General features: G+C 67.9%; 69 protein-coding genes, 2 tRNA genes and 1 pseudogene (2 of these 72 cut by a window edge). 12 read left to right on the plus strand and 60 right to left on the minus strand.

Going from position 1 to position 51819, the window contains the following annotated elements:
* From DVK07_RS12860 to DVK07_RS13060, 43 genes are all read right to left on the minus strand, one after another.
* Positions 1–221, minus strand: the 5' portion of a protein-coding gene (locus DVK07_RS12860) for a hypothetical protein (protein WP_121597444.1). 181 nt of this gene lie to the left of the window's left edge; only the first 221 of its 402 coding nucleotides appear in the window; the start codon lies at positions 219–221; the stop codon falls past the left edge of the window.
* Between the two features lie 5 nt (positions 222–226).
* The gene (locus DVK07_RS12865; RefSeq protein WP_121597445.1) at positions 227–502 is read right to left on the minus strand and encodes a hypothetical protein; all 276 of its coding nucleotides are present in this window, start codon (positions 500–502) and stop codon (positions 227–229) included.
* Complete coding sequence (locus DVK07_RS12870; RefSeq protein ID WP_121597446.1) at positions 495–806, minus strand: hypothetical protein; 312 nt, start codon at positions 804–806, stop codon at positions 495–497. The genes DVK07_RS12865 and DVK07_RS12870 overlap by 8 nt, the downstream gene beginning before the upstream one ends.
* A gap of 124 nt (positions 807–930) precedes the next feature.
* On the minus strand, positions 931–1089 hold the full coding sequence (locus DVK07_RS23345) for a hypothetical protein (RefSeq protein ID WP_199719507.1): 159 nt from the start codon (positions 1087–1089) through the stop codon (positions 931–933).
* A complete protein-coding gene (locus DVK07_RS12875; protein WP_121597447.1) occupies positions 1089–2543 on the minus strand; it encodes a hypothetical protein in 1455 nt (484 codons plus the stop codon). The genes DVK07_RS23345 and DVK07_RS12875 overlap by 1 nt, the downstream gene beginning before the upstream one ends.
* A gap of 324 nt (positions 2544–2867) precedes the next feature.
* A tRNA-Phe gene (locus DVK07_RS12880) sits at positions 2868–2941 on the minus strand.
* Positions 2932–3111: a hypothetical protein gene (locus DVK07_RS12885; protein ID WP_121597448.1), complete on the minus strand. Its 180-nt coding sequence runs from the start codon at positions 3109–3111 to the stop codon at positions 2932–2934. Before DVK07_RS12885 ends, DVK07_RS12880 begins: the two co-directional genes overlap by 10 nt.
* A complete protein-coding gene (locus DVK07_RS12890; protein ID WP_199719509.1) occupies positions 3108–3677 on the minus strand; it encodes a peptide ABC transporter substrate-binding protein in 570 nt (189 codons plus the stop codon). The genes DVK07_RS12885 and DVK07_RS12890 overlap by 4 nt, the downstream gene beginning before the upstream one ends.
* 181 nt (positions 3678–3858) lie before the next feature.
* Positions 3859–4116 (minus strand): MarR family transcriptional regulator, encoded by a 258-nt coding sequence (locus DVK07_RS12895; protein ID WP_121597450.1) that lies wholly within the window; start codon positions 4114–4116, stop codon positions 3859–3861.
* Complete coding sequence (locus DVK07_RS12900; RefSeq protein ID WP_121597451.1) at positions 4109–4330, minus strand: hypothetical protein; 222 nt, start codon at positions 4328–4330, stop codon at positions 4109–4111. The genes DVK07_RS12895 and DVK07_RS12900 overlap by 8 nt, the downstream gene beginning before the upstream one ends.
* Complete coding sequence (locus DVK07_RS12905) at positions 4327–4602, minus strand: hypothetical protein (protein ID WP_121597452.1); 276 nt, start codon at positions 4600–4602, stop codon at positions 4327–4329. Before DVK07_RS12905 ends, DVK07_RS12900 begins: the two co-directional genes overlap by 4 nt.
* The gene (locus DVK07_RS12910; RefSeq protein ID WP_121597453.1) at positions 4599–5051 is read right to left on the minus strand and encodes a hypothetical protein; all 453 of its coding nucleotides are present in this window, start codon (positions 5049–5051) and stop codon (positions 4599–4601) included. The genes DVK07_RS12905 and DVK07_RS12910 overlap by 4 nt, the downstream gene beginning before the upstream one ends.
* The gene (locus DVK07_RS12915) at positions 5051–5395 is read right to left on the minus strand and encodes a hypothetical protein (protein WP_121597454.1); all 345 of its coding nucleotides are present in this window, start codon (positions 5393–5395) and stop codon (positions 5051–5053) included. Before DVK07_RS12915 ends, DVK07_RS12910 begins: the two co-directional genes overlap by 1 nt.
* 1 nt (position 5396) lies before the next feature.
* On the minus strand, positions 5397–5636 hold the full coding sequence (locus tag DVK07_RS12920) for a hypothetical protein (RefSeq protein WP_147441158.1): 240 nt from the start codon (positions 5634–5636) through the stop codon (positions 5397–5399).
* Positions 5637–5853: 217 nt separating this feature from the next.
* Entirely contained in the window at positions 5854–6348 is a 495-nt protein-coding gene (locus DVK07_RS12925) for a hypothetical protein (protein WP_121597456.1), read from the minus strand.
* Positions 6345–6503 carry a hypothetical protein gene (locus DVK07_RS22690; RefSeq protein WP_158603155.1) on the minus strand — a complete coding sequence of 53 codons (159 nt, stop codon included), beginning with the start codon at positions 6501–6503 and terminating at the stop codon, positions 6345–6347. Before DVK07_RS22690 ends, DVK07_RS12925 begins: the two co-directional genes overlap by 4 nt.
* Positions 6500–6715, minus strand: coding sequence for a hypothetical protein (locus DVK07_RS12930; RefSeq protein WP_121597457.1), 216 nt, complete (start codon positions 6713–6715; stop codon positions 6500–6502). Before DVK07_RS12930 ends, DVK07_RS22690 begins: the two co-directional genes overlap by 4 nt.
* Positions 6716–6835: 120 nt before the next feature.
* Positions 6836–8317: a preprotein translocase subunit SecY gene (secY, locus tag DVK07_RS12935; RefSeq protein WP_121597458.1), complete on the minus strand. Its 1482-nt coding sequence runs from the start codon at positions 8315–8317 to the stop codon at positions 6836–6838.
* Position 8318: 1 nt separating this feature from the next.
* Complete coding sequence (locus tag DVK07_RS12940; protein WP_121597459.1) at positions 8319–8816, minus strand: uL15m family ribosomal protein; 498 nt, start codon at positions 8814–8816, stop codon at positions 8319–8321.
* A complete protein-coding gene (locus DVK07_RS12945; protein WP_121597460.1) occupies positions 8813–9277 on the minus strand; it encodes a 50S ribosomal protein L30 in 465 nt (154 codons plus the stop codon). The genes DVK07_RS12940 and DVK07_RS12945 overlap by 4 nt, the downstream gene beginning before the upstream one ends.
* A complete protein-coding gene (locus DVK07_RS12950) occupies positions 9277–9924 on the minus strand; it encodes a 30S ribosomal protein S5 (protein ID WP_121597461.1) in 648 nt (215 codons plus the stop codon). Before DVK07_RS12950 ends, DVK07_RS12945 begins: the two co-directional genes overlap by 1 nt.
* On the minus strand, positions 9917–10474 hold the full coding sequence (locus DVK07_RS12955; RefSeq protein WP_121597462.1) for a 50S ribosomal protein L18: 558 nt from the start codon (positions 10472–10474) through the stop codon (positions 9917–9919). The genes DVK07_RS12950 and DVK07_RS12955 overlap by 8 nt, the downstream gene beginning before the upstream one ends.
* The gene (locus DVK07_RS12960) at positions 10474–10935 is read right to left on the minus strand and encodes a 50S ribosomal protein L19e (protein ID WP_121597463.1); all 462 of its coding nucleotides are present in this window, start codon (positions 10933–10935) and stop codon (positions 10474–10476) included. The genes DVK07_RS12955 and DVK07_RS12960 overlap by 1 nt, the downstream gene beginning before the upstream one ends.
* The gene (locus tag DVK07_RS12965) at positions 10928–11638 is read right to left on the minus strand and encodes a 50S ribosomal protein L32e (RefSeq protein ID WP_121597464.1); all 711 of its coding nucleotides are present in this window, start codon (positions 11636–11638) and stop codon (positions 10928–10930) included. The genes DVK07_RS12960 and DVK07_RS12965 overlap by 8 nt, the downstream gene beginning before the upstream one ends.
* A 3-nt stretch (positions 11639–11641) precedes the next feature.
* A complete protein-coding gene (locus tag DVK07_RS12970; RefSeq protein ID WP_121597465.1) occupies positions 11642–12175 on the minus strand; it encodes a 50S ribosomal protein L6 in 534 nt (177 codons plus the stop codon).
* A 2-nt stretch (positions 12176–12177) separates the two neighbouring features.
* Entirely contained in the window at positions 12178–12570 is a 393-nt protein-coding gene (locus DVK07_RS12975; RefSeq protein WP_004047215.1) for a 30S ribosomal protein S8, read from the minus strand.
* A 2-nt stretch (positions 12571–12572) separates the two neighbouring features.
* Positions 12573–12746 (minus strand): 30S ribosomal protein S14, encoded by a 174-nt coding sequence (locus tag DVK07_RS12980; protein WP_004597423.1) that lies wholly within the window; start codon positions 12744–12746, stop codon positions 12573–12575.
* Positions 12743–13267 (minus strand): 50S ribosomal protein L5, encoded by a 525-nt coding sequence (locus DVK07_RS12985; RefSeq protein ID WP_121597466.1) that lies wholly within the window; start codon positions 13265–13267, stop codon positions 12743–12745. Before DVK07_RS12985 ends, DVK07_RS12980 begins: the two co-directional genes overlap by 4 nt.
* Entirely contained in the window at positions 13260–13985 is a 726-nt protein-coding gene (locus DVK07_RS12990) for a 30S ribosomal protein S4e (protein WP_121597467.1), read from the minus strand. Before DVK07_RS12990 ends, DVK07_RS12985 begins: the two co-directional genes overlap by 8 nt.
* Positions 13982–14338, minus strand: coding sequence for a 50S ribosomal protein L24 (gene rplX / locus DVK07_RS12995; protein WP_004597427.1), 357 nt, complete (start codon positions 14336–14338; stop codon positions 13982–13984). Before rplX ends, DVK07_RS12990 begins: the two co-directional genes overlap by 4 nt.
* Positions 14339–14340: 2 nt before the next feature.
* Positions 14341–14739 carry a 50S ribosomal protein L14 gene (locus DVK07_RS13000; protein WP_004597429.1) on the minus strand — a complete coding sequence of 133 codons (399 nt, stop codon included), beginning with the start codon at positions 14737–14739 and terminating at the stop codon, positions 14341–14343.
* Complete coding sequence (locus DVK07_RS13005; RefSeq protein WP_017343813.1) at positions 14739–15080, minus strand: 30S ribosomal protein S17; 342 nt, start codon at positions 15078–15080, stop codon at positions 14739–14741. Before DVK07_RS13005 ends, DVK07_RS13000 begins: the two co-directional genes overlap by 1 nt.
* Positions 15071–15529, minus strand: a complete 459-nt coding sequence (locus tag DVK07_RS13010) for a ribonuclease P protein component 1 (RefSeq protein WP_121597468.1) — start codon at positions 15527–15529, stop codon at positions 15071–15073. The genes DVK07_RS13005 and DVK07_RS13010 overlap by 10 nt, the downstream gene beginning before the upstream one ends.
* A gap of 1 nt (position 15530) precedes the next feature.
* On the minus strand, positions 15531–15746 hold the full coding sequence (rpmC, locus tag DVK07_RS13015) for a 50S ribosomal protein L29 (RefSeq protein ID WP_004597441.1): 216 nt from the start codon (positions 15744–15746) through the stop codon (positions 15531–15533).
* A gap of 1 nt (position 15747) precedes the next feature.
* Positions 15748–16692, minus strand: coding sequence for a 30S ribosomal protein S3 (locus DVK07_RS13020; RefSeq protein WP_121597469.1), 945 nt, complete (start codon positions 16690–16692; stop codon positions 15748–15750).
* Positions 16692–17156 (minus strand): 50S ribosomal protein L22, encoded by a 465-nt coding sequence (locus tag DVK07_RS13025; protein WP_096394489.1) that lies wholly within the window; start codon positions 17154–17156, stop codon positions 16692–16694. Before DVK07_RS13025 ends, DVK07_RS13020 begins: the two co-directional genes overlap by 1 nt.
* A 3-nt stretch (positions 17157–17159) precedes the next feature.
* The gene (locus DVK07_RS13030) at positions 17160–17585 is read right to left on the minus strand and encodes a 30S ribosomal protein S19 (protein WP_048078237.1); all 426 of its coding nucleotides are present in this window, start codon (positions 17583–17585) and stop codon (positions 17160–17162) included.
* Positions 17582–18304 carry a 50S ribosomal protein L2 gene (locus DVK07_RS13035; RefSeq protein WP_026046261.1) on the minus strand — a complete coding sequence of 241 codons (723 nt, stop codon included), beginning with the start codon at positions 18302–18304 and terminating at the stop codon, positions 17582–17584. Before DVK07_RS13035 ends, DVK07_RS13030 begins: the two co-directional genes overlap by 4 nt.
* Before the next feature lies 1 nt (position 18305).
* Positions 18306–18560: a 50S ribosomal protein L23 gene (locus DVK07_RS13040; RefSeq protein WP_121597470.1), complete on the minus strand. Its 255-nt coding sequence runs from the start codon at positions 18558–18560 to the stop codon at positions 18306–18308.
* Positions 18557–19303, minus strand: a complete 747-nt coding sequence (gene rpl4p / locus DVK07_RS13045; protein ID WP_121597471.1) for a 50S ribosomal protein L4 — start codon at positions 19301–19303, stop codon at positions 18557–18559. Before rpl4p ends, DVK07_RS13040 begins: the two co-directional genes overlap by 4 nt.
* 3 nt (positions 19304–19306) lie before the next feature.
* A complete protein-coding gene (locus tag DVK07_RS13050) occupies positions 19307–20323 on the minus strand; it encodes a 50S ribosomal protein L3 (protein WP_121597472.1) in 1017 nt (338 codons plus the stop codon).
* A gap of 4 nt (positions 20324–20327) precedes the next feature.
* Positions 20328–21194 carry a putative RNA uridine N3 methyltransferase gene (locus DVK07_RS13055; protein WP_121597515.1) on the minus strand — a complete coding sequence of 289 codons (867 nt, stop codon included), beginning with the start codon at positions 21192–21194 and terminating at the stop codon, positions 20328–20330.
* Between the two features lie 156 nt (positions 21195–21350).
* Entirely contained in the window at positions 21351–22610 is a 1260-nt protein-coding gene (locus DVK07_RS13060; protein ID WP_121597473.1) for a PQQ-dependent sugar dehydrogenase, read from the minus strand.
* A 107-nt stretch (positions 22611–22717) separates the two neighbouring features.
* Between DVK07_RS13060 and DVK07_RS13065 the strand changes: the two genes are divergently transcribed.
* Together DVK07_RS13065 and DVK07_RS13070 are read left to right on the plus strand one after the other, a co-directional pair.
* Positions 22718–22788, plus strand: a tRNA-Gly gene (locus DVK07_RS13065).
* 571 nt (positions 22789–23359) lie between these two features.
* Positions 23360–24202, plus strand: a complete 843-nt coding sequence (locus DVK07_RS13070; protein WP_121597474.1) for an aldo/keto reductase — start codon at positions 23360–23362, stop codon at positions 24200–24202.
* 12 nt (positions 24203–24214) lie between these two features.
* Here DVK07_RS13070 and gfo6 read toward each other — a convergent pair whose 3' ends face one another.
* The 7 genes from gfo6 to DVK07_RS13105 all read right to left on the minus strand — a co-directional run bounded on the left by gfo6 (position 24215) and on the right by DVK07_RS13105 (position 31106).
* Complete coding sequence (gfo6, locus tag DVK07_RS13075; RefSeq protein ID WP_121597475.1) at positions 24215–25309, minus strand: D-xylose 1-dehydrogenase Gfo6; 1095 nt, start codon at positions 25307–25309, stop codon at positions 24215–24217.
* A 73-nt stretch (positions 25310–25382) separates the two neighbouring features.
* The gene (locus DVK07_RS13080) at positions 25383–25934 is read right to left on the minus strand and encodes a redoxin domain-containing protein (protein WP_121597476.1); all 552 of its coding nucleotides are present in this window, start codon (positions 25932–25934) and stop codon (positions 25383–25385) included.
* Position 25935: 1 nt separating this feature from the next.
* On the minus strand, positions 25936–27747 hold the full coding sequence (locus tag DVK07_RS13085; protein WP_121597477.1) for an acyl-CoA carboxylase subunit beta: 1812 nt from the start codon (positions 27745–27747) through the stop codon (positions 25936–25938).
* Between the two features lie 136 nt (positions 27748–27883).
* Complete coding sequence (locus DVK07_RS13090) at positions 27884–28621, minus strand: hypothetical protein (protein ID WP_121597478.1); 738 nt, start codon at positions 28619–28621, stop codon at positions 27884–27886.
* A 316-nt stretch (positions 28622–28937) separates the two neighbouring features.
* Complete coding sequence (locus DVK07_RS13095) at positions 28938–29168, minus strand: PRC-barrel domain containing protein (protein ID WP_121597479.1); 231 nt, start codon at positions 29166–29168, stop codon at positions 28938–28940.
* Positions 29169–29370: 202 nt separating this feature from the next.
* Positions 29371–30303, minus strand: a complete 933-nt coding sequence (locus tag DVK07_RS13100; RefSeq protein WP_121597480.1) for a class 1 fructose-bisphosphatase — start codon at positions 30301–30303, stop codon at positions 29371–29373.
* Positions 30303–31106, minus strand: coding sequence for a class I fructose-bisphosphate aldolase (locus DVK07_RS13105; RefSeq protein ID WP_121597481.1), 804 nt, complete (start codon positions 31104–31106; stop codon positions 30303–30305). Before DVK07_RS13105 ends, DVK07_RS13100 begins: the two co-directional genes overlap by 1 nt.
* Positions 31107–31320: 214 nt before the next feature.
* Here DVK07_RS13105 and DVK07_RS13110 point away from each other — a divergent pair, with 214 nt between their 5' ends.
* Positions 31321–32181, plus strand: a complete 861-nt coding sequence (locus DVK07_RS13110) for a 3-hydroxyacyl-CoA dehydrogenase family protein (protein WP_121597482.1) — start codon at positions 31321–31323, stop codon at positions 32179–32181.
* Positions 32182–32230: 49 nt separating this feature from the next.
* Here the strand turns inward: DVK07_RS13110 and DVK07_RS13115 are convergent, their stop codons facing one another.
* Positions 32231–32911 (minus strand): phosphate ABC transporter permease, encoded by a 681-nt coding sequence (locus DVK07_RS13115; RefSeq protein WP_121597483.1) that lies wholly within the window; start codon positions 32909–32911, stop codon positions 32231–32233.
* A gap of 88 nt (positions 32912–32999) precedes the next feature.
* A complete protein-coding gene (locus DVK07_RS13120) occupies positions 33000–33278 on the minus strand; it encodes a zinc ribbon domain-containing protein (protein WP_121597484.1) in 279 nt (92 codons plus the stop codon).
* Positions 33279–33416: 138 nt separating this feature from the next.
* On the opposite strand from DVK07_RS13120, the gene DVK07_RS13125 reads away from it, so the two are divergent.
* The gene (locus DVK07_RS13125) at positions 33417–33689 is read left to right on the plus strand and encodes a hypothetical protein (protein WP_121597485.1); all 273 of its coding nucleotides are present in this window, start codon (positions 33417–33419) and stop codon (positions 33687–33689) included.
* A gap of 121 nt (positions 33690–33810) precedes the next feature.
* On the opposite strand, the gene DVK07_RS13130 is transcribed toward DVK07_RS13125, so the two are convergent.
* Both DVK07_RS13130 and DVK07_RS13135 read right to left on the minus strand, forming a co-directional pair.
* Complete coding sequence (locus DVK07_RS13130; protein WP_121597486.1) at positions 33811–35127, minus strand: MFS transporter; 1317 nt, start codon at positions 35125–35127, stop codon at positions 33811–33813.
* 98 nt (positions 35128–35225) lie between these two features.
* Positions 35226–37025 carry a PAS domain S-box protein gene (locus tag DVK07_RS13135; RefSeq protein WP_121597487.1) on the minus strand — a complete coding sequence of 600 codons (1800 nt, stop codon included), beginning with the start codon at positions 37023–37025 and terminating at the stop codon, positions 35226–35228.
* Between the two features lie 143 nt (positions 37026–37168).
* Between DVK07_RS13135 and DVK07_RS13140 the strand changes: the two are divergent.
* The 3 genes and pseudogenes from DVK07_RS13140 to DVK07_RS13145 all read left to right on the plus strand — a co-directional run.
* Positions 37169–37336: pseudogene (locus DVK07_RS13140) on the plus strand (DNA polymerase IV); the annotation flags it as partial.
* Positions 37337–38467: 1131 nt separating this feature from the next.
* Positions 38468–39010 (plus strand): hypothetical protein, encoded by a 543-nt coding sequence (locus DVK07_RS22225; protein WP_147441159.1) that lies wholly within the window; start codon positions 38468–38470, stop codon positions 39008–39010.
* Between the two features lie 719 nt (positions 39011–39729).
* Positions 39730–40566 carry an HNH endonuclease gene (locus DVK07_RS13145; protein WP_121597488.1) on the plus strand — a complete coding sequence of 279 codons (837 nt, stop codon included), beginning with the start codon at positions 39730–39732 and terminating at the stop codon, positions 40564–40566.
* 11 nt (positions 40567–40577) lie between these two features.
* Here the strand turns inward: DVK07_RS13145 and DVK07_RS13150 are convergent, their stop codons facing one another.
* Positions 40578–42332: a hypothetical protein gene (locus DVK07_RS13150; protein ID WP_147441160.1), complete on the minus strand. Its 1755-nt coding sequence runs from the start codon at positions 42330–42332 to the stop codon at positions 40578–40580.
* Positions 42333–42643: 311 nt separating this feature from the next.
* Positions 42644–43690, minus strand: a complete 1047-nt coding sequence (locus DVK07_RS13160) for a site-specific integrase (RefSeq protein WP_121597491.1) — start codon at positions 43688–43690, stop codon at positions 42644–42646.
* Between the two features lie 18 nt (positions 43691–43708).
* Here DVK07_RS13160 and DVK07_RS13165 point away from each other — a divergent pair, with 18 nt between their 5' ends.
* The 4 genes from DVK07_RS13165 to DVK07_RS13180 all read left to right on the plus strand — a co-directional run bounded on the left by DVK07_RS13165 (position 43709) and on the right by DVK07_RS13180 (position 47353).
* The gene (locus DVK07_RS13165; protein ID WP_233565424.1) at positions 43709–45202 is read left to right on the plus strand and encodes a DNA polymerase IV; all 1494 of its coding nucleotides are present in this window, start codon (positions 43709–43711) and stop codon (positions 45200–45202) included.
* A 49-nt stretch (positions 45203–45251) separates the two neighbouring features.
* The gene (locus tag DVK07_RS13170) at positions 45252–45698 is read left to right on the plus strand and encodes a hypothetical protein (RefSeq protein WP_121597492.1); all 447 of its coding nucleotides are present in this window, start codon (positions 45252–45254) and stop codon (positions 45696–45698) included.
* 115 nt (positions 45699–45813) lie between these two features.
* Complete coding sequence (locus DVK07_RS13175; RefSeq protein WP_121597493.1) at positions 45814–46392, plus strand: NUDIX hydrolase; 579 nt, start codon at positions 45814–45816, stop codon at positions 46390–46392.
* A gap of 85 nt (positions 46393–46477) precedes the next feature.
* Positions 46478–47353 (plus strand): CPBP family intramembrane glutamic endopeptidase, encoded by an 876-nt coding sequence (locus DVK07_RS13180; protein ID WP_121597494.1) that lies wholly within the window; start codon positions 46478–46480, stop codon positions 47351–47353.
* A gap of 577 nt (positions 47354–47930) precedes the next feature.
* On the opposite strand, the gene panB is transcribed toward DVK07_RS13180, so the two are convergent.
* Positions 47931–48737, minus strand: coding sequence for a 3-methyl-2-oxobutanoate hydroxymethyltransferase (gene panB, locus DVK07_RS13185; protein WP_121597495.1), 807 nt, complete (start codon positions 48735–48737; stop codon positions 47931–47933).
* Between the two features lie 118 nt (positions 48738–48855).
* Between panB and DVK07_RS13190 the strand changes: the two genes are divergently transcribed.
* Positions 48856–49206, plus strand: coding sequence for a DUF5822 domain-containing protein (locus tag DVK07_RS13190; RefSeq protein ID WP_121597496.1), 351 nt, complete (start codon positions 48856–48858; stop codon positions 49204–49206).
* Positions 49207–49235: 29 nt separating this feature from the next.
* Here DVK07_RS13190 and DVK07_RS13195 read toward each other — a convergent pair whose 3' ends face one another.
* The 3 genes from DVK07_RS13195 to DVK07_RS13205 form a co-directional block, all read right to left on the minus strand.
* Positions 49236–49838: an HAD family hydrolase gene (locus tag DVK07_RS13195; RefSeq protein ID WP_121597497.1), complete on the minus strand. Its 603-nt coding sequence runs from the start codon at positions 49836–49838 to the stop codon at positions 49236–49238.
* The gene (locus DVK07_RS13200; protein ID WP_121597498.1) at positions 49835–51022 is read right to left on the minus strand and encodes an acyl-CoA dehydrogenase family protein; all 1188 of its coding nucleotides are present in this window, start codon (positions 51020–51022) and stop codon (positions 49835–49837) included. The genes DVK07_RS13195 and DVK07_RS13200 overlap by 4 nt, the downstream gene beginning before the upstream one ends.
* 68 nt (positions 51023–51090) lie before the next feature.
* Positions 51091–51819, minus strand: partial view of an AIR synthase family protein gene (locus DVK07_RS13205; protein ID WP_121597517.1) — the 3' portion only. 294 nt of this gene lie beyond the right edge of the window; only the last 729 of its 1023 coding nucleotides appear in the window; the start codon falls outside the window, past its right edge — the gene reads right to left on this strand; its stop codon occupies positions 51091–51093.

Raw genomic sequence — 51819 nt, forward strand, 5'->3', positions numbered from 1 at the left:
TCGTACGCCGGATTGACTTCGCTCCAGTCGAGTCGGTAGACGTCGAAAGAGTCCTGCCCGCCAGCGGCGTGGAAGTACGCCTCAGCAAGTAGGTAGCACGCGCCTTGGACAGGGTCCGTGTCCTCGTACTCGTACGCGTCCTTTCGGACGGCGGGGTTGTCTCGGACGTACTGCCGAAGGGCAGCGGCGGTCTCGTCCGGTTCGACGAGGATGTCCGGCATGGCCGTTAGTCTCGGTCGGGAGCGCCATCGAGGAACCGGACGGTCGTGCGGCCGTCGTGGCCGTGGATCTCCTCGGTCGCCACGAGGCCGTCCGGCGCGGGCTTGAACGCACACCCGTTCGCGTCCGTCTCGAGGCCGTCGTTGTCGGCGTTGCGCCACTGCATGTGGACAGCGCCGTCCGGGTACTCGACGCCGACGGCGACGACGCCCGTTCCCGAGGTTTCGGACACGTCCTCCTCGCGGACGAGCTCGAACCGTCGCGGGACGTGGTCGTCAGTCATCGGTATCGGACTCGGTCTGGATCTCGTTGTACGCTTGGAGGAGCGCGAGGTAGTCGCCGAGCTCGAGGCCGTTGTACGCGCCGACCACTGCGAGCGCGAAAACTGTGATCACCGTCGGATCGCCGCCGAGGTACAGCGCGTAGATCCAGCCGGCGATGAGGCCGACGTTGACGACGATCGCCCGGATGATCTTGAGGGCCTTCAGCATCGGTAGCTTCTCATCGTCCTCTTGGAGCGTGGTCTTGTACTCGTCGACGACGTCGTCCCGGCAGTACCACGGCCGAGCAGGTGCGTGTGGAGTCATGAGACATCCATCAGGGGATGGCAGTCGCACGGACTCGCGGAGCTGTACGAACACCCGCACTCCGGGCAGCGGTTCGGTCGGTAGGTCGACGGTCGCGGTGGGTATGATCTGGACATGATCTAGCCTAGCGGTAGTCCCGGAGGTCCAGCGGATCGTCCATCGCGAGCCACGCCCCTCGCGACGAGGCGTCGTAGAACGCGAGCGGGCTCGCCTCGCCCTCGGTCGTGACGACGGACACCGTGTCCGTGTCGAACTGGTGCGAGGCAGTGGGGTCCTGGTGCATCATGTAGACTGGAACGCGCGGTCGTCGATGGGGTAGAAGCCGGTCATCCCGGCGTCGCTCACACCGTGACACGAGGCGACCGACTGGAACCGGGACGGGACGCCGACGCCGAGCCGCTCGACGAACTCCCCGCTCGGCTTGGGACTGCCGGTCGTCACGATCGGCGGGCCGTCCCAGGGGATCATCCCGGAGACGTGGTGGTGGCCGATGTACGCGAGGTCGAACTCGTGGTCCATCAGCGTCGAGAGCCACTCCTTGAGGCGCGCCGACGTCGACGCCTGCGGGTCACGGTCCTGCCCGTGTCGGAGGTGGCCGGTGAGCTTCCCGCCACGGAGGTCGAAGTTCCGGTAGGCGCGCGCCTCGCCGATCTTCATCGCGACGTTCTCGAACTCCCCGTGTCGGCGCCGGAGGGCGGCGACCGTGTTCCGCAGGTTCTTGTACGTGATCAGGTCAGCGTTCGCCTGCTTCGAGGTGCCGTCCGCCCGGATGTCGCCGTGGTTGCCGATCTGGCAGACGATGACGACCTCGTCGAAGCGCTCGGCGTAGGCGTCGACCAGTCGGAGGAGCGGGTCGTGGAGCAGGTCGATCTGCTCGTCCATGAACGCCTGGACGTCGCCGTTCGCGAGCTGGCCCTCGTAGATGCCCTCGCCGGTGACGAGGTCGCCGCCGAGGAGGACGTACGCCGTGTCGTACGTGGCATCGTGGACGTCGGCAAGGTGGAGCGACCGGCGCGTCGCGTAGTCGATGACGTCCGGGATGAGGTCGGGCTCGTAGACGACGGTGCCGTCGTCCTGCCGGACGAAGTCGCCGGCGTGGACGTCGGTCAGGTGGAGTACCCAGTCCTCGTTGTCCGGGTGCGTGTCGTACTGCGTCGTCGACGGGACGTCGTCGAGTCCCTTGTACTCGCGGACGAGCTCGTTGTGTCGCTGCTCCCACCAGCGGTTCGCCTTCCGCGTCCGGGTGCCGATGTGTTCCGAGCTCCGGAGCGTCGAGTCGCCCTCGATCGCGACGTGGTCCGCGGACTCGTCGACGTACACCTGCCAGCCGCGCTCGCGCAGGTCGCGGAGCCGCTGCGTGATGACGCCCGGCCGTTCGTCGAGGTCCTCAGCCAGTGCGTCGATGTCGTCGACGCCGGTCTGGAGTTCGCGGGCGATGACGCGCTCGTCCTCGTTGAGCTTCGATGGATCAGGGTCGACGTCGGCGACGGGCGTGTCCGAAAGGTCCGGGAACGTGGTGTCCTCGTCGTCCTCTAGGTCGCCCGAGTCGTCGGCACGCGACCAGATGTGCGTCGCCTCGTCGTAGTCGAGTTCGACGCCTTTCTCCTGGACGTTCTCACGGTGGTCGCGAACGCTCCGTGAGGCGATGCCCATCTTCTCGGCGATCTCGCTCGTGGTCGCCGGGAGCGCGTTCAGGAACTCGCGTTGCCGGTCGGTGAACTCGGGTGTATCGTCCATCTGGAGTGGAAACGGAGGGGTATGTCACTGCGTGTCGAACGGCCGCGCGGGGAGTCGAACCCCGGACAGGGTGGCCCCGTAGAGGGCTTGGGTCTCGCCACTCCCAATAGGGGCGTCTGTCACCTCCACAGGCACGGCAAGGCGGCCGGACTTGGTGGGTTTGAACGGATGGAACGATCGACGCGAAGCTCCTCACGTTCGTGACGTAGCACACGATCTCGCCGAGACGGCGATTGTGCCGGCCGCTCGTGTGTCTCAGCACTCCCTCGGGCGCGTGACCTGACCTCCGTGGAGGAAAGCCGTGGAGATCACGCCCTCGGGAGATGGATCGACTCGGATTCGAACCGAGGCATGCCAGCGCTTCAGGCCGGTGCTCTCCCAGACTGAGCTATCGATCCGGGTCGGCCGCTTCGGACTCCGTGACGCGGTAGGTGAGTCCGTCGACATCGACGGTCAGTATCCCATCGGGGCCGGAGACGTCGCCGGCGGGCTCGAAGTCGACCGCGGTACCCTCGAGCTCGCGACCGGCGAAGTCGAACGCCACCCGGCCGTAGCCGGCGGCGCTCATGCGGGGGCCTCCCGCCGGGTGTCCTGTCCGGCGTCGCCCTGGTTGATCGACGCGACGATCGCCGCCTTGGTTGCCTCGCCGAGGCAGTCGTCGACGTGTTCGCCGTCGCGACGGCGCCGGAGTGCCTCCCGGGCGAGCGTCTGCCGGTCGAGGGTGACACCCTTGTGTTCGAGCGTCCGGATCGTGTTCTGGACCAGCTCACGAAACTTCGACATGGAGACCTCGCGCTCTTGGCACGGAGTCACTGCGGGCTCGTCGACATCGTCGAACCAACCGAGCGCGGTCGCGAGCTCGTGCGTGTTGGTCCGGTGGTCGTCCCAGTACCGGTCCCACGGCGACTCGGTGCCGCAGCGGTCGCAGAACGTCCCTTGCTGCTCGCCGACAGTCTTGGCGGGGCCGTAGTCGACTACGGTGTGATCACGGTGGCGCTCGTGGTGCGTTTCGTACTCTCGGGTGATCCCGCCACGCGCCGGGTCCTGCCGCTCGACGCGGATGACCCTGTGACAGGAGTTACACACGTCCGATGCGTCGAGCAGGTGCTCGTGGTAGGCAGGTTGCTCAGGCATAGTTACAGAAAACTCACGACCGACCGTCTCTCCGGCCCTGTCGTATCGCGGTGAGTGTGGTGCCGTCATCGGCCCGATCGCCTCTGGTGCTGGCACTCTACCGCGCCCGTCGCCGGGCTGTCGTCACCAGTGTGTTGCTTGGCCACAGGCTTAAGTGGTCCATCGACCGCCATTTTGTCGGTCACCCGTCGACCTCCCACTCGGACGACGGCGGGTCGGTATGGCGCGGGGAACACGAGACGAGATCCTCATCGTGAAGCTGCCGGAGAGCTCGAAGGATCGACCGCTCCGGTCGGGCCATCTGGTAGGTCAGCTGGCGGAGGGTCCGCGGACCGTCGGCGTTGTAGAGCTCGAGGTAGACGAGTGATGCTGTCGGCGGGAGATCGGCGAGACACTCTCGGGTGCGCCGGTCGAGGTCGCCGAGGGCAGCGTCACCCATCTGCGTACTCCTCCAGTGTCGTCGGCGAGCCTGTCTCGCCGTTGTAGTCCTCGGGCGTCTCCCCATCGCGGAGCAGCGCGACGACCTCGTCGTAGTCCTCTGGCCGACGCCCGACGATCTCCTCGAACTCGTTGCGGTGCTTCCGCCCGTGCGAGGACATCCCGGCCGGGCTCTTCGTCGAGAAGTCGCAGATTCGGCAGCCGTACCTCGTCATCGGCGATCATCCTCCTCAAGGCACTCCCCGAGGCGCTCGTACAGCGACTCCGCAGCGTCGCGGTTGAGTGAGACGTGCTGCGAGCAGTCGCGACCGGCGTACTCGAACCGAGCAGTTAGTTCGACACAGAATCCCCCGCCGGGGACGAGCTGAGTTTTGAGTTCGACATCGTCGTGGTCGTGGACGTCCATCTCGATCTCGGCCGGCTCGATCTGGATGAAGAAGCGGTCCGGGTCGGGATGCTCGACAAAGCGCTCGACGTCGTCGCTCATCGACTCGCCTCCACGGTCGCGCCCTCTTGTCTGCTCCACGAGACCGCCTCGCCGTCCTCGTCGACAAGCACCGCCACCGATTCGGCGTCGTGCTCGGCGGCCGCCTCCCGGCGTTCCGCCGGCGTCATCCCGGCCTGTGCGAGGCCCTCGCCATTCGCTTCGAGGTAGCGTTCGCGCTGCGCGAGTGCGTGGAGAACGCGTTCGCGAGGCTCGCGGTCGTTGATCGACGCGAGTCGGCGCTCCATCGCGACCCAGTAGCGGGCGAGCGAGGTCGACTCGATCCCGCGGATGCGAGCGAAGATGAACTCGCCGGACGTCCCGGCACCGCTGTCGGCGTGGATGTCTTCCTGGAGGAACCGCGCCGGGTTCTCGCCGTACCGCTCGGAGAGCTCGGGAGACGGGTCGGGTGTCTCCGCTGCCTGCTCGTTGTGCTGTCCGGACGCCGGCATCAGCTCTCACCCTCCAAGTCGACGTCGGCGAGGCTGTCGTGGACGCTCGGGTCGAAGTTCCGAGCCCGCTCGTACAGCTCGTTGTCATGGGACTCCGGGAGATCGGGACCGATCACGCAGCCCTTACACGGGGCGATCTCGCGGTCCTGCGCCTCCCGCCGAGTGACGCGCTCAGGCCCTGACCGGTAGCCGGCGTCGTCGGCGTTGAAACACGGGTCGTCGGCGTCGTGATAGACTCGACGCGTGCCTCCCGTCGACCGCTTGAGCAGTACCGTCTCGTCGAGAGGGCCGTCGTCCTTCTCGATCCGCGCGGCAACCTCGGCGTCCGACATCGCGCCGCCCATCTTAGATCACCTCGACACGCTCGGCGTCCGTGTCGAGCGGCTGGTCGTCATCTTCGACGTCGACGATGACGCGCGTCGCGAGTGTCTCCTCGCCCACCTGGACATCGCGTGTCCCGCGGACGATCCCGGGCGTGGTCGTGCCGTCGAGGCGGGTCACCCCGACGGCCATCCCAGCGAGCCCGACGTCGTCGGGGTAGTCGTCTGTGCCGTCCGTCTCGGTCGTGCCGTCTGTCTCTGACATCGGTGGCGTGATCTCGGTGTCAGCGACCGGCACCGAACGAGGGTGCTTTCACGGCGTGAATAACGGGTTCGGCTGCGTTCAGCCGGCTCCGACCCGTTCCACTCCGTTCCACTCTCGTCGTACCCGTCGCTAACGCTTCCTTACTTACACACTACACTACAACGGAAGTTGGAGATAAACCAACGGAGGTGGGATAGTGGAGTGGTAGCGCGGCATCTCAGCGACCCTCCTCCGTGGAACGGTTATTCACGGCGTGAAAGCGTTCGAGATCGTTCACGCCGTCGAGATTCACGCGAACTCGTTTCTGACCACCCTCGCCGCTGGGTCGGTCGTACGCGAAGCCGTCCATGTCGGCCGCGCGCTCCATCAGGTCGTAGCAGTGGCCGGCCGACGGGTGACCGTCGAAGAGCCACTTGACGTCGTCGTAGTGGAGCGCTGCGCGACCGCCACGCTTCTCGGCCTCCTCGACGAGGGCCGACCGCACGCGGCTCACCTTCTGCGGCTTCGTCAGCTGCTGGTACTCGGTCGCTCCGGGATCGGGGTCAACGAGTTCCTGGAGCTCGGCAACCTCCTCGCGAAGGCGCCGGTTCTCCTCGACGACCTCGTGGACAGCGTCGACGATGTTGTCGTAGTCTTCGGGGTCACCGGACGCAAGGCCGTAGATGAGCTGCCGGATGGCGGCGTGGTCGAGTGCCTCCGAGGCCTCGCTCATCGCGAACGCACCCCCATCGACCGCTTCGCGACCACGAACGCGTCGAGCGCGACGTGGTCGCACGTGAGACACTCGATCGACCCATCGGCGAGCTCACGACCAGCGAGGGCACCGCACCGCGGGCAGGGTTCCTCGCGGTCGACGATCCCCGTCACGGGACACGCACCTCCGCTTCGGCGCCGTCACCGACGTGGTACACCTCGCCGCGTCGGTCGAGCGTGTCGAGCTGCTCGACGATGCGGTCACGCTCGACGTCGAGTTCGACCTCCGCACCTTCAATGAGGTCGTTGCGGGTAACTCCGGGATCCGACCGCCGGACGATCTCCTTGAGCGTCGTCTGTATCTGCGCCGCGTAGACGACCGCCATCAGGCCGTCACCCCCGTAGCTGCCGCTGAGGGTACGGGATCAGGATGTCCGGCAGCCGCTCGCCGGTTTGCTAAGAAAGAAGGAAACGGCGTTAGCGGGCCTAAGGCCCGCACATATCCGCTATTCTGAACCGAACATCTGGCGCATCATCGGATGCATCTCCATCAGCTGCTCTTCGGCGATCTCCTCGTACAGCTTGTACGTGATAGAGACCGCAAGCAGCAGCCCGGTTCCGGAGACCTGGCCGATGGTGCCGAGCAGGTTCGCCATCACGGCGAGCAGCCCGACGAGGGCGCCGCCGATGACGGTCACCTGCGGGATGTACCGCTCCATGACCTTCTCGACGACCTGCGGATTCCGGCGGAACCCGGGGATCTGCATCCCGGAGTTCTGGATCTGCTTCGCGGTCGCCTCCGGCCCCATGCCGGTCGTCTCGACCCAGAAGATCGCGAAGATGGCGCCGCCGACGATCATGAACGAGAGGTCGACGGCGAGCCGGACCGCGATCATCCACGGTTCGACCGACGCCGGGATCTCGCCGAGGAACCACATCCACTGCTCGCGGCTCTGAATGGGGTTCAGGTAGTAGAACAGCCCGGAGATGGGCTGTCCCTGCTCGCTGTACTCGCCGAGGAACGCCGGCATCCCCGCCCACTGCGAGGAGAGGATCTGGCCGAGGAACTGGATGTTCGCCTGCAGCGCGCGAACGAGGATCATCGGCAGGACGGACGCGTAGATGAGCTTCACCGGGAAGCGTCCGCGAGCGCCCTTCACGCGGGCGTGCGACAGCGGGATCTCGACGCGGACCGACTCCGCGTACACGACGATCCCGAAGATGAACACCGTGGTGAAAAGCGCCAGAATGCTACCCGGATCGAACAGCAGGTTCTGGAGCCCCTCCGCCGTGAACGGCGACAGCGAGGCCGGCACGTCGCCGACGATGACGCCGTACCAGCTCGCGAAGAAGCCGGACGCGCCGAGCGCGGAGAAGCTGAAGAAGCCGCCGACGATCTGCTGGCTCACCGACGCGATGATGAACAGCCCGACACCGGAGCCGACCCCCCACTTGCTCACGATCTCGTCCATGAACAGGATGAGGATGCCGCCGACGAAGATCTGCGCGAAGATCAGCACCTGCACGCCGAACGTGCCGATGCCGAGCGCGTCACCGACGGCGGGGTCGGCCGGAAGGAAGCTCCCGGTGAACACCATCGGCGCCGCCGTCAGCGCCGAGACGATGATCACCAGCAGCTTCTGGAGGCCCTGATAGAGGACCTGGTCACGCGGGTCGTTCTCCGTGTCGAGCCCGAGGAGGTTCGCACCGCCCAACAGTTGGAGGACGATGGACGCCGTGACGATCGGCCCGATACCGACCTGTAACAGCGACCCGGACGAGCCGGCGAGCACCGACCGGAACTGCCCGAAGAAGTCCGACCCCTGCCCGACCGCCAACCCGAACGGGTTGATGTTGGTCAGGAAGAAGTAGACGATCAGGATGCCGGCCGTCCACGTGAGCTTCCGCTTGAACGGGACGTGCCCCGCGGGCCGCTCCACGACGGGCATCCGCGAGAGCACCGGTTCGGCGGCCTCCTTCCAGCTCATGTTACGCCTCGTCGTTCTCGTCGTCGGAAGTGTTTTCCGGTTCGTCAGCGGCTTCCTCGGCGCGCTCGGAGAGCGTCGCCTCGCCGCCGGCGTCCTCGATGAGCTCGACCGCACCGGCCGTGAACGCGTCGGCCGTGACGCGGAGCTCGCGCCGGACCTGCCCGCCGCCGAGCACCTTCACCACGTCGGCCTCGTGGCCGTCCTCGACGACGTCGCGCGCGTCGAAGACGTACGCGTCGCCGTCCTCCTCGGCGAGGTCCTCCGCGGCGTACAGCGCCGCGTCCTCGTCGAGCTTCTGGACCTTCACTTCGAGGACCTCCGTCTTGGCGTCCTCGGGGCGCTTGAACCCGTGCTTACCGAGCGGACCGTAGTTGTGGTACTCGTGTTTCGCGCGGCCGGCCGCGCCGCGGCCGCCGCGGTGCCCGGCGCCGCGCCGGTTCTTGTGCGTGCCGCCGCCGTGCGTCCGAGAGCCGCGCTGTCGTCGTTTCTTGCTCGTCATCGCATCGCCTCCAGGAGACCGTCGATCTCCTCGGTGGTGTGTTTCCCGAGTTCGCCGCCCTCGATCACGGGGTGTTTGATGCCCTCGTGACCGCCGCGGGGGGCGTGGAGCCGCAGCGTCGGCGAGAGGCCCTGCGCGCGCAGGGTCGTCTCCTCGTCGACGAGCGCCTCGGCCAGCGCCTCGAGGTCGGCGTAGTCGGTGTTGTCGTCGATCCACTCGTCGTCGACGTCGGCCGTGCCCTCTAAGGGCTCGCCGCGCCGCGCGATCGTCCGCGCGACGGCCTCGACGCTCGGTTCCCCGAACGCGACGACGTCGTTGACCTTCGCGATCATGCCGCGGTACGAGTCCGTCTCGGGGACGAACGTCGCGTGGTTGACGCGCCCGACGTTCAGCATGTCGAGCGTGTCCTCGACGCCGTAGTCGAGGTTGACGTCGCCGCGGAGCTGCACGATCGCCTGCATCACTCGCTCACCTCGTCGTAGTGGACCTCACGCGCGTGCTGCGGAGTGCGGGACTGCGCCGCGTTCTCCAAGGCGTTGAACGTCGCCTTCGCGAGGTTCACCGTGGTGCGCGTGTTGCCGTCGGAGTTCGTCCAGGCGTCCTCGACGCCGGCGAGCTCCAAGATGTTGCGGACCGTCTCCGCGGCCGCGAGGCCCAGCCCCTGCGGGGCGGGCTTGATCTCGACGGTGACGGAGCCGGCCTTCCCCTTCGCCGTGCGGGTCAGGGAGTTGGTGCCGCCGGGCTGGTCCTCCCAGGAGCCGGAGCCGCGGTCGACCGAGATGATGTTCAGCTTCGCGACGTCGATCGCCTTCTGGATCGCGCCGCCGACCTGGTCGTCGCGGGCCTGCGCGTAGCCGAGGTAGCCGTCGCGGTTACCCACGGCGACCACGCAGCGGAACTTCACGCGCCGGCCGGAGTCGGTCATGCGCTGGACCATGTTGATGTCCAGCACCTCGTCTTCGAGCCCCGGGAGGAGCTGGTCGACGATCTCCGCCTCCTTCAGCGGGAGGCCGGAGTTGAGCGCCTGTTCCATCGACGTGATGTCGCCGTCCTGTACCTTGCGGCCGAGTCGCGTCCGCGGTTCCCAGCCGTCGTTGTGTCTACTCATGGTCCTCCTGGATTGTCGCGAGCACGTCGTCGAAGTGCTCGGGTAGCTCGCTGGCGTCGAACGAACCGCTGTACAGCGGCTCGTCGAGCTGCTCGGCGTAGTCGGCGATATGCTCGCCGCGCGTGCGCGACCAGTCGGCCAGCACGTCGTCGTTGTGCGGGATCTCGAGGCCCGCGTCGATCGCTCCTTCCTGTACCGCGAACGTCTTGTTGCCGGGCGTCGCCGTGTTGAGCCCGATGTCGAGGACGGCCTCGTCGAGGCCGGCGTCGACTGCGCGAGCGCCCGCGAGGAAGCCGGTGAGGTACGCGCTGGGTAGGTTGCCCGTGGGGGCGTCCCAGCCGTACTCGCCGAGCTCCTCGCTGGAGGCGGCCGCGTGGGTCTCGTCGCCGTCGGGTCCGGGGGTCACCAGCTGCGCCCTGACGTGAGCGTTGCTCACCCGGGCGACCAGGCGAGGCTTGCCCGATTTCAGCAGGCGCAACCTCTGATGGTAATCCGTCCGGACCTCGCGGCGGCGCCGCATCGGCACCTTGTATCGTGGTCCTGTCGCCATTAGTCCGTCACCTCGTAACCGTACTGCGTCCGAATGTACGCCTCGAGACGGGCGACGTCCTCGAAGTCTCCCCCGCTCGCCTTGTTGTAGAGCGTGCGGTACTCGGAGGCGTCGAGCACGTCTTCCTCGTCGCGAAGCTCCTTCAGGCGCGCCCGCTGTGCGCGGATCCGCGCCTTCCAGTCGTCTTTCGTGTCCTGCCGCGCGCCGGAGCGGCCCTTCCGGGTACCGGCGCCCGACTGGTGCCCGTACGAGCGCTTTTCGGCGCGCTCTCGGGCGCGACCGCGCGAGTTCGTCTTCTCGTCTTTCGCGCGGATCGTTCCCTGTTCGATGAGCTCGCGGACGTCCTCGCGGGTGATGGCGTCCTCGATCTCCTCCTGTGCGTCGGGGTCGAGCCAGACGCGGCCCTTGCCGACGTCGAGCTCGTCCGCTGCGAGCCGTTTCTGCGCCTTCAGATCACTCATCGTCCACCTCCACTTCGACGTAGGTCGGGTTCAGCACGCGAATGCCCCGCTCTTCCGCCTCGTCTTCTATCAGTTCGCGCTTGCGACCGCCGACCTTCGAGGCGATACGCACCGCCTGCGTGTCGCCGTCGACGCCCTCGAGGTCGTCCGTGTTGTGCACGCGGACCTCCTCGAAGCCGCTCGGGTGCAGGTCGCGCGACGCCTTGGGCGAGCGGAAGCCGGCCTCGACGACCGGGCCCTTCGACTTCATGCGGCGGCGCTGCTTGGAGAGCCCGCCGCGCGGCTTGCGCCACGAGGTCGGGATCCGCTTTTTCTTGTGGTAGTCCTGCCGGTTGAACTGCGGTTTCCCCTCGCGGTGCTTCTGTGCGAGCGCGCGAGCGGTCTCGTCGTCCAGCTCCGGCGTCTTGTCGGCGTGGCCGCGGGGGCGAAGCTCCGTCTCGACGGTCTCGTCGGCGTCGGCCTCGTCGGCCGGCTCCTCCTCGTCCGTCTCGTCTTCGATCTCCGCGTCCGCCTCCTCGTCGACCTCCAGTCCGCCGACGTCGGCCTTGATACGCGCTGCGAGCGCGTTGCCGACGCCGTCGACCTCGGAGAGCTCCGACTGGGAGGCGGCCTTCACGTCCTCGACCGTCTCGTAGCCGGCCTCGCGAAGCGCGTCCGCCTTCGAGGGACCGACGCCGCTGATGTCTTCCAGTTCGTCTGCCATCGGTTAGGCACCTCCGGTGGGCTTCTCGACGATGTACACGCCGTCTTGGAAGACGCGCGTGTCCTTGTCGGTCACCTTCGTCAGCTGTTCGATGTCGGCGGCGGTCTGCCCGACGGCCTCCTTGTCGGAGCCCGTCAGCGTGACCGTCTCGCCGTCGACCTGTACGTCCGTGTCTCCGCGGATCGGGGTGCGCCGCGCGGCGCTCTCTCCGAGGAAGTTCTCGATGACGACCTCGTCGCCCTCCACGTTCACCTGCATCGGGAAGTGGGCGTAGTACACTTCCATCGCGTACTCCCAGCCCTCGGTGACGCCGTGGATCATGTTGGCGACGTGGCTCTCGAAGGTGCCGACCGTGGCGTTGGTCTTCGCGTCCTCGTTCTCCGAGGCGATGACCACCGCGCCGTCCTCGATCGAAACGTCGACGTCGGGGTACCAGAGGCGTCGCGTGACGCTCCCGTTGGGCCCCTCGACGGTGAGTTCGAGGTGATCGGTCTCGGCGGAGACGTCGTCCGGAATCTCGATTTCGACTCTGTTCATTGTTAGTAGACGTATGCGATCACTTGGCCGCCGATGCCCTCCTCGCGGGCCTCGTAGTGGCTCATGACGCCGTGGCTCGTCGTGACGATGAGCGTCCCGTAGTCGCGGGCGGGGAGGTATCGCTTCTCCCACTTCTCGAACTCATCGGCTCCCGCCGAGTAGCGGGGCTTGACGGCGCCACACTCGTTGATCGCGCCTTTCAGTTCGACCTCGAACTTCCCGGCCTTCCCGTCGTCGACGTACTCGAAGCCGTCGACGTACCCGCGGTCGTAGAGGACCTCGAGGACGGAGCCGATGATGTTCGAAGCGGGCTCTACCGTGTACGACAGGTGGCCAACGCTCTCGGCGTTGTCCATGCCGGCGAGCGCGTTGGTGAATGGATCGTTTCCCGTCATGATCAGCTGTACTTCTCGAATCCCATGTCTCGGGCGACCTCGCGGAAGCACTGCCGGCAGAGGTTGATGTCGTACTTGCCGACGAGTCCCTGCTCGCGGTCGCACCGCCGGCACGTGTGCCGGGAGTCGGTGCGCTTCGCGGCGTGCTCGCCCGTGTCGTTGTTCGCTTCGCTCATTCGGTTACCTCGACGTCGAAGTTCGTTTCGAGGAACGCGGCCGCGTCCTCGGCTGTCATCCGGTGGCGAGCGGGGATGGTCCCCGTCGCCTTGTCGCGTTTCGAGACGCGGTAGCCGGGACGGACGATCGTCGTCGTCACGTCGAGGCCGTAGATCCCGGTGTTGGGATCGTACTCCTGGCTCGGGAAGTCGGTGTGGTCCTCGACTCCGAAGCTGAGGTTACCCGTGTCGTCGAACTGGCTCCGGCCGATCTCGACTAACTCCAGCGCGGTCTCGAGGAACGCGTGCGCGTCCTCGCCCCGCAGCGTCACCTTCACGCCGATCGGGTCGCCCTTGCGGATCCCGAACTCGGCGATGGTGCGCTTCGAGGTGGTCCGGACCGACTGCTGGCCCGTGATCTCCTCGATGATCTGCTCGGCGTCGGCGAGGGGTTCACCGCCCTGCCCGACGCCCATGTGCACGACGACCTTCTCGAGGTACGGCTCGCGCATCTCGTGGTCGGCGCTCTCGGCTTCACTCATCCGAATCACCCGCCGCGTCGGCGTCGTCGTCGGTGAAGTTCTCGTCGATCACGACGACGTACTCCTCGACGGTCTCGTAGCCGCCGTCGTCGCTGGCGACGGTCACGGTGTTGTCGCCGGAGCCGAGCGTCACGTCGATGTCGTCGATCTCGCCGATGTGGCCGGCGTGCTGGCCGGCGACGGCGGTGACGAGGGCGCCCTCCTCGTACTCGAAGTGGGCGACGATCTCCTTCGTCTCGTTGTCGACGACGATCGAGTCGTTCGTGTCGTAGTCCGCGTCGTCGTCGACGCGGACGTTCGTCCCGTCGTGGAGCGTCAGCTGGACGACCCCGCCGGGGACGACGGACTTGTTCGTGATCTTCCCGAGCCGGCTGCCCGCGGCCTCCTCGTCGACGGAGGTCAGCGCGAGCCGACCGCCCTCGTCGGGGAAGACGCGGAAGAACTCCCCGCGCTCGGGGAACGCCAGGATGTCGAACATCCCGATCGGACGCTGCTCGTCCGAGACCGCGTCCCCGTTGACGAGGATCGAGTCGTTGTTCAGCGCGTAGCGCGCCTCCTTCGTCGAGTCGACGTAGCCGAGCACGTCCCGCAGCAGGACGACGAGCGGAACGCCCGCCTCGCCGTGCGGGCCCGCGCCCGCCTTCACGGTGAACGTGTCCGTCTTGCGCTCGACCGGCCAGGAGTTCGGTACAGACAGTCGCTTCTGGTGTCGCGTCATTCGTTATCCTCCTGGAGCCGCGCCTCCCGGCGCTCGTCTTCCAGGTCCAGTTCGGTCACCCGGACGTTGCTCGCCGGGATGGGACGGGGGACCTCCTCCCCGTCCGCCTTCTCGACGGTGACGTCCTCGACCGTGATCCGCTCGGCGGACAGGTCGACGGAGACGACCTCGGCCTCCGTGCCGGCCGCGTCGCCGCGAAGCACCTCGACGGTGTCGCCGGCGTTGACGCGGACGTTCCGCTGTCCGTACTCCTCGCGGAGATCCTCGGTGAGGGTGGCCCGGACCTGATTCTGCCGCTCGTGGAGCGGCGCGGTCTCCGACCGTTTTCGCTGTTTGCGTGGCTGTTTCGTCATAGTTAGACGATCATCGTCGCGGTCGAGGCGATGCTCCCGAATCGTTCGGCGACCTCGCGGGCGACGGGGCCTTTGATCTCCGTGCCCCGCGGCTCCTCGAGGTCGTCGATGATGACGGCCGCGTTGTCCTCGAACTTCACGCGCGTGCCGTCCGGACGGCGGATCGGCTTGCGCTGGCGGACGACGACCGCCTCCAGCACCTGCCGCCGCATCTCCGGCGTCCCTTTCGTGACCGAGACGGTCACCTTGTCGCCGATCCCCGCCTTCGGGTGGCGGTTCTTCGTGCCGGAGTAGCCCGACACGGAGATCACCTTCAGCTCGCGGGCGCCGGTGTTGTCGGCGCACGTGATGAGCGAGCCCTTCGAGAGGCCCTGCGTGACGTCGGCCTTGAGCGCCTCCATCACTGATCACCCAGGATCTCGACGACGACGTGGGACTTCGTCTTCGAGAGCGGTCGCGTCTCCGCGATTTTCACTTCGTCACCGACTTCGAGCGAGTCGAGCACGCCCGGCACGTGGGCCGGGATGCGCGAGCGACGCTTCATGTACCGGTCGTATTTCGGTACGAACACGTCGTACTCTCGCTCGACGATGACGGTCTTTGCCATATCCGTCGACACGACCGTTCCCTCGCGAGTCTGGCCGCGGACGGAGAGCTGCCCGTAGAACGGGCACTTCTCGTAGTCGTAATCCTCCGGGTTGTCTGGCTCCGGAGGCGTGGGTACGTCGATTCCTATCGCCATTGTGTGGCACCTCGTTCGGTGCGTTCGGCGGGTCGATGCCGCAACCGATCGCCATCCACCGTCGCGTAGACCGCGTCTTTGCACTCGCCTCGTCGGCTCGCCGGACCCGCGCCGTCACCGGTGACGACGCTTTCGGACCCGGACGGGCCAGACTGACGGGGGCGGACCCCCGTAGTATCCGACCCGAGTTGGGACGCGGACCCCGGCGACGCTCCGTCGCCGGCGGCTTCATCTGTGCGAGCGGTCGGCGTCTCGACGACGCCGAACTCGAACGTCGCGCCCGACTTGGGCACGCGCTTGTCCCCCGACCCCGTCCGGACCACGAGGGTGCCGAACGTCTCGTCGAGCACGCGACCGGCGATGCCCACGTGGGCGTCGCTGTCGGCGTCGACCACCCGAACCGGGAGGCCGACGAGCTCGTGTCGAACGAGGGTGTCGGGGGAGATCATCTCACTGTTCGTCGTCGAAATCGCCTTCTTCCGCCTGGATCGTCTTGATCCGCGCGATGGTCTTCTTCAGCTCGTTGACGCGGCCCGGGCTCTCCGGCATGCCGCCGGCCGCCCGCTGCGCCTTCGAGTTGAGCAGCTCGGTCTCGAGCTCCTCGAGTTCGACCTCCCGCTCCGCCGCGGTCATGTCGCGGATCTCGTCGGTGTAGAGGATCGCCATCTTACTCGTCCTCCTCGTCTTCCTCGTCGGCCGCCTCCATCTCCGCGACGAGGTCGGCCGCCTCGGACTCGATCTCTTCGTCGAGCTCGTCGAGCTCGTCGGCCTCGACGTCCTCGTCGACCGGCTCCTCCGCGGCGACGTCCGTCGCCTCGTCGGCCGTCTCCTGCGTCTCCTCGACGACCTCCTCGACGACCTCCTCGTCGATGACCTCCGCGGGGTCCTCGTCGGGCACGTCGACGTCCTCGTCGTCGCCCACGTCCGGGACCTCCTCGGGCTCCTCTTCGAGGAGCGCCTCGACGCCCTCGTCGGCGTCGGCGTCGACCGCCGCCTGCTCGACCTCCGGGACCTCGGCGTCCTCGCGGACCTCGAAGTCGTCCGGGAGCGTCGCGCCCGGCGGGATGATCTTCACGTTGACGCCGATCGTCCCGAGCTTCATGACGGCGACGCCCTGGCCGTGGTCGACGACCTCCTCGGCGGGCTCGCCGTTGTGCTTGATGTAGCCGCGGTTGAACTTCTCGACGCGCGAGCGCGCGCCGGTGACCTTGCCGGACAGGACGATCTCGGCGCCTAAGGCGCCCGCGTCCATGATGCGGTCGATCGTCGTGTGACCGGCCTTCCGGAAGTACCAGCCGCGTTCGAGCGCGTTCGCGAGACGGTCCGCGACGATCTGAGCGTTCAGGTCGGGCTCGTCGACCTCCTGAACGTCGATCTGCGGGTCGTCCATGTCGAAGCGCTCCTCGAGCTCGGTGGTGATCTTGCGGATGTTCTTCCCGCCCTTCCCGATCACCATGCCGGGCTTTTCGGCCTTCAGGACGATCTGCGTGCCCATCGGCGTCTGGGCGACGTCCATCCCGCCGTAGCCGGCGCGGCCGAGCTCGTCCGCGAAGAACTCGTTGATCTGGGAACGGCGCAGGCCGTCCTCGATGAATTGGTGTTCGTCAGCCATTAGTTGTCAGCCTCCGGCTCCTCGATGATCAGTTCGACGTCCGCGAGGGTGGTGTTCCACTCCGTCGCGCCCGCGGCGCGGGGGTTCCGGCCGGGTCGCTCGCCGACCTTGTGGGGGGCGACGTGTTTGATGACCATCTCCTCGCCGTCGAACCCCTGCTCGTCGGCGTTGTTCCTGACGTTCTCCAAGAGCTTGAGGAAGTCCTTGGCGGCCTTCTCGGGGTACCGTCCCGCGTCCCAGCCGTCGATGTCGGAGCGGTGGCCCGCGCCGGCGTTGTGCTGGCGCATCGGCACCGACGTCTCCTCGTCGATGACCTCCTGGAGGAACTCCTCGGCGTCGGCGACCGTCTCGCCTTTGATCTCTCGGGAGATCTCCTTGCTGTCCTTCACGCTGATGGGCCGGTCGCGGAGCATCCCCTTGGCGGTGGTCTCCGGGTCGGCCTCGACGCTGTAGTTGATTCCCATGGGTTACTTGAGGGGCACGAACTTCGAGGACCGGGTCGCGCCGATGCCGGCCTGACCGTGTTCGACGGTGCTTCGCGTGAGGTGGAACTCACCGAGGTAGTGCCCGATCATCTCGGGCTCGACCTGAACGCGCTCGAAGCTGTGTCCGTTGTACACGGAGAAGGTGACGCCGACGAACTCCGGCAGGATCGGCATGTCGCGTAGGTGCGTCCGGATCGGGTCGTCCGCCGTCGTCTCCTTGTCGCGGCTTCGGACCGTCTCCAGCAGCTTCTGCTGTTCGGTGCCGAGCCCGCGAACGATGCTTCGCCGCTGGCGTGCGGGGAGCAGTTCCGCGACCTCGTCTACGTCCATCTCCTGCAGCTCGTCGAGCGAGTGACCGCGGTAGGCGAACTCCTTGCCCTCGCGGCCGGTTCGGTAGTCTGAACTCATTTGTTGCCACCTCGTCCGGTGCGCTTGGATGCGATGTCACCGACCTTGCGTCCCGGCGGGGCGTTCCGCGAGACGGACTTCGGCTGGCCGGGGTGTTGGCGACCACCGCCACCGAAGGGGTGGTCGACGGCGTTCATCGCGACGCCGCGGACGCGCGGGTATTTGGTGCCGCGCGCCTTCATCTTGTGGTGCTTGTTGCCGGCCTTGACGAAGGGCTTCTCCGTCCGGCCGCCGCCCGCGACCACGCCGATCGTGGCGCGGCACTGCGGGTCGAGTCGCTTCACTTCGCCGCTGGGGAGCTGAACGACCGCGACGTCGCGGTCGTGGGTGAGAAGCGTCGCGGACACGCCGGAGGCGCGCGCGAACTTCCCGCCGTCCCCGCGGTTGCTCTCGACGTTACAGACCGGGACGCCCTCGGGGATCTCCGCCAGCGGGAGCGTGTTGCCCGGCTTGATCTCGGCCGAGACGCCGACCTGGATCGTCTCGCCCACGCGCACGCCTTCCGGCGCGAGCACGAGGCGACGGTCGTCGTCCTCGAACTCGACCTCCGCGAGGGGGGCCGAGCGGGCCGGGTCGTGTTCGATCCCGACGATCTCGCCGGTGATCGTGTCCACGTCTTCGAGCTTCTTGTGCGACAGTTCCGCCTTGTAACGGTGGGAGGGGGCCCGGAACGTCGGGCCGCCGCGTCCGCGCCGTTGTCCTTGGATTCGTCGTCCCATCTCAGAACACCCCGATGCGCGAGGCGATTTCGGTCGCGTCGTCGTCCGCGGACAGGGTGACGACCGCCTTCTTCTCGCCCTGCGGCGTCACCTGCGTGTTCACGTTGACGACGCCCACGTCGTAGCGCTCGGCGACCTCGGAGCGGATCTCCGGCTTGGTCGCGTCCACGTCGACGAGGAACAGCAGCTTGTTGTTGAAGTCCATCTCGTTCATCGCCTGCTCGGTGACGATCGGATGCTCGATGATCGAGTTCATCGGTCGGCCACCTCGGCGACGGCGCTCTCGGTCCACAGCGTGAGTCGGCCCGGGTGCGCGCCCGGCGCGAGGTCCTCCGCGTTGACCTCGCGAGCGGTCGCGACGTCGACGCCCGCGAGGTTGCGGGCGGCGCGGGACGGCTCCTCGCTGGTGACGACGAGGACGGACTTCGGCTGGCGGTACTTCCGGCCGCGGGCCTTGCCCTGTCCGGCACGGACGGAGCGGCCCTCCTCGGAGCGCTCGATGTCGGCGTCGACGCCGACCGCTTCGAGCACGCCCAGGGCCTCCTGGGTCTTTTCGAGGTCCTCGAACTCGTCGCTCACGACGAGCGGGAGGTCGAGGTCCTCGTCGAACGCGTGGCCGCGCTCGGCGACGAGCTCGGCGTCGGTCGTGGCCGCGATGGCCGACCGGATCGCGAGCTGTCGTTCCTTGTCGTTGAGGCTCTTCGTCTGGTCCTTCTCGGCCTTCGGCGGGTGCGCGGCGCGGCCCGACACGGCGTGCGGGACGCGGCGGGCGACGTTCTCGGAACGTGGCACGTGCGCGAGCCCGCGGCCGGAGCCGAACGACTCGGCGGGCGTCCGCAGCCCGGCGAACTCGTCTGCCCCGTAGGCCTGCTTTCGGTTGGCCTGGGCGGCGCCGACCGCGCGACCGATGAGGTCCGGTCGGAACGCGGTGTCGAAGACGGCCGGCAGCTCGACGCTGCCCGCCTCGTCGCCGTCCAGGTCGTGTACTGTTGCGTTCATTGGTTATCCCTGGTTGGATTCGGTGGAAACGTACCGGACCTCGGGGTCGAGGCGCGGCTGGTCGTTCGGCCGGATGGCCGGGCGGAGTCGTAGCAGGCGCTGGTCCGGTCCGGGCAGCGAGCCCTTGATGAGCGCGTACTCGCCGTCGACCTCGCCGTAGTTGACGAAGCCGCCGTCGACGGAGGCGTCGTCGCCCTCGCCGAAGTCGATGAGGCGCTTGTTGAGCTCGGTGCGCTGGTGGTAGCCGGTCTGTCCCTGCTGGGGCACGGTGGAGCGGACGCGGGAGGGGTTCCACGGACCGAGGTTGCCGATCCGGCGCCGCCATCCCTGACGGGCGTGTTTGCCCTTCCGCTTCTGCACGCCCCAGCGCTTGACGGGACCCTGCGTCCCCTTCCCCTTCGTGATGCCGGAGACGTCGGTGTACTGGCCGGCGCGGAAGACGTCGCCGAACTCGTGGGCGCCGCCCTCGGCGACCAAGTCCAGCGCGAAGTCGGCGCGCTCCTCGAGGGAGCCGCCGCCGACGCGCGTCTCCATGACGTCGGGCTTCTTCTTGGGGACGTTCGAGAGGTCCGAGGGGGCCGTGTGCGTGATGACGCGCACGTCGTCGACGACGTCGTCGTCGAGCAGCGCGCGCAGCTCGTCGGCGTCCTCCTCGAATGTTTCCTCGGCCGGGAGGTCGAGCGCGCGGTCGAGCTCCTCGTGGAACTCGGTCGCCCAGACCTCTTCGACCGGCTTCTGTCCGTACGGCGTGTCCTCGTAGGCTCGGACGGCGACGGCGTACATCTGCGGCGTCTCGACGACGGTGACGGGGACGGCCTCTTCCATCCCTTCACGCGGCGAGTTCGCCTCGTCGTTGACCATCATGACGTGGGTCATCCCGGCCTTGTAGCCGGCGAATCCCTGCAGCGCAGGGGCCCCGTCGTCTTCTGGCCACGAACGGATGCGCGGCACCTCGCTCTCTGCGCGGGTGCGCGGGCCGTAGCCCAGCGAGCCTTTTCGTGGTCGGCTTGGTTGTGGCATGTGTTTACTCCGTGAGTGTGAGCGAGCCGAGGGTCGCGAACAGAGCCTCCTCCGTCCGGACGACCTCGCTCGCCTGTGCCGGGATCGTGTTCAGCCAGAGGTCGAACCCCGGATCGGGTTCGACCGAGCGGCCGTCGGCGACGGCCGCCCGAATGCGGTCGGGCGAAAGCCCGAGCATCTCCGGAAGCCCCCGCTCGGGCGCCCCGAAGGCGACGGTGTAACCGCCGGCCTCATGGGCGTCCGAGACGAGGTCGCCGAGCCGCGAGACGGAGAGCGATTCTCCGTGTCGCGACGTCGCGACGGCCAGTCCGTCGCCGGCGAGCGCTTCCGACAGGTCCGCGGCCACGACCTGGAAGCCCGCCTCGGGCTTCCCGGCGATGCGGGCGCGGACCGGTTCTCTCGAAGAGACCCTGATGGTGACGCGCTCCCCCTGCTCGACCTCCATTCCGGAGGGAACGAGCAGGGAGATCGGGTGTTCCCGCAGCGGGGAATTGACCCGGACGCGGCCTTCAGGTCCGACCTCGGTCACGAGTCCCTGTGTTTTCGACTCTCCCCCGCTAGGGGTCGAGCCGGTCCGCCACGGCACGCGGAGCGGGGGGAGTACGCCGACGTACCGGAGCTCGTCGCGTTGCCCCCAGAGGTCCTTCCGGAGCTCCGGCGGCGTCGCGGCGTACCCCAGCACGGTGCGGACGTACTCCCCGCCCCGTCGGCCGTCGCCTTCCCGGTCGGGGAAGACGAGCAGCCGATCCGCCCGGAACACCGCCGCCGCACGGGCGACGTAGCCGAGTTTGCGAGTCGCCTCGCGGTCGTCCTCGGCCTCCCGGACGAGCGAAGACGGAACACAGATCGTGAGCCCGTCTTCGGTACGCATCGTGGCGAGACTGTACACCTCGATTCCGGACGCCACCGTAAAAGGATAGCGGTCCCGATTTCGGGCTGTGGCGCGTTCACACGGGGTCTGGCGGCCGAATCACCCCGCAGATCCGAGCGAACCGTTCGCACGGATCGCTCTCGGGGCCCCGAGCCCTCACGCCGGAACGATCCGCGCGACCGGCGCGTCGCCGTCGTCGACCGCGACGTAGAGGTGGCCGGTGGCGGGTTCGACCGCGACCGCCCGCATTCGCCACTCCCGGTCGTCGAGCAGCGGGGCGCGCTCGGTCACGGTCGCGTCCTGGCCCTCGCCGTCGACCGTGAACCGCCCGAGGTACCGCGCCGCGAGCGTGCCCGCGAAGAGGTCGCCTTCCCACTCGGGGAACGCGTCGCCGTCGTAGAAGACCGCGCCGCTCGGGGGGAAGCCGCCCGAACCGCAGGGCCAGTAGTGGACCGGCGCGACCACGCCGTCGCGCTCGTCGTGGCCCGGCGCGACGGGGTCGTCGGTCCCGTAGCGGCACGCCTCGCTGGCGATCGGCCACCCGTAGTTGCCGCCGCGCTCGACGACGTTGATCTCGTCGCCGTCCTCCTCGCCGTGCTCGCACTGCCAGATCCGGCCCGTCTCCGGGCGCACCGCCATCGCCTGCGGGTTCCGGTGGCCGTAGCTGTAGAGCGCGTCGGCCGCGTCCGAGTCGTCGACGAAGGGGTTGTCCGGGTGCGCGTCGCCGTCCGGGGTCAAGCGGAGGGTCGAACCGAGTTCGTTCGAGCGGTCCTGCGAGACGTGGTCCGGGCCGAAGTCGGTGTCGCGCCGGTCACCGACCGTGACGAACAGCGACCCCTCGGGGCCGAACGTCGCCCGCGATCCGAAGTGGAGGTCGGTGTCGCGGAACGGTTGCGCGACGCGGATCGGGGCGAAGCCGTCGAGCACCGGCGCGCCGTCGGCGTCGAGCGAGAGCCGCCCGGACCCGACGTGCGTCGCCGCCTCGCCCGCGTCGTTGGCCGCGGAGTACGTGAGGTACACGCGCAGATCGTCCGGGTGGTCGGGGTGGACCGCGACGTCGAGCAGGCCGCCTTGCCCCTCGGCGAACACCTCGGGCGCGCCCGCGACCGGCTCGACGCTCCCGTCCGCGGGGTCGACGAGCGAGAGCCGCCCCGGCCGCTCGGTGACCAGCAGGCTGCCCTCGCCGGGCAGGAACGCGAGCCCCCACGGGTTCTCGAACCCCTCCGCGACGGTCTCGACGTCGTACGCGACGTCGGCCCCGTCGTCCGGTGGGGTATCGTCGTCGGAGCCGTCCGCTCCGTCGCTCCCGTCGTCGCCGAGACAGCCGGAGAGCGCGGGAAGGGCGGTCGCTCCGGCGAGACCGCCGGCCGCGCGGAGGGCGGTGCGTCTGTCAATGCGGTCGGGGAGATCGGTCATCGTTCGAGTTCGTGTCCACATGCGGCCGCGGTACCGATGACCCTTCCGCCGACCGTCGTTCGGAACCCTTATATCTCCGACCCGGGCTACGATCGAATGCGAAGCACGCACCGGTAGTGTAGTGGTATCACGCAACCTTGCCATGGTTGCAACCCGAGTTCAAATCTCGGCCGGTGCATTTTCTAACTGACTTCGACAGTTAGCGTTCGCTTCACTTCGTTCAGCGAACTCTCGAACGTAGTGAGAGAAATCTCCGCGAGATTTGAACGCTATCAGTCATTTATAAACGGACAGTGGATCGGCAGCGGACACTTCCAAAGCCCCAGCCGCTCGCTCATAAATAACAGACGGCAGATCGACGGCGAACACTTCCAAAGCCCCAGCCGCGAGGCGGACGCACGCTCGCTGCGCGCTTCAGTCGCTCACTCCGTTCGCTCCTTACAGTGCTTACGTCGCCTGCGTCCGCCTCGCGGCTGCCCCTTTGAGTCCCACGCCGCACAGCACCGCCCCGCGCCTCACGCCTCCCCAGCCTCGTCGGTCGCCATCGCTTCGCTCGGCGACCGACTCCCTCGCGCGGTGCTGCTCGCGGCCGTTCGGCCGCTCGCAGGCACGCGCCACCGCCGACCGTTTATAAGCGGTCGAGGAACTGCGCCTACAGTTTAAATACCTCTACGCGGCCTTCGAGAACTGCGACCGAGACGGGTTCCCCGACCGGTAGTTTCAATCGGCGATCCGCCGAAGGCGTTCGCGTGACCGTACCAACGAAGACGCTCCCGAGCGGCGCGGAGCTGCCGGCGCTCGGACTCGGCACGTACGACCTCAACGACGGCGAAACGGCCGACAGCGTGCGGGCGGCGCTCGACGCGGGCTACGCGCACGTCGACACCGCGGAGGGGTACCACAACGAGGCGGCCATCGGCGACGCCCTCGCGGCGAGCGACGTCGACCGCGACGACGTGTTCCTCACCTCGAAGGTGCTCGCGAAGAACCTCAACTACGAGTCGGTGATCGAGTCGTGCGAGGCGTCGCTCGACCGGCTCGGCACCGACTACCTCGACCTGTATCTGATCCACTGGCCGAATCCCGCCATCTCGCTGCGCGAGACGCTCCGCGCGATGGCGGAGCTGCGCGAGCGCGGGCTCGTCCGCGACGTCGGCGTCTCGAACTTCAGCGCGTACCAGCTGAGCTGCGCGCACCACGTCTCGGACGTGCCGATCGCGGTCAACCAGATCGAGTTCCACCCGTGGTTCCAGCGCCCGGAGCTCGTCGACTACTGCCGCGAGACCGACACCGTGGTCGAGGCCGCGGCGCCGCTCGCGCGGACGGACGTGTTCGGCGACGAGGTCGTCGCGGAGCTCGCGGAGAAGTACGATAAACACCCGGCGCAGGTCGTCGTCAAGTGGGCGATCGACCGCGGCGTCGTCCCGCTCCCGCGGTCGTCGACTCCGGAGCACGTCCGGGCCAACGCCGAGACGGACTGGGAGCTCAACGACGGCGACCGACGCCGCCTCGACGAGCGCGACCGCGACGCGCCGGTGTACGACACCCCCGCCCGCGACTGGACGAGCGACGTGTACGGGATCGAGCAGTAATCCGAAGCGGAGTCAGTCGCCGTCGAGCGCGACCGGCGCTCCCGTCTCCGCCGACTCGTAGACCCCGGCGAGCGCGTCCATGTCCGTCAGAGCGTGCTCGCCGTCGGCGTGGAACGGCTCGTCCGCGAGCAGCTGGTGGCCGAAGTACGCGAACTCCTCTTCGATCTGGTGGACTTGGTCGAAGTCGAGGTCGACGCGCGTCCCGTCGCGGACGACCGCGAACCCGCGGTCCTCGCGCTCGTAGAACGCCGGGTCGAGGGTTAGCCGCGCCTCGGTGCCGGTGACCTCCAACCGGCTCGCGTGCTGGGCGTTCTGGCTCACCGTACAGAAGGCGTCGACGTCGCCCGGGAACGCCAGCCGGAACGACGCGTGCTCGTCGACGTCGGCGAACGCCTCGTGCTCCGAGCGGGTCCGGCCCGACACCCGGACCGGATCCTCACCGAGCGCGAACCGCGTCGTGTTGAGCGGGTACACGCCCAGATCCATCACCGCGCAGCCGCCGGACAGCTCGGGGTCGAGCCGCCACTGGTCCGTGTCGCCGCCGAGCTCGCCGAGCATCGTCTGCGACATCGTCGCGTGGATATGGACCACGTCGCCCGCGACGCCCGCGTCGAGGAGGTCGCGGAGCCGCCGGACGGCGGGGTCGGTCTGCATCCGGTACCCGACCATCAGCGGGACGTCGGCGTCGCGGCACGCCGCCACGAGTCGGCGAGCGCGCTCCGGCGTCACCTCCAGCGGCTTCTCACAGAGGACGGCCTTTCCCTGCGCCGCGGCGGCCTCGACGTACTCTAAGTGGGTCGCGTTCGGCGTGGCGATATAGACCGCGTCGTACGCGTCCGCGGCGTCGCCGGCGCGGAACTCGTCCGGCGTCACGCCCGTCAGGTCGCGCTCGGCGGCGACCGACTCGACCGCGTCGGCGTCGACGTCGGTGACGACGGTCGCCTCGGTGTACGCCGACCGGGCGATGCCGGGCAGCGCCCACTCGCGCGCGAACCAGCCGAGGCCGACGACCGCGACTCGCACGGGGTCGGTGACGGCGTCCGGTTCGAGGGTCTCCCAGTCCCGGCGCGTGAACTCGTCGAGGTACTCCGCGAAGGCGGTCTCCATGCCGACCCCTCGGCGCGGCGGCGTCAAATAACCACGGCGACGCCGTCGGCGGGGCGCCCGCACCCCGACTCGTTCACCACTCCCCGTCGTAGTTCACTCGCGGCCGCTCGACGTCGACGCCGACCTCGCGGAGCGTCTCGGTCGCGCGCTCGACGGGAGCGGGGTCGGCGCGGTCGAGCGGATCGGCCGTCGCCTCGGCGAACCGGACCGTCCAGTCGCCACCGATCACGACCGTCGCGCGACGCGGGATGTCCGAGTGTCCCTCCCACGAGTCGGCGAGCAGGTCGTACGACTCGGCGACGCCGCCGTGGAAGTCGGCGACAACGGGGAACGGGAGGGCAAACCGGTCGGCGTACGCGAACGCGGCGTACAGCGAGTCGCCCGCGAGCGCGACGACGGCGAGGTCGTCGCGGACGTGCCAGCCGGCGTCGCGGACCGCGGCGAACTCGGCCGTACACGTCGGCACGAACGTCGCGGGCGCGAACAGCACGGCGACCGCGTCGTGGGCCTCGACGAGCCGGAACAGCTCCAGTTTGGTCGCCGCTCCGGCGGTCGCCTCGTCGTCGCTGGAGGCGGCGACCGCGGGCGCGATGAAGTCGGGCGCGGTGGCTCCCTCGTCGATCACGTCACAGCACCGTCCCGTGTTTCTTGTCCGGGAGGTCCTTCTGAACGTCCTCGTAGAAGTCGAACCGCGCGGCCAGTTCGGCGCGGAGGTCGGAGGGCGGGACGATCTCGTCGATGACGACCTCGCTCGCCATCCGGTGGACGTCGATCCCCTCGCGGTACTCCTCGCGCAGGCGCTCCTCCTCGGCAGCGCGCTCCTCCGGGTCGTCGATCTCGGCGAGCTTCCGGGCGTAGACGGCGTTGATCGCGGCCTCCGGGCCCATGATCCCGATCTCGCCGGAGGGGAGCCCGATGACGCTCTCCGGGTCGTAGGCGGGGCCGCCCATCGCGTAGATGCCCGCGCCGTACGCCTTCCGCACGACGACGGTCTGTTTCGGGACCGTCGCTGAGGAGGTGGCGTAGATCATCTTCTTCCCCTTCTCGAGGATGGCGTCCTTCTCGACCTGCGAGCCGGCCATGAACCCGGGCGTGTCACAGAGGTACAGCAGGGGGATCTCGTAGGCGTCGCAGGTCCAGATGAACTCCGCCGCCTTCTCCGCCGCGTCCGGGAAGATGGCGCCCGACCGCTCCGTCGGCTGGTTGGCGACGACGCCGACGGGGCGGCCGTCGATCCGGCAGAACGCCGTGACGATCTCCGGGCCGTACCCCTCCTTCAGCTCGAAGACGGACTCGGCGTCTGCGATCCGGTCGATCAGGTCGTGAACGTCGTACGGGCGGTTCGGCGCCTCGGGGATCAGCTCGTCGATCCCCTCGGGCGAGAGCTTGGGCGGCTTCGTCTCGCGTTTCGGGGGCTTCTCGCCGGCCCGATCCGGGAGGTAGCCGATCAGGTCGGCGACCAGCTCGCGGGCGTGCTCCTCGTCGCGCGCGATCAGGTCGGCGGAGCCGGACTCCTCGGCGTGGACGCGCGGGCCGCCGAGCTCCTCCAAGTCGATCTCCTCGCCGGTGACCATCTCGACCATCCGCGGGGAGGCGATCGCCATCGCGGACATCCCCTCGACCATCACGGTGAAGTCCGCGAAGACGGGCGTGTACGCTGCGCCGGCGATACACGGCCCGTAGAGGACGCAGATCTGCGGGACCGCGCCCGACAGCATCGAGTGGTTGTAGTAGTACTTCCCGATCCCCTCGCGGTTGGCGAAGAAGCCGGTCTGCTGGTCGATCCGCCCGCCCGAGGAGTCCATCAGGTAGAGGACGGGGTTCCCGGTCTTCAGCGCGCGCTGCTGCATCCGGAGGAACTTCTCGACGCCCTTCGACGCCATCGACCCGGCCTTCACCGTGAAGTCGTTGGCCATGAAGTGGACGTCGCGCCCCTCGAACTCGGCGGCGCCCGTCAGCAGGCCGTCGCCGGGGAGGCGATCGCCGCCCGCCTCGTTCTCCTCCCCGTCCTCGCCGGCGGGCGCGTCCGGGTGCCAGTCGTCGAACGCGGCGAACTTCCCGTCCTCGAACTTCACGCCCGCGGGGTCGCCGTCGGCCGCGCTCGCGTCGCCGGCCCCCCTCGTTCCGTCCTCGCCGCCGAACCAGAGGTCGAGGCGGTCGCGGACGAACAGCTTCCCCTGTTCTCCGAGCCGGTCGCGGTACTTCTCGGGGCCGCCCTCCAGGATGTCGGCTATCTCGGCGCGCAGGTCGCGCTCGCGGTCCGTGGGCCCGAGGTCGTCGTCGAGCGGGTAGCTCGGTTCGGACGGCTCGGCGCTGGCGAGCGGCGTCTCCTCGCCCTCGATGTGGACGTCGACGTCGACGCCGAGGTGTTCCGCGAGCGACTTCGCGATCGCCTCGGCCTCCTCGGGGGTCGCCGCCGCGCCGACGTGGACTTTCATGGACGCAAGATTTGCGGAGAGTCCTAAACAGTTTTCCATGTGGGTTCTCGCGGCGGGCGTCGACGGGTGGTCGCGCCGCCGGTCGACGGCCGGTCCCCGGAGCGTCCGTCGGATCGGCGGGGACCGGCGGGTCGGCTCAGCGGTCGGCCTCGTCGGTCTGCGCGACGAGCCGCTCGGCGATCCGGTCGAGGTGGTGGCGACCGACGACGGCGACGACGTCGCCGTCGCGCCGGAGGTCCGCGAGGCGGTCGGCCATGTGCGCCTCGCGCACGTCGTCGCCGAACGAGGCGGCCCGAGAGGGCTCCGACGCGTTCAGCACCGCGCGGGCGCGGTCGATCTGGGCGCGCTCGTTCGCGGCCTGCCCCTCGGCGGTGTCGGCCCGGTCGGTCGCGTACGTCACCGGCGAGTCGACCTCCAGCCGAATCGACGTCGCAGCGGCCAGCGAGCCCGCGAGCCGGCAGCGGAGGGCGTTCTTCGTCACGGTGGAAAGCCCGTCGAACACGCGGCGGAGCGTCCCGATCGATTCGCCTTCGCGGTACAGCGTCGCGGCGAGCCGTCCGAGGAACGGGAGGGTGGGGCCGTCGATGCCGACGACGCGATCGGTGGTCGCCGCCTGGATCGCGGCGCTCGCCTCGCCGCCGAACGCCGGCGGGGTGCGGGTATCCTCGGCGTACCGCTCGAAGAGCGGGAGCGAGAGCGGCGGCAGTTCGAGCGCGAGGACGTCCGGGTCCCGGTCGGTGACCACGGTCCGGACGCGGAAGGCGCTGGCGGGGTGGTCGTGGACCACGCCGACCAGCGTGACGGTGCCGGTGGGCGCGTCGATCGAACGGAGGTGGTCGCCGGTTATCCGGGGGTCGTCGTATTGCGCGTCCATGTGTCGGCCGATAGCGGGGGCATACCGGCGCGTACTCGCCGTTAGGATCTGCTTAGCATAAGCGTTTCTGACGTCCGAGCGACACGTGTCCCGGGCATTCCGGGAACGGACGCGGACGCGGGCGGACGTCGGTGGGAAACGCTCCGTGCGATCGGGTCGCCCTCGGAGCAACGGTCGGGGGGCGAGATCGTGCGACCTGAGTTCGGGTGTCGTGCGACCGGAAAAAGAGCGAGTCGCGTCCGGCGTCGAGGGCGCGCTCCCGGGTGGTTCGATCCGGGTCCTCGCCCGGTTCGGGGTCGACCGGAGCGGACCGGTCCTACCGCTTGAGCCTGACTTCGTCGTCGTCGATCGATTCGATGTCCGACTCGTCTATGGGGTACGTGTCCTCGTCGGCGTCGCCCCAGCCGAGCTTCGACTTGATCGTGTCGCCGATGCCCGGGTCCGGGTCGACGTGCGCGCGGTGTCCCTCCACCTTGGATATCATCCCGATTTTCTTCCCGGTCTTGTTCACGACGCGTTTGCCTTCCTCGTTGTCTGAGAGTTTCATCTGTTGTCTCCTCCGCACTCGGCGTCTCGCCGGGAGCGGACATTGTAATCACCTCCGTAGCCGAGCGTAGGCTCGGCGAACGCGTCGGGGACCGAGGCCGACGGATCCATCCGCCGAGCGTACCGGGGGATACGGACGGCTTACCGCGTCGGCGGGTCCCGGGACCGGTTTCTCGGAGGGCGACTCGCCGGAGGGCGCCGGGTCACTCGGCGCCGAGCGCGGCTTCGAGCCGCTCGATCAGCGCCTCGTTGCCGACGTACAGCGGGACGCGCTGGTGGACCGCCTCGGGTTCGACGTCGAGGATCGACCCGGCGCCGTCCGAGGAGGCGCCGCCCGCCCGCTCGACGATGTACGCGATCGGGTTCGCCTCGAACTGGAGGCGGAGCTTCCCCTCGGGCGCGCTGCGGAGCGCGGGATACCCGAATATTCCGCCGTAGGTGAGCACCTGGTTCACGTCGCCGACCATCGCGCCGCCGTATCGGAGCTTCAGCTCGTCCTCGATCGAGCGGGCGTACGCCCGGAACTCGGCGGGCCAGTCGGGGACGCGCCCGCCGAACCCGTAGACGGTCGGCGTCTCCGGCAGCGTCAGGTCGCGCTCGACGACCGAGCGCGAGACCGCCGGCGCGTCCTCGCCGCCGTCGCGCTCGACGACCTCCTCGCGGACGCCCGTCCCGTCGGCGACGACCATCGTCGTGATCGGGCCGTAGAGGACGTACCCGGCGGCGACGAGGTCGCGGCCGCTCGCGGGCAGCGGCGCGTCGTAGATCCCGACGACGGTCCCCATCGCGTTGTTCGACCGGAGGTTCGAGGAGCCGTCGAGGGGGTCGATCGCCACCGCGTAGGCGTCGTCGGGTCCGCTTCCGACCGCGCCGCCCGCGTCGACCGCCTCCTCGCGCTCCTCGCTGACGAAGGAGCCGACGCCGTCGACCGCGGTGATCGCCTCGCCGAGCAGCTCGTCGGCGTAGAGGTCGCCGGCCAGCACCGACTCCCCGGAGGCGTTCTCTGTCCCGCTCTCGACGCGCCGGCCGGGGAGCGCGGCGCGGATCTCGGGGGCGGTCGCCGCGACCGCGTCGAAGACGGCCGCGACGGTCGAGTCGGCGGGGCCGCCGTCGGCGCGGGGGTCGGAGTCGGTCATCAGTCGTCGCTCTCGGCGATGGCCAGCGCCTCGGCCGGATCGACCTCCTGGAAGATCACGGCCTCGAGCGCGTCGAGGATGCGCTCGGGCTGGTCGCGCTGGAAGACGTTCCGGCCGACGGCGATCCCGGTCGCGCCCGCGTCGATGGCGTTCGAGACGTTCCGGAGGAACGCCTTGTCGTCGCGCATCGTCCCGCCGGACATCACGACGTCGGCGGGACCGGCCATCTCGACGGCGTGACCCATCGCCTCGGCGGAGCCGGGGTACTTCACCTTCACCACGTCGGCGCCGAGCTCCAAGCCGAGCCGCGCGCCGTACGAGATCACGTCCGGGCTCCCGTCGTTGCGGAGCCCCTGGCCGCGGGGGTACGACCACATGACGACCGCCATGTCGTGTTCGCGGGCGCCCTCCTGCGCCTCGCGGAACTCCTCGGCCATCTCGACCTCGTGGTTCGATCCGCCGTAGACGGTGAACCCGACCGCGTCGGCGCCCAGCTCGGCCGCGTACTCGGCCGTGCAGTTGACCGCGCTGTCGGGCTCGCCCCGCCAGAGGTTCGAGGTCCCGTTGAGCTTCAACAGGAGATTGACTTCGTCCTCGTAGTCGGGGTAGTACGCCTCCGCGAGCCCCTTCTGGACGGCCAGCGAGGTGACCGCCTCGTGGGTGGCGAGCTCGAAGATCCGCTCCGGGTCCGCCGTGTCCGGGTTCGGTTCGAAGTCGACCGGCCCGTGTTCGAGCCCGTGGTCGTACGCGAGGATCAGGGATTTACCGTCGCGCTCGATGTCGTCGGCGGCGTGAGGAAGCATCAATTCGTAGTTCCGTTACATACGTAAAAAGGGCTATGGTGGTTTCACCGAACGTAAAGAATCGGAGCGGCCGTTTACGTGGCGTCTCCGGGCGAGTGCCGAGCGATCGAGTGAATCGATCCGTTACTACTCAAATTGTTAATTTCTTTGCGAGAAACGGCGTCGCCCCCGGACTTCCGCAATACTTACGACCCGCGGCGCGGCAGCGGTCCGCATGCGAGAACTCTTCGAGGTGGACGTCGTCGGCGTCGTCGGCGCCGGGACGATGGGCAACGGCATCGCGCAGGTCGCGGCGGCCGCGGGCTACGACGTGGTGATGCGGGACGTCGAGGACGAGTACGTCGAGCGCGGCCTCGACAGCGTCGAGGACAGCCTCGACCGATTGGCCGGGAAGGACGCGCTCGACGAGGAACCAGAGGTGATCCGCGACCGAATTACAGGCACGACCGACCTCGACGACCTGGCGGCCGCCGACCTCGTCGTCGAGGCCGTGATCGAGGACCTCGACGTGAAACGCGAGGTGTTCGGCGACTTGGACCGCGTCACCGACGACGACGTCGTCCTCGCGACGAACACCTCCACGCTGTCGATCACGAGCGTCGCGAGCGCGACCGACCGCGCGAGCGACGTGGTCGGCCTCCACTTCATGAACCCCGTCCCGATCATGGACGGCGTCGAGGTGGTAGTAGGGGAGCGCACGGACCCCGCGGTCGTCGACTTCGCGCACGCGTTCGCGGAGGACCTCGGCAAGGAGACGTGGGAGGCCGACGACAAGCCCGGCTTCGTCACCAACCGGATCCTGATGCCGTGGATAAACGAGGGGATCCGCGCGTACGACGAGGGGGTCGCCGACAAGACCGACATCGACCGCGGGATGAAGCTCGGCACGAACGTCCCGATGGGGCCGCTCGAACTCGCCGACCACATCGGCCTCGACGTGGCGCTCGACGCCAGCGAGACGCTCCACGAAGAACTGGGCGACCGCTACAAGCCCGCCTACCTCCTCAAGCGCAAGGTGGAGGCGGGCGACCTCGGCAAGAAGACCGGGCGGGGGTTCTACGAGTACGACGACTGAACGGAGCCAGCGACGCGTGGCGGAGCGCCCCGCCGGGCGCCGCGAGAAGTCAGGCCGCGTCCGCGTCGCCGTCGCGGTCGTCGTCCGCCGTCCACCGCCGCGCGCCGGGCAGGAGCCCGACGAGCTTCGTCACGTAGCCGAACCGGAACAGCCCCAGCTGCGAGAGCGCCCCGAGGAGGAACACCGCGAGGAACGCCGGCGCCGAGAGGTCGAAGAGGAGCGGCTCGACGGTCGTCTCCGCGGCGGCGGTCTCGAAGCTCGCCGGCGTGAGCGATCGCGACGCGAACGCCGCGCCGATGAGCGCCGTCGAGATCACGAGCGTCGTCCGGGTGAGGACGAACCCGAACAGCGCGCCGACCGCGACGCCCGCGAGCGTCGCGCCGACGAGCAGCGCCGTCCCCTCGATCCCGGCGGCGTCCGCCGCGTAGAAGGGGCCGACCGCGAACCGCCCGGCGAACCCGCCGACGACCGCGCCGATCCCCAGCACCGCGAACGAGAGCCCGGCGTACGCGAGGAAGCCGCCGAGGAGGCCGCCGACCCCGACCGCGCCTGCGGTCAGGACCGCGCCGTCGACCGCGATCAGGCCGACGACGTTCGGCGCGAAGAGGTAGCCGGCGCCGGCGCCGACGAGCAGCCCCGTCAGCGTCACCGCGTAGACGGATACCGCCGCGCCGACGAACGCGAGCGCCAGCCCCGCGAGGACCAGGCCGCCGGTGAGTGGGGTGAGCATGTGGGTACCGTGGCGGCCGCTGGTATTTAAATTGTCGCGACCGAGGCGACGCGAAGCGCGCGGTCGGGGGGATCGGGGGCGACCGCTTTCATCGCGCCCGGCTCGCGGCCTGCCGGTCGATGTACCGCGTGTAGCCGCCGACGGCCAGCCCGAAGCCGACGACGAGCAGGAGGAACCCGAGGAGGCGGCTCGTCCCGACGGTCATCACCGTCAGGACGACGCCGAACAGCAGCGCGAACACCCCGGCGACGACGACGCCGACGTCCAACAGCGGAGAGGGCTGGATGCTCCGGCAGTGCGGACAGATCCGCGCGTCGGCGGGGATCGGCTCGCGGCAGTCGACGCAGCGGAGGCGGTCGCTCGGCACGCGAGGCGGTTCGGCCGCGACCGGTTTGGCTCTGTTGACCGGGAGGCCGCCGATCAGAACGGACCGCGGCACGCGGCGCGGACGGTTCCCGGACGATCGCCACCGGGATTTATCCGTTCGGACCGCTCGGACGGCGATATGGGAGACGATCCGACGATCCCACTCGGGGACGTTCGACAGAGCGATCCGGGGAGCGACCGACAGGGAGCGTTCAAACGAGGCTGGACTGCGGCCGTGAAAGACCTCGACGACGACGCGGCGCCGTCGAAGTACGCCGAGGGGCCGCCGCCGGAAACGCTCACGTGGGATAGCCTCGGATACCGGCTCGGCAGCGTATTCGGCGAAACGGACGACGACCTGCGGCAGGAGTTGTTCGATTGGTGTAGACAGAAACAAAAGCGAGAGTCCTGATCGAAATCGTCGCGTGTTGCGTCCGAACACTGGGTCAAGTACGTTCGCCGAACCCCGTCGTCGGCTGGTTCGGCCAAGCGACCGAACGCACGACGCGCGGCGGCGTCCGCATCTCCGCCACTCAGTCCGCGCCCGCCGCTGCGGCCGGCTCGTCGCCGACGTCCAGCGTCTCCTCCACCTGCGTGAAGACGGCGATCAGCGCGAGCGCGGCGGCCGCGGCCCCGACCGCGAAGGGGACGACGAAGCCGAAGCCGTAGAGCCAGCCAGAGGCCAGCGGGCCGAGGGCGACGCCGAAGCCGAATCCCATGGTGAGCACGGAGAGCGTGGTTCCGGACTCGCCCTCGCGGGCGAGGTCGCCGGCGAGCGCGAGCGACGGGGCGAACACGCACGCGACCGCGACCCCCTGCCCGAGCCGGACGAGCATCATCAGCGCGGGCTCCGTCACGATCCCTTGGAGGAGCGTGGTCGGGACGAGGAGGACGAACCCGGCGAGCAGGAACGGCCGGCGGCCGATCCGGTCGCTGGCGCGCCCCACCGGGACCTGGAAGATCACGTTGGCGATGGTCACGGCCGCGAACTGGGCGCCGAACCAGACCGGCGGCTGGTCTAAGCGGACGTTCACCTGGTTCTGGAGCGTCGCGAACAGCGCGATGCACGCGCCCATCGCGACGGTCGCGAGCCCGAGCGTGAACACGGGGTCGAGCAGGCGGTCCTCGCCGCGGACCCGGATCGAGACGTCGTCGCCCGCCTCGGCCTCGACGTCGGCGTCGCGGACGAGCAGGAACACGAGCGTGAAGCTGAGGTACGCGCCCGCGCAGGCCGCGACGAAGGCGGCGTCGAAGCCGTCGAGGACCGGAAGGCCGACCGGCGAGAGGTCGTACGGGCCGGCCTCGACGACGGCGCCCGCGAGGACCGGGCCGAAGCCGAAGCCGATGAGCCGGAACGTGTTGTACACCCCGAAGTTCCCGCCGCGGTCGGCGTCGCTCGCGGCGTACTCGTTCACTAAGGCGACCGTCGCGGGGATGATGAGCGCCGCGCCGAGCCCCTGGATCGCGCGCAGCGCGACCAGCGCGGGGTAGCTCGTCGCGATCGTGTACAGCCCGCTAGCGGTGCCGAGGAGGAGGATTCCGGCGAGGACGAAGGGCCGTCTCCTGCCGACGCGGTCGGACAGTCTTCCGGTAAAGGGCTGCGAGAGGCTGTTGAGGAAGCCGAAAAGCGAGAGGACGACCCCGATGAGCAGCGGCTCGGTCAGCGTGACCGCGGCCGCGCCGACCCCGATCTCCGCGCCGAGCAGCCCCTCGATGTCGACCACGTCGCTGGTGATGTACAGCGGCAGGACGACGATGAGGAAGGAGTTCCCGGCCGCCCCGACCATCCGCGCGAGCGCCAAGACGATCACGCGCCGGTCGGTCTCGGCGATGTCGGAGAGCGAGCCCATTCACTCCGAGTTCGGAACGGAGCATAAAGGCGCTTGTGAACGGCGGGAGTCGATCCGCTTTCGGGCGCGGAACGGCGCGTTCGGCGGGGAAATCCGCCTCAGGGCGCCGCCGGCGTCCGCCGCTCGATCCCGCGGACCTCGAACCGCGCGCCGCCGTCCTCGCCGGTCGTCGCCTCGACGGTCCAGCCGTGCGCGGTGGCGATCTCCTGAACGATGGCGAGCCCGAACCCGGTGTTCCCCGCGGTGCCGCTCTCGCCGGGCTCGAAGAGGGAGTCGGCGATAGCGGGGTCGATCCCCGGGCCGTCGTCCTCGACGAAGAAGCCGTCCGAGAGGTCGCCGACGCGGATCGAGACGTCCGAGCCGGCGTGGTCGACCGCGTTGCGCATCAGGTTCTCGAAGAGGTTCCGGAGCCGGTCGGGGTCCGCGAGCACCTCGCGGTCCGTTTCGACGGAGAGCGCCGCGTCGGCGGTGTCGACGGTCGACCAGCTGTCGGCGACGACGTCCGCGAGGTCGACGGGTTCCGGGTCGCCGACCGTCTCCCCCTCCCGCGCGAGGGTGAGCGTGCGCTCGACGATCGACTCCATCCGCTCCAGCGCGTCGAGCGCGGCCGACAGGTTCTCGTCGTCCCCGTCGTCCCCGTCGGCCGCCGCGTCGTGGGCGAGTTGGACGCGCCCCTGCGCGACGTTGAGGGGGTTCCGCAGGTCGTGCGAGACGATGCTCGCGAAGGAGTCGAGCCGGTCGTTCTGCCGTTCGAGGGCCCCCTCGCGCTCCTTGAACGCCGTGATGTCCTCCTGGAAGCCGACCCAGTGCGTCACGGTGCCGTCGGCGTCGCAGATGGGGGCGATGCTCACCCGGTTCCAGAACTCCGTGCCGTCCTTCCGGTAGTTCAACAGCTCGACGCTCGTCGACTCCTCGGCGTCGATCGCCTCGCGGAGCGCCTGGACCGATTCTTCCTCCGTGTCCGGCCCCTGGAGGAACCGGCAGTTGACGCCGATCGACTCCTCGCGGTCGTAGCCGGTCATCTCGACGAACCGGTCGTTGACGTACACCATCGGGTTGTCCTCCTGTGCGGGGTCCGTGATGGTGATCCCGACGGGCGCCTCGTCGAGCGCGCGGGTCTTCGTCTCCAGCTCCTCGCGGCGCTCGCGCTCGTCGGAGACGTCGCGGAGGATGCCGACGCTGCCGTCGAACGACTCGCCCTCGTACGGCAGCGCCGCCATGTGGTCGCGACAGGGGATCGGCTCGCCCTCCTTCGGGACGATGTCGACCCCGAAGTGCTGGACGTCGGGGCCGTCGTCGGAGAGGATCGTGCCGAGCCGCTCTTCGGCCTCCGCCACGGCCGCGTCGTCCTTGATGAACGCGGGCGTTCGACCGACGATCTCCTCGCGGTCGTAGCCGGTGAGCTCCGCGAACGGCTCGTTGACGAACCGGAAGACGCCGGTCTCGTCGACGACGTAGACGGGGTAGCCGAGCGCCTCGATGACCGTCGAGTAGCGCTCGGCGATCTCCTTCGTCCGGTGCTCCTCGACGGCCTGATCGACGCGGTTCGCGAGCCGGCGGAGCTGCTCGGGGCCGCCCTTCTGGAAGTATCCGGTGACGCCGGCGTTGAGCGCCTGACTCGCGATCTCCTCGGACCCCTTGCCGGTGTACAGCACGAAGGGTATCTTCCGGTGGCGCTCGCGCAGCGTCTCGAAGAACTCCAGCCCGTCCATCGCGGGCATGTCGTAGTCGCTGACGACGCAGTCGAACGCGGCCTCGTCGAGCCGGTCTAACGCGGTTTCCGGGTCGGTCACGCTCGTCACCGCCACCGCGTCGATCTCCCGCTCGAAGTACGCCTCCGTGAGGTCGAGGACCGAGGGGTCGTCGTCGACGTGTAACACGTCGATCGCTCCGGGCATACCGGCGTAGTACGGGCGCACGGAATAAACGACTACCGCCTCGGCTATCGGATCTGGATCCGGGCTCGCGCCCGCCGGGGGCGGCGTCCACTTCCGGCGCGCGTGGCTGATTGTTAAGTCCGCGGAGCGCGGAGCGGCACGCGATGACCGACGGGAGGCCCGTCGCCGGAGAGACGCTCCCCGGCGCCGGCGACGAGGGCGACGACGCCGTTGACCGCGTCGTCTGCCACGTCGACATGGACTGCTTTTACGCCTCCTGCGAGCGGCTGCGCCGCGACGACCTCGCGGGCGAGCCCGTCGTGGTCGGGATGTTTTCGATGGGTAGAACCATCGAAACTTATTAGCGGCGTAGTTCGTGTTTGCGCGTCAAGCATACGCTTGTGTCGCACCCTGTCGCCGTCTCGGATGTTCACCGTTTGGATCTGGGGTTGAGATAACAAGCGCACGTCCTGCGGCAATTATTGCGAGCTTGGAGGGATAATGTGATACCAGCTATCGGCGACGGTTCACGACATCGGAAATGTACTGTGAGATGGTGCTGTTCGTTAGGCCCATATCTTGGGCTATCTCCCCAATCGGTTTGTCGTGAATAGCGAACAGGTAAGCAGCGATGTATGGTTTCCCGTGAACACTAACATCTACAGGTACGTAGCCTAAGTCAGCCTCATCGTCTCGACAGCCTGTTTCCGAGATTATCGCGCCCCAAGCCAATGCCCGCCGACGCGTTCGGTCAGCTGGGGCCAGTTCCTCATTTGTGAACACGTAGTAGGCTCTTGGAGCGTCAACCCAGTAACGAATCCTCGGTGGAGCTTCCTCCGAAGACCCAGTCTCATTATTATGTGCTCCCCGTCCAGTAGCCGAGTTAGAGCGGTACACCGAGACATAATCACCATACTGTGCTATCTGCTTTTCCTCAGCCATGAGACCCCGTCATAGGTTGTCTAGGCGGTATGTGTAGTATTGTGGTTAGACCCATTGTCTAGGCTTCTTTTGAGTTGTATACATTTCATCTACTGCTTATATTTGAGTAGATATACTTTTTGTATACATGCGTCGGCCCCTACAGCCAGTGTATCTATACTTCCTAATCATTTAGTTCTGAACGCTGAGGGTCTTTTGCTTGAAATCGCGTACCCCATATAATCCACGTTTGCTTGGCGAGATATATTCATTTGAGGTCGGCGCGTGGGCGTTTATATACTTAGGTCGAATCGGACAACCTGCGAACGGGAGTTAGAAGGGTCGTCTCGGCCGTAGAGGCGACTTACGCACTCGGTAGAATCATCTCTCTCGTTCGTTGAACAGGAAGGGTGCGGCCCGTGGAAAGCAAGCACCCATCAAGCACCCACGGCCACCGTGGTGAACGCCGCAGGCTCAGGTAGCCGTATATCGGCGATCATGCTGAGTCCTTCGGTGAAACGGTGGGTCCAAGAGAGACATCCATGAACGACGAAGACAACGACAAGACGACCGAATCGCCGAAGACCGAACCCGCGCCAACGCCGCTCATCTCTGCGGCAGACGTGCCAATAGCGGACCGCCCAACGGTACATATCCCAGAGGAACGGGTGTACCCACTGTCCGAACACGCACGACAGATTGCTGAGACGTGGTCGGGTACATCGAGGGATCACCTCACGGGGCTGCTCGGGGAGGACGGCGTCGCAAAGCGGCTTGGTATCGCGGAACAGCTTGACGTGGAAGTCTACACGGATGGTGGAGACGGCGGAACCGACCTCCGCTATCGCGGGGCTACTATCGACGTGAAGACAGTCGGGCGTCATCGATCAAACCCCGATCTCACTGTCGATGCGTACAGCCCGCTCAACGCCGACTACTACGCACTCGCTTCTCGTATTGGTGAAACGGATATTCGTCTCATTGGGTACGCTCCGCGAGACTTTGTCGCTAACGCACCTACGTTCAGATATGAGGATAGACCGTACCACTGCGTGGAACAGGAGTACCTATTCCCGTTTTTCTGAGACGAATACGTAGGGTATCATCATACTGACTGCGTTGAATCGTTATCAAAAAGTGTCTCCAGTTCTATTAGTAGGACGTGAGGAAACGAACGGGACACGAGAGGTGTTCCGTCGTAGTCTTACGTGGAACCCTCGTGTCATAGGGCTTCGTCACAAGGAGATTGTCCGTTATATCGTGTTACCCGCGACTGAAACTCGTGGAGAAAGTCGTTGCTGTGGATATACGTCTCGCGTATATCTCGCCCGATAGGAACGTCGTCGTGGCGACAGGGTTGGTCGTGTAGTGTAACTACGGAGGTGTCCCTGTCGCCTGAACTATTTTGATATTTTTGAAGGTGGGACCCAAAGCAAGCCCCCTGTAGGTAGATTAGCGAGAGCCTGAAATTGTCAAAAACATGGGGAGGCCCTCCAATCACGAGTGCTCTGCCGTGATTGTTCAGGCTGATTACGGACTCTTCTGCGGATCGAACGACCCTGTGGCGACGGGGAGCCGTCGGAGGGAGTAATTGGGGAGAAGTATGAGTTTGACTATCAGACTGCGCCGTAGGTCGAGTTGAAACGGAGGAGTCGGCTTCGGTAGGGTGGACTGGTACGGGCAACGCCCCCCACCGTCCTACACCGCCTCTCCACACATCCCTGACAGTCCCCGCAGGGCGACCTGCGCACGCGCGTAAGGGCCTGCCAAACGCTTATTGGTTGACTTGTTGTCCGCTTCTGTAATGGCCGACGGGTGGGAAACATACCCACACGACTGGGATGAACGTCGTCGTGCGGTCTACCAGCGGGACGAGTATCAATGTCAGAACTGCGGTCGACGTGGTGGGGCGGCAGGCAACGCGGAACTACACTGCCATCATATTGTTCCTAAGAGCAAGGGCGGGTCACACGACACAAGCAACCTCGTGACGCTTTGTCGAGACTGTCATAACCAAGTCCACGATCACCACATCCCGAAGATGTCGGACGTGAGCAGCGGGAGTCGTGGGCAAAACACGGGGTTAGACGACTGGCAATCCTCAACGCAGGCAAGTGAGAGCCTTCAGGCAGTTGCGGATGAACACTTTGAGTCCAATACAGAGGCCCCCAACGGTTCAGGTAGTGCCACAACATCCAGCAAGGAAGCACCTGCGGGCGATAGTGTTCCTTCTCGTCGGATGCCCACACGAACGTGGGTCGGCTCATTCGGTTGGATTCTATACGGGACTATGCTGTTTACGGTTGTTGCCATTACGGTAAGTGGAAGTTCCAACGAGGCGTTGATGATTCTCGGTGCTCCGTTCTACGTCCTCGGTATCCCGCTAATCCTCTTCTGGACGAGTCCGTACAGGAAGGAGACGATTAGTGTACTCTTGTTAGCTGTGCCTGTTTGTGTCGTACTTGGTATTGTTGCGGGTCTGTTCTTTGAGTCAGCTGTTATTCGTGGTGCGACGGGGTACCCCGCGATTGCCTTTTCATACGCTCTATCTCGCTTTGAGACTTCAGACACCTCCTACTACGAAAAAATACGTGAGCGGTATACCGTGGATATGGAGACCAACGGACCAAACCACAACTAATCTGGTCGACTCTATGAGATAGACTCTACCTCAAACTGCCGAAGCGCGTCGAGCGAGTCCGCGAGTTTCCTCACGTTGTGGGTGCCGAACGTATGACGCCCGTCCCCTGCTACGTCAGCAAACGCCGCCATTTCAACCGCGGCGTCGGGTTCGGCTCCGTGGAGCGCAAGTTTGGGCAACTGCGTTGCGAGATAGATTGCTCCACGCGACTGAACGTCGTTGTCGGTCAATCTATCTACGCCTTTCTCGTCGCGTAACACGTCGTCAAACGCTCCTGTCGTATCCGTGCGGGCGGAGAGTCGCTCGGGGTCCGCAAGTAGTGGGTCGGACTCAACGCGGACGACGCCGTCGGTAAGCGTCACGTCGTCGGGGTCGTACCTGACGGGCGTCTCCCCCGTGGAAGCGTTCTCATCAGGGACATCGTCGGCGGTAGAAGGTGCGGCGGCGGAGTCTTCGGTGGTTTCACCACGGGGTGATGGGCCGCCGCGAGTGTCTCTGCCGACAGTCCCCTCGGCGCTGTCGCCGTCGTCGAGTGCGGGGCCGCCGTGGAGATCGTCGGCAGCGTCTATCCTGATGTGGGATTCGGCGGACCCAAACGCGGCGGCGTTGAGATACCGTGTGACCATCGGCGTGAAATCCGAGTGTTCGACATCGTCGTCAGGGTCGTGGTAATATCCGTACCAATGGACGTGGGGCGTTGCCCACTTTTCGGTCCCTGCGAACGTCCAGACGTGTGAAATACGCCCGTTACCGACGTTTCTCGGGATTTCATCGCGTGCTTCGGCCCATGCGTCCTTTGTATCCTGAATCAGTCTGTACGGCGTCACAAGGCGGTCATTGGCGTCTGACGGCGAGGGGCGAAGGCTCACAAGGACTGTTGTGACCGTCTCGGTACGGAGTGGCCCGTTCGCAGTGAAGCCGTCGCCGTCGGTAGGATTGGGACCGCCCGCACGGAACACGGCAGAGTCCGCCTTCATCATCCTCGCGTACTGCTGGCGACCGCGTTGAACGTCGTTGCCCGCTCGGTCGTCCGCGACGTTCGCGCCCTCAGCAACGCGGTATATGCGGCGAGCGCCTGCGAGGGTGACGGGGACGGGTGCGGGGCAGTTGATCGGCCCGCCGTCGCCGTCAAGGAAGTGGCGCTTCTCGCAGTTCCCGCACCCGCAGGCAACGTACTTCGCAGGGTAGTCATCGCTATACGGGGCCGACGGCGGCGCGACGAGTGACTCGTCTCTGTGTTGCTTCGTGACTCGGTAGGTGGATGGTGTCACGTCAGTCGGGCCTTTATATACCCCTGTCCCGCGGTCTGGATTGGGATTGCTGGTGTGAGTGGGTGACTCGGTGGTTGGGGAGTCTGTGGGTGGGCGGAAACGGGGTGTTAGCGGTGTTATATCGTTCCGCGGGATGTCCTCCATCGGGACTGGTTCAAAGTGATCGACATCGAACGGATGGACGGGCGTATCGTTGCTACGACGAACGAGGAAACTCGGCGGTTGCCCTGGTTCTGTTCCGTCCGTCCCTTCCAGTACATCCGCGAAAGCTCCCTCTGTCACGGCGTCACGGATGTCGTACGCTTCCTTCGCACGGTGGACTGCGGTCTTGGATACCTTGGTGTCGAACGTCTCGCTAAGGGCGTCTGCCGTCTCTCTGAGGGAACAAACGTGCTCGTGGAGGGCGCACCGCAGCACGTCGGGCTGACGGTGAGGGTCACGTCCGTCGTCGGGGTTGTACCGATCTTGTAGATCGGCGGATAGTTCCGACGACACTATTTGACCCTCCGTCCGCTGCCGTCGACATCCTCGATCTCTTTTGTTGGAGTCCAATTCCTGTCGTCGTACTTGCTGGAGTCTGTCATGGTTGGATTGACAGACCCGACGGCGTCACTCGTCGCGGATCCGATTGACCCGAACCGTTTTTAGCGGAGAGAATATACGAACGTGTAGACACAATCCCATCGTGTCTGTTCTAAAGGGCGTAGGAGCGCCCTGTTCCCCCACCTTATCGAGCGTCGTACTCGGACTGATTAGTCTAACATAAATAGGGCAAGCGGCGATAAAAATGTTGGTCTGTGGGTGTGCTACTCAGTTTCTGTTACGTCCGAGAGATACTGTCTCCGTTGTTCGGCACGTTCCTCCTCCGAACGTGCGTCGTAATGCCGATCCAGCGTGGCGACGGAGACGTTCATCCGATCCGAAATCGCTCGGTCAGGGACATCTCGTTTCAACCAATAGGTAATCGCACCGCGACGGATGTCATGGGGACGAATATTGTGAGGACACTCTACGGAACTGTCGTAGCCTCCTGTGTACTCACAGTCCATCGGATCCTTATCGGCAGGACACGGCTGGTTGTACTGACAGGGGCAGGTCCATTTGTAGACGTGCTTGGAGAGGTGGCGCTTATCCATCCGTCCGTTTTTCGTTGCGAACAGCGGTTCCCGTCCGTGATCGTCGGTAACGGGCGAACGGTTCACGTCGATGTAATCCTCAACGACAGCGACAGTCTCCGCGGGAACAGCCACGATCCGCTCGCCCTGTTCTCCGTTCTTGAGTCGGGTTCCCTGTTCGGGGCGGTGCCGTAGTTCAATCGTTTCGTCGTCGGGATCTATATCTTCAACGTCGAGACCGTGGATCCCCGCGATCCGAGCGCCTGTCTGCCACAACAGTAGCAGTAGGACGTGATCAAACGACGCGTACTGGTACTGCTCCAAGAAACTCAGTATCGTCGTTGCCTCATCGGGATCCATGTGACTCTCGCGGATGTTTTCCCCTGGTTCAAGCGACGGGACAGTCACCTTCTCGGGGAGCGATTCCTCGACGGCGTCGATCGAAACGCAAAATCGGAGAAACTCCCGCAGTTCCGAGAGTTGCGTCTTGAGTGTGACGTTGTTAATCCCGTCCTGTCGCCAGTTCTTGTAGCGGAGGAGATCCCGCCCACTCAACCGATTCAGATTGATACAACGGGGTTCCCCATCGTTGTCTTCGCCCTCGCACCATCGTATAAAAAAGCCAAGGCGGTACTTCTTCGCTTCCACGGTGTTTGGGGACAGTTCGCCCTCACAATCCGCGAGATACATCTCGTAGGCGTCTCGCGGGTCGATAGGTTCGAGTGTGGTCGCTGTCATAGTTGAAACGAACAGCCGATGACCGACGACGGGGAGGACACGTTGGCTGCCTACGCCGACGCAGCCGTGCGTGAGAGGCGCGACGACGCCGTTGACCGCGTCGTCTGCCACGTCGACATGGACTGCTTTTACGCCTCCTGCGAGCGGCTGCGGCACGACGACCTCGCGGGCGAGCCCGTCGTGGTCGGGATGGGGTACGAGCCGGGCGACTCGATCGGGGCGGTCGCGACCGCGAGCTACGAGGCCCGCGAGTTCGGCGTCGAGAGCGCGATGCCGATCTCGGAGGCCCTGGAGCTGCTCCCCCGCCGCGCCGACGCCGACCGCGACGACCCGGACGCGCCCGACCCCGAGGAGACCGGCCGATACCTCCCCGTCGACCTCGACTTCTACGAGGAGGTCGCAAGCGAGGTGAAGGCGGTCTTACGCGACTGCGCCGACACCCGCCGGGAGGTGAGCATCGACGAGGCGTACCTCGACGTCACCGACCGGACCTCGTGGGCGGTGGCGGGGGGCGGCAGGAAGGCGGCGGACGACGGCGACGGCAGCGACGGCGACGGGACCGACGACGGTCTCGACGACCCCCCGCCGAGCGGCGCCGCCGGGCCCGCCGAGGCGCGGACACTGGCGGAGGGGTACGCCCGCCACGTGAAAGACCGGATCGAGCGGGAGGCGGGGGTGCCGGCGAGCGTCGGCGTCGCCCCGAACATGTCGGCCGCGAAGGTCGCCAGCGACGCCGACAAGCCCGACGGCCTCGTCGTCGTGCCGCCGGGGTCCGTCGCCGAGTTCCTCGCGCCGCTGCCGACCGCCGACGTCCACGGGGTCGGCCCCGTCACCGAGGAGACCCTCGCTGAGCTGGGAATCGAGACCGCGGGCGACCTGGCCGCCGCCGACCGCGACCGCCTCGCGGAGGCGCTCGGCGAGCGCGGCCCGGAGCTCTCCCGGCGCGCCGCCGGCGACGACGACCGCGAGGTGACGCCGACCGGGCTCCCGAAGAGCCTCTCGCGGGAGTCCGCGCTGCCGACGACCGCCGACGAGGCGACGAAGCGCGAGACCGTCTCCGCGCTCGCCGCCGACGTGGCCCGCCGCGCCCGCGAGCGCGGCTGCCTCTACCGCACTATCGGGATCAAGGCGGTCGAGCCGCCGTTCGACGTCAACACCCGCGCCCGGAGCCTCCCGGGTCCCGTCGACGACCCGGACCTCGTCGAGGAGGTGGCGCTCGACCTCCTCGACGAGTTCGACGAGACGCGCGTCCGCAAGCTGGGCGTCCGCGTCTCCAAGCTCGACTTCGCGGAGACCGACCAGGCGACGCTCGGCGGGTTCGAGGCGGGCGACGGCGGCGGCCAAGGGCAGGGCGGAAAACGAGAGACGCGGAGTGAGGAGGGCGACGGCGGAAAGCTCACCGACTGGGTCGGCGGGCCCCCGGACCGCGACGGCGACGAGTCCGGGTCGATCGCGGACCGCGGGCGACGGGGAACCGACGAGGGACAGGCCTCCCTCGGCGACTGGTCGTGAATCTCGCCTGACACGCAGATTTATCACGCAGTCGAAACGATCCGCGGGCATGTCCCTCGCTCGCCGCGTCCTCCTCGGCTCGGACCCGAACGGCTCGCCGCGTCGGCATCGGCTCCTCGTCCCGCCGCTGCTCTTTCTGGTCTCCTTCGCCGCCTACGCGCTGGGCGTCTTTTCCGTCTCCGGCGGGGTCGTGTTCCTCGCGTTCGACGCCGCGGCCCTCGGCGTCCTCGTGACCGCGGGCCTCGCCTACCGAGGGGCCGGGATGGCGCTCGCGTGGGCCTCCGTCTACGGGGCGCTGCTGGGGAGCAACGCCGACCACTACCTGCTCGGACTCCCGGGCCGGCCCCTCGGGGAGCGCGTCGGGGCGCTCCTCGAACTCGACGGGCTCGTCTTCGTCGGCGTCGAGGCCCTCGCGTTGGGGACAATCGCGTGGGTCGTCGGCGCGGTCGCGAGGCGAGCAGTCGACGAGCTCCGGGACCGGCGACGGGACGTTTAGGTCCGGGCCCGGCGGCGGGACGCTTCCGCGGAGTAGCGCCCCCGACGGGCGACGCGCCCGCCGAGTGACGCCGCGGAGTGCGGGGATTTAGGTCCCCGACCGCCGACCCGAACGCATGGACGACCTCTCGTGGGAGACGCTCGACTCGGCCGTCGACTACACCTGTCCCGGCTTCGACGTGCGGCGCGACGAGGTGCGGTTCCCGAGCGGCGAGACAGACGGGTTCCACTACGTCGACGAGCCGCCGGCGGTCGTCGTGCTCCCGCTGACGCCCGACGGCGACGCCGTCGTCATCGACGAGTGGCGGCAGGCGGTCGGGCGGGTGAACCGCGGGATCCCGGCGGGGACGATGGAGCCCGAGGATGAGGGGGACGAGAGCGCAGACGGCGATCCGACGGACGACGCGGTCGAGCGCGCCGCGGCCCGCGAGCTCGCCGAGGAGACGGGGTACGAGGCCGAGGCCTTCGAGCGGCTGACGACCGTCGAGCCGACGAACGGGATGGCGGACTCGGTCCACCACCACGTGCTGGCGACCGGCTGCGAGCCGACCGCCGAGCGCGAGCTGGACCACAACGAGTCGATCTCGGTCGAGACGGTGCCGTACGACGACCTGCTCGCCGCGGTCGTCGACGACGAGCTTCGCGACGGGCGGGCCGTCACCGCGGTGCTGTGGTACGAGCTGCTCCACCGGTGACCGCGGCTCGCACGCCCGCGAGACCGCCGTCCGCGCGCCTTCCGACACGGACAACCATTTTGCCGAGCGCCGCCTATCCCGGGCAATGACAGATCCCTCCAGCGGCGATCCGGCCCCGGACGGCGGGGTGTCCGAGGAGTTCGACGAGATCGACCCGGACCCCGTCGACGACGCCGGCGGCCCCGAACAGACCGGCGGGTCGCCCGGTATCGCGGTCGCGACGGCGCTGGTCCTCGGCGTCCTCGGGCCGGTCATCGCGCTCGCGAGCGGCGTGGCCGTCTTCGCTATCGACTCGCTGGCCGGCGGGCTCTCCTTAGTCGCGAGCGTGGTCCTCACGCTCGTCCTCGGCCAGTACGTCGCGTTCGGCGGGCTCGCGGTCGGCTACCTCGCGTGGCGCGGCTTCGACCGCGAGGGGATCGTCTCGTACCTCGGCGTCCGGGTGCCGAGCCTCAAGGAGGTCGGGATCGTCCTCGGCAGCTGGGTCGTCATCCTAATCTTGATCCTCGTTGTCTCGACGATCGTCCAACTTCTCGGGACGGAGACGGCGGCGAACCAGAGCGCGGAATTGGCGATGGGGAACCCGGCGATCATCCCGCTTTTCATCGCGGCCTCGTTCCTCGTCATCGGCCCCTGCGAGGAGATTCTCTACCGCGGCGTCGTTCAGGGTCGGCTCCGCGAGTCGCTGCCGGCGGCCCCGTCGATCCTGCTCTCGGCCGCCATCTTCGCGACCATCCACGTGATGGCGCTGACCGGCGGCCTCTCCGCGCGGCTCACGACCGTCGTCATCCTCTTCGTGCCGAGCTTGGTGTTCGGCGCGGTGTACGAGTACACCGAGAACCTCGTCGTCCCCGCGCTGCTCCACGGCCTCCACAACGCCGTGATCTTCACCGTCCTCTACGTCACGGTGACGCAGGTCGGCCCGGACGCGATGCCGGCGGTCCTCGGGTTCTTCCCCGTCTGAGCGGTCGAACCCGCTGACGAGGAGTTCCCGACAGGGTTTCCGATTTTCCACGGTGGCGCGTGCCTGCGAGCGTGCCGCCGAAGGCGGCCGCGAGCCAGCACGCGCGAGGTCGCCGGCGCTGCGCGCCGGCTGCCAGAGGGACCTTCGGTCCCTCGCTGGAGTCAGTCGGTCGGAGCGAAGCGGAGACCGACTGACGAGGCTGGGGAGGCGTGGGGTGCTGTGCGGGGTGGGACTCGAAGGGGCAGCCGGGAGGCGGGCGCAGGCGTTCACGAGAGCGAAGCTCTCGTGAGCCAATCAGAACGCAGAGCGTTCTGATGACGACGTAAGCACCGCAGGAGCGAGTGAAACGAGCGACGAGGAGCGTGGTTCGAGAGAGCAAAGCTCTCTCGTCATCCCGAAAATCTCCGATTTTCGGGCGACAGCGAGCGTGCGCCCGCCTCCCGGCTGGGGCTTCGGTGGTGTTCACCGCAGATCCACAGTCAGTTATTTATAAGCGAGCGGCTGGGGCTTCGGAGTGGTTCGCGATGATCAGCGAGTTTCCACCAGAAACGATGCCGTACTCGTCTCGGAAAGGCACTCAGTACAAGTCGTCCAGATCCTCCTCGACGTGCGAGTGTTCCTCGGCCGGGAACTCGCCGCTCGTCACGGCCTCGCGGTACGCCTCGACGGCGTCGACCATCTCCCCGCGCACGTCGCCGAACTGCCGCGCGAACGGCGGCGACCACTCGCCGAGGCCGACCGCGTCGTTGATCACGAGGACTTGCCCGTCGCAGTCGGAGCCAGCTCCGATGCCGATCGTGGGGATCTCCAGCGCCTCGGTCACCGCGCCGGCGAGGTTCGCCGGGACGTGTTCCAACACGAGCGCGAACGCTCCGGCATCGGCGTGCGCGCCCGCGAGGTCGATTATCTCCTCCGCGGCGTCCTGTTCGGTCCCCTGTCGGGTGTAGCCGCCGAGGCGGTTCACGTGCTGGGGGGTCAAGCCGAGGTGCGCCATCACCGGGATCCCGACCTCGGTCATGCGGCGGGTGGTCGAGACGGTGTGCGGGCCGCTCTCGATCTTCACCGCGTCCGCGTTCGCCTCCTTCAGCAGGCGGCCGGCGTTGCGCACCGACTCGGCCTCGTCGACGCCGAAGGAGAGGAACGGCATGTCGGCGACGACGAGGGCGTCCTCGGTCGCCCGCGCGACCGCCGCGGTCCGGCTCGCGACCTCGTCGAACGTCACGGGGAGCGTCGAGTCGTACCCCAGGGCGGCGTTGCCCATGCTGTCGCCGACGAGAACGACGTCGATCCCGGCCTCGTCGACGACCGCCGCCGTCGGGGCGTCGTAGGCGGTCAGCATCGTGATCGGATCCTCGGCGTCCCGGAGTCCCCGCGTCGTGGTCATGCCTCGGAGTCACCCGCGCGCCGCCCTAAATTCGTCGGGAACCGGAAACCGAGCGCGGCGAGTGGTGGTGCGGCGATCGACCGCCACCGATTTGCCGCTCCGCCGCGGAGTCCGTCGCGTGCAACCAGTCGAGCGGGCCGAGTACGAGGGGGTCGACTACGCGTGGGTGATGCAGACGACGTTCGTCGTCACCATCCTCGTCGGCGCGCCCGCCGCGGCCCTCCTCTCGACGCTCGTGACGCTGGAGACGTGGGGAGCGCGCGCCGCGTTCGCGGTCCGGGTCGGCGCCCCCATCTGGTTCGTCACCGCGGTCGCCGTCGCGCTGTACGCGAAGCGGGCCGAGGCCGGCGACGGCGGCGCGGGGACGGACGACGGAGCCGGCTCGGCCGACGACGGAGAGCCGATCGGGAACGGAGACCCGACCGACGACGGAGAGCCGACGGCGAACGAAGCCGGAAAGGGAGACTGAACGGGCGCGGCGGCTTTTCTCCGCGCGCGCTACTCCGCGAGCAGGTCCGAGACCCACGCGAAGTCGACGCCGCCGCGCTCGGCGGCGACCGCGTCGGTCCGCGAGTCGCCGACGAACAGCGCGTCCCCCGGGGCGGCGCCGAGCCGGTCGACCGCCGCGAGCAGCGATTCCGGGGCCGGCTTGTGGGTCTCGACGCTGTCGCGGCCGACGATCGCGTCCGAGACGAGCGCGTCGGCGAGCCCGTGGGTCTCGACCGCGATCCGACACGCCTCCTCGCAGTTGAGCGAGCAGACGCCCGCGGGGGGATGCGGACCGCCGCCGTCCGGGACTCCGGTCAGTCGATCCCCGAGCGGGAGCCGCGTCGACTCGCGGGCGCCGGGGCGCTCGTGGTCCGCGATCGCCGCCTCGACCGCGGCCCGGATCCCGTAGTCGTCGGCCGCGCCGAGCAGGTCCCACAGCTCCTCGGTCGGGGGGATGAGCGCGCGCTCGGCGTAGACGTCGAGGACCGCGTCCGCCACCGCGTCCCAGTCGACCGCGAGCTCGACGAGGGTGCCGTCGAGGTCGTAGACGACCGCGTCGTAGCCGGCGAGGCGGGAGCCGGTCAGCGCCGACTCCGGGTCCCCGTCGCTCACTCGCCGAACACCCCCCGGGCGATGATCGTCTTCTGGATCTCGGTCGTCCCCTCGTAGATCTCCGTGATCTTCGCGTCGCGGTAGAGCCGCTCGACGTCGAACTCGGTGGTGTAGCCGTAGCCGCCGTGGATCTGGACCGCCTCGTTCGTCACCGACATCGCGGCCTCGCTGGCGCGGTACTTCGCCTTCGAGGCCGCGACGCGGTAGTCCTCGCCCGCCTCCGCCTGCCGGCACGCCTCGCGGACGAGCAGCCGCGCCGCCGACACGTCCGTCGACATCTCCGCGAGCTTGTGCCGTATCGTCTGGATGTCGCCGATCGGGCGGTCGAACTGCTCGCGCTCCTCGGCGTACGAGGTCGCCTCGTCGAGCGCGGCCTGGGCGACGCCGACCGCCTGCGCCGCGATGCCGATCCGACCCTCGGTGAGCGTCCGGAAGGCCGCGGAGAGCCCCTTCCCCTCCTCGGTGAGCCGGTTCTCGGCGGGGACGCGACAGTCGTCGAACGTGATCCCGGTCGTGTCCGACGCGCGGAGCCCGAGCTTCTCCTCCTTCTTGCCGACCTCGAACCCCTCAATGTCCGCGGGGACGAGGAACTGGGTGATCGCGTCGTCGTCGGGGGCGGCCTCCCCGTCGTCGCCGCCCTCACTCGCGACCTTCGCGAAGACGATCGCGACGCCGCCCCGTTTCCCGTTCGTGATCCACTGCTTCTCGCCGTTGAGGACGTACTCGTCCGCCTCGGGGTCGTGCGTCGCGGTCGTGGACATCTGGGCCGGGTTCGACCCCGCCTGCGGCTCGGAGAGGCAGAACATCCCGACCGGGCGGCCGGTCTCGGCCATCTCCGGGAGCCACGCCTCGCGCTGCGCCTCCGTCCCGAACTCGGCGATACAAGAGGTGGCGAGGCAGTGGACGGAGAGCGCGGTCGCGACCGCGAGCGACCCGTGCGCCAGCGCCTCGTTGGCGACCGCGTAGGTCGTCTCGTCGGCGCCGAAGCCGCCGTACTCCTCGGGGACGGTGAGGCCCGTCAGGCCCAGTTCCGCGAGCCCGTCCCACACGTCCTCCGGGAACGTCTCCGTCTCGTCGGCCTCGGCCGCGGTCGGCCGGACCTCCTCGGCCGCGAACTCCTCGACGAGGTCGCGGACCGCCGCCTGCTCGTCGGTGAGCGCCGACCCGACGCGTGCTCCGGTCATGTCACCGCCTTCGGTCCCTCACCGAAAAAGGTGAGCGATCGGGCGGGGACCTGCGGCGTCGGCTCGCCTCACTCGCCGGACTCGCGCGCCTCCCACAGGGGGTACAGCTCGTCCCGCGGCGGCGCCGCGAGCGACTCCCCGTCGATCCGGACGGTCCCCGGCTCGGCGTCGCCCGGATCACCGTCGCGGCCCTCGGCGGCCTCGACGACGCCGATCGCCGCCCCCTCGATCCCGGCGGCGTCGAGCGCGTCGAGCGCCTCGTCGACCCGCGCCGGCGGGACCGCGGCGAGCAGGGCCCCCGAGCCGAACGACTTGAGCGGGTCGACGCCGAGCGCGTCACAGCAGGCCCGCGTCTCGGGCCGGACCGGGACCGCGTCGCGGTTGACGGCGAAGGCGGTCCCGCTCGCGGCCGACATCTCGACGAGCGCGGTGGCGACGCCGCCCTCGGTCGGATCGTGGAGGGCGGTCGCGGCGTCGCGGACCGCGGCCGCGTCGGGGACGACGCTCACGTCGTCGAGGAACCCGGCGGCGGCCTCGAGCGTCGCGGCCGGGACGCCCGCCTCGCGGCACGCCTCGCGGAAGTCGGTCGCGAGGATCGCGGTCGCCTCGATCGCCGCGCCCTTGGTGAGGAGGAGGCGGTCGCCGGGCTCGGCGGCGCCGCTCGACACGAAGCGGTCCGTCGTGCCCATCGCCGTCATCGCACAGAGCGGGCGCGAGAGCGCGTCGAGCACCTCGGTGTGGCCGCCGACGACCGACACCCCGAGGTCGCGCGCGGTCGCGTCGACCTGTTCGACGAC

Source organism: Halorubrum sp. Atlit-26R, assembly GCF_003666015.1.
Lineage (GTDB): Archaea > Halobacteriota > Halobacteria > Halobacteriales > Haloferacaceae > Halorubrum.

Coding starts and splice junctions, on each gene's coding strand:
- DVK07_RS13055 (WP_121597515.1), bottom strand. CDS start 21,194: ATGCGTACCGAAGACGGGCTCACGATCTGTGTTCCGTCTTCGCTCGTC.
- DVK07_RS12930 (WP_121597457.1), bottom strand. CDS start 6,715: ATGGCGGTCGTCTACGCGGCGCAGATACAGACGACGCTCAAGGAGATC.
- DVK07_RS12950 (WP_121597461.1), bottom strand. CDS start 9,924: ATGAGTAGACACAACGACGGCTGGGAACCGCGGACGCGACTCGGCCGC.
- DVK07_RS22225 (WP_147441159.1), top strand. CDS start 38,468: ATGAACGACGAAGACAACGACAAGACGACCGAATCGCCGAAGACCGAA.
- rpmC (WP_004597441.1), bottom strand. CDS start 15,746: ATGGCGATCCTCTACACCGACGAGATCCGCGACATGACCGCGGCGGAG.
- DVK07_RS13125 (WP_121597485.1), top strand. CDS start 33,417: ATGGGAGACGATCCGACGATCCCACTCGGGGACGTTCGACAGAGCGAT.
- DVK07_RS13200 (WP_121597498.1), bottom strand. CDS start 51,022: ATGACCGGAGCACGCGTCGGGTCGGCGCTCACCGACGAGCAGGCGGCG.
- DVK07_RS13035 (WP_026046261.1), bottom strand. CDS start 18,304: ATGGGACGACGAATCCAAGGACAACGGCGCGGACGCGGCGGCCCGACG.
- DVK07_RS13025 (WP_096394489.1), bottom strand. CDS start 17,156: ATGGGAATCAACTACAGCGTCGAGGCCGACCCGGAGACCACCGCCAAG.
- rplX (WP_004597427.1), bottom strand. CDS start 14,338: ATGACGAAACAGCCACGCAAACAGCGAAAACGGTCGGAGACCGCGCCG.
- DVK07_RS12905 (WP_121597452.1), bottom strand. CDS start 4,602: ATGAGCGACGACGTCGAGCGCTTTGTCGAGCATCCCGACCCGGACCGC.
- DVK07_RS12965 (WP_121597464.1), bottom strand. CDS start 11,638: ATGGCAGACGAACTGGAAGACATCAGCGGCGTCGGTCCCTCGAAGGCG.
- DVK07_RS13115 (WP_121597483.1), bottom strand. CDS start 32,911: ATGCTCACCCCACTCACCGGCGGCCTGGTCCTCGCGGGGCTGGCGCTC.
- DVK07_RS13040 (WP_121597470.1), bottom strand. CDS start 18,560: ATGAACTCGATCATCGAGCATCCGATCGTCACCGAGCAGGCGATGAAC.
- DVK07_RS13170 (WP_121597492.1), top strand. CDS start 45,252: ATGTCCCTCGCTCGCCGCGTCCTCCTCGGCTCGGACCCGAACGGCTCG.
- DVK07_RS13165 (WP_233565424.1), top strand. CDS start 43,709: ATGACCGACGACGGGGAGGACACGTTGGCTGCCTACGCCGACGCAGCC.
- DVK07_RS12955 (WP_121597462.1), bottom strand. CDS start 10,474: ATGGCGACAGGACCACGATACAAGGTGCCGATGCGGCGCCGCCGCGAG.
- DVK07_RS13085 (WP_121597477.1), bottom strand. CDS start 27,747: ATGAAAGTCCACGTCGGCGCGGCGGCGACCCCCGAGGAGGCCGAGGCG.
- DVK07_RS13060 (WP_121597473.1), bottom strand. CDS start 22,610: ATGACCGATCTCCCCGACCGCATTGACAGACGCACCGCCCTCCGCGCG.
- DVK07_RS12885 (WP_121597448.1), bottom strand. CDS start 3,111: ATGAGCGCCGCCGGCTACGGCCGGGTGGCGTTCGACTTCGCCGGTCGC.
- DVK07_RS12940 (WP_121597459.1), bottom strand. CDS start 8,816: ATGACGAGCAAGAAACGACGACAGCGCGGCTCTCGGACGCACGGCGGC.
- DVK07_RS13010 (WP_121597468.1), bottom strand. CDS start 15,529: ATGATCTCCCCCGACACCCTCGTTCGACACGAGCTCGTCGGCCTCCCG.
- panB (WP_121597495.1), bottom strand. CDS start 48,737: ATGACCACGACGCGGGGACTCCGGGACGCCGAGGATCCGATCACGATG.
- DVK07_RS13030 (WP_048078237.1), bottom strand. CDS start 17,585: ATGAGTTCAGACTACCGAACCGGCCGCGAGGGCAAGGAGTTCGCCTAC.
- DVK07_RS12865 (WP_121597445.1), bottom strand. CDS start 502: ATGACTGACGACCACGTCCCGCGACGGTTCGAGCTCGTCCGCGAGGAG.
- DVK07_RS12875 (WP_121597447.1), bottom strand. CDS start 2,543: ATGGACGATACACCCGAGTTCACCGACCGGCAACGCGAGTTCCTGAAC.
- DVK07_RS12960 (WP_121597463.1), bottom strand. CDS start 10,935: ATGAGTGATCTGAAGGCGCAGAAACGGCTCGCAGCGGACGAGCTCGAC.
- DVK07_RS12980 (WP_004597423.1), bottom strand. CDS start 12,746: ATGAGCGAAGCGAACAACGACACGGGCGAGCACGCCGCGAAGCGCACC.
- secY (WP_121597458.1), bottom strand. CDS start 8,317: ATGAGCTGGAAGGAGGCCGCCGAACCGGTGCTCTCGCGGATGCCCGTC.
- DVK07_RS12920 (WP_147441158.1), bottom strand. CDS start 5,636: ATGTCAGAGACAGACGGCACGACCGAGACGGACGGCACAGACGACTAC.
- DVK07_RS13005 (WP_017343813.1), bottom strand. CDS start 15,080: ATGGCGATAGGAATCGACGTACCCACGCCTCCGGAGCCAGACAACCCG.
- DVK07_RS12895 (WP_121597450.1), bottom strand. CDS start 4,116: ATGGGTGACGCTGCCCTCGGCGACCTCGACCGGCGCACCCGAGAGTGT.
- DVK07_RS12975 (WP_004047215.1), bottom strand. CDS start 12,570: ATGACGGGAAACGATCCATTCACCAACGCGCTCGCCGGCATGGACAAC.
- DVK07_RS12945 (WP_121597460.1), bottom strand. CDS start 9,277: ATGCAGGCGATCGTGCAGCTCCGCGGCGACGTCAACCTCGACTACGGC.
- DVK07_RS13050 (WP_121597472.1), bottom strand. CDS start 20,323: ATGCCACAACCAAGCCGACCACGAAAAGGCTCGCTGGGCTACGGCCCG.
- DVK07_RS13175 (WP_121597493.1), top strand. CDS start 45,814: ATGGACGACCTCTCGTGGGAGACGCTCGACTCGGCCGTCGACTACACC.
- DVK07_RS13100 (WP_121597480.1), bottom strand. CDS start 30,303: ATGACCGACTCCGACCCCCGCGCCGACGGCGGCCCCGCCGACTCGACC.
- DVK07_RS12925 (WP_121597456.1), bottom strand. CDS start 6,348: ATGAGCGAGGCCTCGGAGGCACTCGACCACGCCGCCATCCGGCAGCTC.
- DVK07_RS13000 (WP_004597429.1), bottom strand. CDS start 14,739: ATGGAGGCGCTCAAGGCCGACGTCACGCAGGGCCTCTCGAAGGGCTCG.
- gfo6 (WP_121597475.1), bottom strand. CDS start 25,309: ATGGAGACCGCCTTCGCGGAGTACCTCGACGAGTTCACGCGCCGGGAC.
- DVK07_RS12970 (WP_121597465.1), bottom strand. CDS start 12,175: ATGAACAGAGTCGAAATCGAGATTCCGGACGACGTCTCCGCCGAGACC.
- DVK07_RS12890 (WP_199719509.1), bottom strand. CDS start 3,677: ATGCCTGAGCAACCTGCCTACCACGAGCACCTGCTCGACGCATCGGAC.
- DVK07_RS12990 (WP_121597467.1), bottom strand. CDS start 13,985: ATGACGCGACACCAGAAGCGACTGTCTGTACCGAACTCCTGGCCGGTC.
- DVK07_RS12900 (WP_121597451.1), bottom strand. CDS start 4,330: ATGACGAGGTACGGCTGCCGAATCTGCGACTTCTCGACGAAGAGCCCG.
- DVK07_RS12870 (WP_121597446.1), bottom strand. CDS start 806: ATGACTCCACACGCACCTGCTCGGCCGTGGTACTGCCGGGACGACGTC.
- DVK07_RS13160 (WP_121597491.1), bottom strand. CDS start 43,690: ATGACAGCGACCACACTCGAACCTATCGACCCGCGAGACGCCTACGAG.
- DVK07_RS13180 (WP_121597494.1), top strand. CDS start 46,478: ATGACAGATCCCTCCAGCGGCGATCCGGCCCCGGACGGCGGGGTGTCC.
- DVK07_RS13130 (WP_121597486.1), bottom strand. CDS start 35,127: ATGGGCTCGCTCTCCGACATCGCCGAGACCGACCGGCGCGTGATCGTC.
- DVK07_RS13095 (WP_121597479.1), bottom strand. CDS start 29,168: ATGAAACTCTCAGACAACGAGGAAGGCAAACGCGTCGTGAACAAGACC.
- DVK07_RS13105 (WP_121597481.1), bottom strand. CDS start 31,106: ATGCTTCCTCACGCCGCCGACGACATCGAGCGCGACGGTAAATCCCTG.
- rpl4p (WP_121597471.1), bottom strand. CDS start 19,303: ATGAACGCAACAGTACACGACCTGGACGGCGACGAGGCGGGCAGCGTC.
- DVK07_RS13110 (WP_121597482.1), top strand. CDS start 31,321: ATGCGAGAACTCTTCGAGGTGGACGTCGTCGGCGTCGTCGGCGCCGGG.
- DVK07_RS13135 (WP_121597487.1), bottom strand. CDS start 37,025: ATGCCCGGAGCGATCGACGTGTTACACGTCGACGACGACCCCTCGGTC.
- DVK07_RS13090 (WP_121597478.1), bottom strand. CDS start 28,621: ATGGACGCGCAATACGACGACCCCCGGATAACCGGCGACCACCTCCGT.
- DVK07_RS13145 (WP_121597488.1), top strand. CDS start 39,730: ATGGCCGACGGGTGGGAAACATACCCACACGACTGGGATGAACGTCGT.
- DVK07_RS12985 (WP_121597466.1), bottom strand. CDS start 13,267: ATGAGTGAAGCCGAGAGCGCCGACCACGAGATGCGCGAGCCGTACCTC.
- DVK07_RS12915 (WP_121597454.1), bottom strand. CDS start 5,395: ATGGGCGGCGCGATGTCGGACGCCGAGGTTGCCGCGCGGATCGAGAAG.
- DVK07_RS12910 (WP_121597453.1), bottom strand. CDS start 5,051: ATGCCGGCGTCCGGACAGCACAACGAGCAGGCAGCGGAGACACCCGAC.
- DVK07_RS23345 (WP_199719507.1), bottom strand. CDS start 1,089: ATGCACCAGGACCCCACTGCCTCGCACCAGTTCGACACGGACACGGTG.
- DVK07_RS13020 (WP_121597469.1), bottom strand. CDS start 16,692: ATGGCTGACGAACACCAATTCATCGAGGACGGCCTGCGCCGTTCCCAG.